The 57,671-nt window shown below is 41.5% G+C and carries 52 protein-coding genes (2 of these 52 cut by a window edge); 39 read left to right on the top strand and 13 right to left on the bottom strand.

The window, feature by feature from the left end; translation table 11 throughout:
* The 4 genes from ACE1EF_RS07950 to groL all read left to right on the top strand — a co-directional run.
* Positions 1-711: the 3' portion of a hypothetical protein gene (locus ACE1EF_RS07950; protein ID WP_375720107.1), read on the top strand. It extends 126 nt beyond the left edge of the window; the window shows 711 of its 837 coding nt (coding positions 127-837); its start codon lies off the left edge, out of view; the stop codon is at positions 709-711.
* 5 nt (positions 712-716) lie between these two features.
* The gene (gene secG, locus ACE1EF_RS07945) at positions 717-1,061 is read left to right on the top strand and encodes a preprotein translocase subunit SecG (RefSeq protein ID WP_375720106.1); all 345 of its coding nucleotides are present in this window, start codon (positions 717-719) and stop codon (positions 1,059-1,061) included.
* A gap of 162 nt (positions 1,062-1,223) precedes the next feature.
* Positions 1,224-1,493: a co-chaperone GroES gene (locus ACE1EF_RS07940; RefSeq protein ID WP_375720105.1), complete on the top strand. Its 270-nt coding sequence runs from the start codon at positions 1,224-1,226 to the stop codon at positions 1,491-1,493.
* A gap of 21 nt (positions 1,494-1,514) precedes the next feature.
* The gene (gene groL / locus ACE1EF_RS07935) at positions 1,515-3,146 is read left to right on the top strand and encodes a chaperonin GroEL (RefSeq protein WP_375720104.1); all 1,632 of its coding nucleotides are present in this window, start codon (positions 1,515-1,517) and stop codon (positions 3,144-3,146) included.
* 520 nt (positions 3,147-3,666) lie between these two features.
* On the opposite strand, the gene ACE1EF_RS07930 is transcribed toward groL, so the two are convergent.
* The gene (locus ACE1EF_RS07930; RefSeq protein ID WP_375720103.1) at positions 3,667-4,569 is read right to left on the bottom strand and encodes a helix-turn-helix domain-containing protein; all 903 of its coding nucleotides are present in this window, start codon (positions 4,567-4,569) and stop codon (positions 3,667-3,669) included.
* Positions 4,570-4,732: 163 nt separating this feature from the next.
* Between ACE1EF_RS07930 and ACE1EF_RS07925 the strand changes: the two genes are divergently transcribed.
* From ACE1EF_RS07925 to ACE1EF_RS07895, 7 genes are all read left to right on the top strand, one after another.
* Complete coding sequence (locus ACE1EF_RS07925) at positions 4,733-6,451, top strand: hypothetical protein (RefSeq protein ID WP_375720102.1); 1,719 nt, start codon at positions 4,733-4,735, stop codon at positions 6,449-6,451.
* Between the two features lie 12 nt (positions 6,452-6,463).
* Positions 6,464-7,870, top strand: coding sequence for a rhamnulokinase (locus tag ACE1EF_RS07920; RefSeq protein WP_375720101.1), 1,407 nt, complete (start codon positions 6,464-6,466; stop codon positions 7,868-7,870).
* A 45-nt stretch (positions 7,871-7,915) separates the two neighbouring features.
* Positions 7,916-8,350 (top strand): L-fucose mutarotase, encoded by a 435-nt coding sequence (gene fucU, locus ACE1EF_RS07915; RefSeq protein ID WP_375720100.1) that lies wholly within the window; start codon positions 7,916-7,918, stop codon positions 8,348-8,350.
* A 25-nt stretch (positions 8,351-8,375) separates the two neighbouring features.
* The gene (gene fucP, locus ACE1EF_RS07910; RefSeq protein ID WP_375720099.1) at positions 8,376-9,677 is read left to right on the top strand and encodes an L-fucose:H+ symporter permease; all 1,302 of its coding nucleotides are present in this window, start codon (positions 8,376-8,378) and stop codon (positions 9,675-9,677) included.
* 8 nt (positions 9,678-9,685) lie between these two features.
* Positions 9,686-10,738 (top strand): aldo/keto reductase, encoded by a 1,053-nt coding sequence (locus ACE1EF_RS07905; protein ID WP_375720098.1) that lies wholly within the window; start codon positions 9,686-9,688, stop codon positions 10,736-10,738.
* Between the two features lie 6 nt (positions 10,739-10,744).
* Positions 10,745-11,575 carry an amidohydrolase family protein gene (locus ACE1EF_RS07900; RefSeq protein WP_375720097.1) on the top strand — a complete coding sequence of 277 codons (831 nt, stop codon included), beginning with the start codon at positions 10,745-10,747 and terminating at the stop codon, positions 11,573-11,575.
* A 95-nt stretch (positions 11,576-11,670) separates the two neighbouring features.
* Positions 11,671-12,687, top strand: coding sequence for a zinc-binding alcohol dehydrogenase family protein (locus tag ACE1EF_RS07895; protein ID WP_375720096.1), 1,017 nt, complete (start codon positions 11,671-11,673; stop codon positions 12,685-12,687).
* A gap of 62 nt (positions 12,688-12,749) precedes the next feature.
* Here ACE1EF_RS07895 and ACE1EF_RS07890 read toward each other — a convergent pair whose 3' ends face one another.
* The gene (locus ACE1EF_RS07890) at positions 12,750-13,022 is read right to left on the bottom strand and encodes an acylphosphatase (protein ID WP_375720095.1); all 273 of its coding nucleotides are present in this window, start codon (positions 13,020-13,022) and stop codon (positions 12,750-12,752) included.
* 373 nt (positions 13,023-13,395) lie between these two features.
* Between ACE1EF_RS07890 and ACE1EF_RS07885 the strand changes: the two genes are divergently transcribed.
* The 13 genes from ACE1EF_RS07885 (at position 13,396) to ACE1EF_RS07825 (ending at position 25,627) form a co-directional block, all read left to right on the top strand.
* Positions 13,396-13,809: an NADH-quinone oxidoreductase subunit A gene (locus ACE1EF_RS07885; protein ID WP_375720094.1), complete on the top strand. Its 414-nt coding sequence runs from the start codon at positions 13,396-13,398 to the stop codon at positions 13,807-13,809.
* Between the two features lie 2 nt (positions 13,810-13,811).
* Positions 13,812-14,342 (top strand): NADH-quinone oxidoreductase subunit B, encoded by a 531-nt coding sequence (locus ACE1EF_RS07880; protein ID WP_375720093.1) that lies wholly within the window; start codon positions 13,812-13,814, stop codon positions 14,340-14,342.
* 11 nt (positions 14,343-14,353) lie between these two features.
* Positions 14,354-14,833 (top strand): NADH-quinone oxidoreductase subunit C, encoded by a 480-nt coding sequence (locus tag ACE1EF_RS07875; RefSeq protein WP_375720092.1) that lies wholly within the window; start codon positions 14,354-14,356, stop codon positions 14,831-14,833.
* A 4-nt stretch (positions 14,834-14,837) separates the two neighbouring features.
* Positions 14,838-15,989: an NADH-quinone oxidoreductase subunit D gene (locus ACE1EF_RS07870; RefSeq protein ID WP_375720091.1), complete on the top strand. Its 1,152-nt coding sequence runs from the start codon at positions 14,838-14,840 to the stop codon at positions 15,987-15,989.
* 22 nt (positions 15,990-16,011) lie between these two features.
* On the top strand, positions 16,012-17,067 hold the full coding sequence (nuoH, locus tag ACE1EF_RS07865; protein ID WP_375720090.1) for an NADH-quinone oxidoreductase subunit NuoH: 1,056 nt from the start codon (positions 16,012-16,014) through the stop codon (positions 17,065-17,067).
* Positions 17,068-17,076: 9 nt separating this feature from the next.
* Positions 17,077-17,634 carry a NuoI/complex I 23 kDa subunit family protein gene (locus tag ACE1EF_RS07860; protein ID WP_375720089.1) on the top strand — a complete coding sequence of 186 codons (558 nt, stop codon included), beginning with the start codon at positions 17,077-17,079 and terminating at the stop codon, positions 17,632-17,634.
* 20 nt (positions 17,635-17,654) lie between these two features.
* Positions 17,655-18,158, top strand: a complete 504-nt coding sequence (locus ACE1EF_RS07855) for an NADH-quinone oxidoreductase subunit J family protein (RefSeq protein ID WP_375720088.1) — start codon at positions 17,655-17,657, stop codon at positions 18,156-18,158.
* A gap of 4 nt (positions 18,159-18,162) precedes the next feature.
* On the top strand, positions 18,163-18,471 hold the full coding sequence (gene nuoK / locus ACE1EF_RS07850) for an NADH-quinone oxidoreductase subunit NuoK (protein ID WP_375720087.1): 309 nt from the start codon (positions 18,163-18,165) through the stop codon (positions 18,469-18,471).
* 25 nt (positions 18,472-18,496) lie between these two features.
* Positions 18,497-20,665 carry an NADH-quinone oxidoreductase subunit L gene (gene nuoL / locus ACE1EF_RS07845; protein ID WP_375720086.1) on the top strand — a complete coding sequence of 723 codons (2,169 nt, stop codon included), beginning with the start codon at positions 18,497-18,499 and terminating at the stop codon, positions 20,663-20,665.
* A 25-nt stretch (positions 20,666-20,690) separates the two neighbouring features.
* The gene (locus tag ACE1EF_RS07840; protein WP_375720085.1) at positions 20,691-22,319 is read left to right on the top strand and encodes a complex I subunit 4 family protein; all 1,629 of its coding nucleotides are present in this window, start codon (positions 20,691-20,693) and stop codon (positions 22,317-22,319) included.
* 35 nt (positions 22,320-22,354) lie between these two features.
* Positions 22,355-23,857 carry an NADH-quinone oxidoreductase subunit N gene (locus ACE1EF_RS07835; RefSeq protein WP_375720084.1) on the top strand — a complete coding sequence of 501 codons (1,503 nt, stop codon included), beginning with the start codon at positions 22,355-22,357 and terminating at the stop codon, positions 23,855-23,857.
* Positions 23,858-24,047: 190 nt separating this feature from the next.
* Positions 24,048-24,839 (top strand): type IV toxin-antitoxin system AbiEi family antitoxin domain-containing protein, encoded by a 792-nt coding sequence (locus ACE1EF_RS07830; protein WP_375720083.1) that lies wholly within the window; start codon positions 24,048-24,050, stop codon positions 24,837-24,839.
* Positions 24,836-25,627 (top strand): nucleotidyl transferase AbiEii/AbiGii toxin family protein, encoded by a 792-nt coding sequence (locus tag ACE1EF_RS07825; RefSeq protein ID WP_375720082.1) that lies wholly within the window; start codon positions 24,836-24,838, stop codon positions 25,625-25,627. The genes ACE1EF_RS07830 and ACE1EF_RS07825 overlap by 4 nt, the downstream gene beginning before the upstream one ends.
* Positions 25,628-25,734: 107 nt before the next feature.
* Here the strand turns inward: ACE1EF_RS07825 and xylE are convergent, their stop codons facing one another.
* The 4 genes from xylE to ACE1EF_RS07805 all read right to left on the bottom strand — a co-directional run bounded on the left by xylE (position 25,735) and on the right by ACE1EF_RS07805 (position 30,821).
* Positions 25,735-27,123 carry a D-xylose transporter XylE gene (xylE, locus tag ACE1EF_RS07820; protein ID WP_375720081.1) on the bottom strand — a complete coding sequence of 463 codons (1,389 nt, stop codon included), beginning with the start codon at positions 27,121-27,123 and terminating at the stop codon, positions 25,735-25,737.
* A 135-nt stretch (positions 27,124-27,258) separates the two neighbouring features.
* Positions 27,259-28,584: a xylose isomerase gene (gene xylA, locus ACE1EF_RS07815; protein ID WP_375720080.1), complete on the bottom strand. Its 1,326-nt coding sequence runs from the start codon at positions 28,582-28,584 to the stop codon at positions 27,259-27,261.
* Positions 28,585-28,602: 18 nt separating this feature from the next.
* Positions 28,603-30,087 carry a xylulokinase gene (locus ACE1EF_RS07810; RefSeq protein ID WP_375720079.1) on the bottom strand — a complete coding sequence of 495 codons (1,485 nt, stop codon included), beginning with the start codon at positions 30,085-30,087 and terminating at the stop codon, positions 28,603-28,605.
* Between the two features lie 5 nt (positions 30,088-30,092).
* The gene (locus ACE1EF_RS07805) at positions 30,093-30,821 is read right to left on the bottom strand and encodes an NUDIX hydrolase (RefSeq protein ID WP_375720078.1); all 729 of its coding nucleotides are present in this window, start codon (positions 30,819-30,821) and stop codon (positions 30,093-30,095) included.
* A gap of 343 nt (positions 30,822-31,164) precedes the next feature.
* On the opposite strand from ACE1EF_RS07805, the gene ACE1EF_RS07800 reads away from it, so the two are divergent.
* A complete protein-coding gene (locus ACE1EF_RS07800) occupies positions 31,165-32,040 on the top strand; it encodes a tetratricopeptide repeat protein (protein ID WP_375720077.1) in 876 nt (291 codons plus the stop codon).
* 20 nt (positions 32,041-32,060) lie between these two features.
* Entirely contained in the window at positions 32,061-32,876 is an 816-nt protein-coding gene (locus tag ACE1EF_RS07795; protein ID WP_375720076.1) for a toxin-antitoxin system YwqK family antitoxin, read from the top strand.
* Positions 32,877-32,964: 88 nt separating this feature from the next.
* Here ACE1EF_RS07795 and ACE1EF_RS07790 read toward each other — a convergent pair whose 3' ends face one another.
* Positions 32,965-33,828 carry a DUF4861 family protein gene (locus ACE1EF_RS07790; protein ID WP_375720075.1) on the bottom strand — a complete coding sequence of 288 codons (864 nt, stop codon included), beginning with the start codon at positions 33,826-33,828 and terminating at the stop codon, positions 32,965-32,967.
* Positions 33,829-34,015: 187 nt separating this feature from the next.
* On the opposite strand from ACE1EF_RS07790, the gene ACE1EF_RS07785 reads away from it, so the two are divergent.
* Together ACE1EF_RS07785 and ACE1EF_RS07780 are read left to right on the top strand one after the other, a co-directional pair.
* Positions 34,016-34,489: an FKBP-type peptidyl-prolyl cis-trans isomerase gene (locus ACE1EF_RS07785; protein WP_375720074.1), complete on the top strand. Its 474-nt coding sequence runs from the start codon at positions 34,016-34,018 to the stop codon at positions 34,487-34,489.
* A gap of 96 nt (positions 34,490-34,585) precedes the next feature.
* Positions 34,586-34,951: a DsrE family protein gene (locus ACE1EF_RS07780; protein ID WP_375720073.1), complete on the top strand. Its 366-nt coding sequence runs from the start codon at positions 34,586-34,588 to the stop codon at positions 34,949-34,951.
* A 72-nt stretch (positions 34,952-35,023) separates the two neighbouring features.
* Here the strand turns inward: ACE1EF_RS07780 and ACE1EF_RS07775 are convergent, their stop codons facing one another.
* The 3 genes from ACE1EF_RS07775 to ACE1EF_RS07765 form a co-directional block, all read right to left on the bottom strand.
* Positions 35,024-36,046: a DUF3078 domain-containing protein gene (locus ACE1EF_RS07775; protein ID WP_375720072.1), complete on the bottom strand. Its 1,023-nt coding sequence runs from the start codon at positions 36,044-36,046 to the stop codon at positions 35,024-35,026.
* A 76-nt stretch (positions 36,047-36,122) separates the two neighbouring features.
* Complete coding sequence (gene corA, locus ACE1EF_RS07770) at positions 36,123-37,181, bottom strand: magnesium/cobalt transporter CorA (protein WP_375720071.1); 1,059 nt, start codon at positions 37,179-37,181, stop codon at positions 36,123-36,125.
* On the bottom strand, positions 37,181-39,409 hold the full coding sequence (locus ACE1EF_RS07765; protein WP_375720070.1) for an amino acid permease: 2,229 nt from the start codon (positions 39,407-39,409) through the stop codon (positions 37,181-37,183). The genes corA and ACE1EF_RS07765 overlap by 1 nt, the downstream gene beginning before the upstream one ends.
* Before the next feature lie 149 nt (positions 39,410-39,558).
* Between ACE1EF_RS07765 and ACE1EF_RS07760 the strand changes: the two genes are divergently transcribed.
* Positions 39,559-40,302 carry a C40 family peptidase gene (locus ACE1EF_RS07760; RefSeq protein WP_375720069.1) on the top strand — a complete coding sequence of 248 codons (744 nt, stop codon included), beginning with the start codon at positions 39,559-39,561 and terminating at the stop codon, positions 40,300-40,302.
* Positions 40,303-40,333: 31 nt separating this feature from the next.
* A complete protein-coding gene (locus tag ACE1EF_RS07755) occupies positions 40,334-40,840 on the top strand; it encodes a GtrA family protein (RefSeq protein WP_375720068.1) in 507 nt (168 codons plus the stop codon).
* Positions 40,841-40,894: 54 nt separating this feature from the next.
* Here the strand turns inward: ACE1EF_RS07755 and ACE1EF_RS07750 are convergent, their stop codons facing one another.
* Both ACE1EF_RS07750 and ACE1EF_RS07745 read right to left on the bottom strand, forming a co-directional pair.
* Positions 40,895-41,791, bottom strand: coding sequence for a hypothetical protein (locus ACE1EF_RS07750; protein ID WP_375720067.1), 897 nt, complete (start codon positions 41,789-41,791; stop codon positions 40,895-40,897).
* Positions 41,792-41,905: 114 nt separating this feature from the next.
* Positions 41,906-42,361 carry a hypothetical protein gene (locus ACE1EF_RS07745; RefSeq protein WP_375720066.1) on the bottom strand — a complete coding sequence of 152 codons (456 nt, stop codon included), beginning with the start codon at positions 42,359-42,361 and terminating at the stop codon, positions 41,906-41,908.
* A gap of 157 nt (positions 42,362-42,518) precedes the next feature.
* On the opposite strand from ACE1EF_RS07745, the gene ACE1EF_RS07740 reads away from it, so the two are divergent.
* The 3 genes from ACE1EF_RS07740 to ACE1EF_RS07730 all read left to right on the top strand — a co-directional run bounded on the left by ACE1EF_RS07740 (position 42,519) and on the right by ACE1EF_RS07730 (position 46,889).
* Positions 42,519-44,132: a thiamine pyrophosphate-dependent enzyme gene (locus ACE1EF_RS07740; protein WP_375720065.1), complete on the top strand. Its 1,614-nt coding sequence runs from the start codon at positions 42,519-42,521 to the stop codon at positions 44,130-44,132.
* Positions 44,133-44,143: 11 nt separating this feature from the next.
* Positions 44,144-44,734, top strand: coding sequence for an indolepyruvate oxidoreductase subunit beta (locus ACE1EF_RS07735; RefSeq protein WP_375720064.1), 591 nt, complete (start codon positions 44,144-44,146; stop codon positions 44,732-44,734).
* A 130-nt stretch (positions 44,735-44,864) separates the two neighbouring features.
* Positions 44,865-46,889 carry a beta-N-acetylhexosaminidase gene (locus ACE1EF_RS07730; RefSeq protein ID WP_375720063.1) on the top strand — a complete coding sequence of 675 codons (2,025 nt, stop codon included), beginning with the start codon at positions 44,865-44,867 and terminating at the stop codon, positions 46,887-46,889.
* On the opposite strand, the gene ACE1EF_RS07725 is transcribed toward ACE1EF_RS07730, so the two are convergent.
* A complete protein-coding gene (locus tag ACE1EF_RS07725; RefSeq protein ID WP_375720062.1) occupies positions 46,886-49,351 on the bottom strand; it encodes a hypothetical protein in 2,466 nt (821 codons plus the stop codon). The genes ACE1EF_RS07730 and ACE1EF_RS07725 overlap by 4 nt on opposite strands.
* Before the next feature lie 289 nt (positions 49,352-49,640).
* On the opposite strand from ACE1EF_RS07725, the gene ACE1EF_RS07720 reads away from it, so the two are divergent.
* The 6 genes from ACE1EF_RS07720 to ACE1EF_RS07695 all read left to right on the top strand — a co-directional run.
* Positions 49,641-50,834, top strand: coding sequence for a M24 family metallopeptidase (locus ACE1EF_RS07720; protein ID WP_375720061.1), 1,194 nt, complete (start codon positions 49,641-49,643; stop codon positions 50,832-50,834).
* 270 nt (positions 50,835-51,104) lie between these two features.
* Positions 51,105-52,415 carry an efflux RND transporter periplasmic adaptor subunit gene (locus ACE1EF_RS07715; protein ID WP_375720060.1) on the top strand — a complete coding sequence of 437 codons (1,311 nt, stop codon included), beginning with the start codon at positions 51,105-51,107 and terminating at the stop codon, positions 52,413-52,415.
* A gap of 12 nt (positions 52,416-52,427) precedes the next feature.
* Entirely contained in the window at positions 52,428-53,906 is a 1,479-nt protein-coding gene (locus tag ACE1EF_RS07710; RefSeq protein WP_375720059.1) for a TolC family protein, read from the top strand.
* Between the two features lie 134 nt (positions 53,907-54,040).
* Positions 54,041-55,252 (top strand): hypothetical protein, encoded by a 1,212-nt coding sequence (locus tag ACE1EF_RS07705; protein WP_375720058.1) that lies wholly within the window; start codon positions 54,041-54,043, stop codon positions 55,250-55,252.
* 210 nt (positions 55,253-55,462) lie between these two features.
* Positions 55,463-55,693 carry a hypothetical protein gene (locus ACE1EF_RS07700; protein ID WP_375720057.1) on the top strand — a complete coding sequence of 77 codons (231 nt, stop codon included), beginning with the start codon at positions 55,463-55,465 and terminating at the stop codon, positions 55,691-55,693.
* Positions 55,687-57,671, top strand: partial view of a sensor histidine kinase gene (locus ACE1EF_RS07695; protein ID WP_375720056.1) — the 5' portion only. The gene runs 718 nt beyond the window's last position; the window shows 1,985 of its 2,703 coding nt (coding positions 1-1,985); its start codon is at positions 55,687-55,689; its stop codon lies beyond the right edge, outside the window. Before ACE1EF_RS07700 ends, ACE1EF_RS07695 begins: the two co-directional genes overlap by 7 nt.

The raw sequence follows: 57,671 nt of genomic DNA, 5'->3' as shown, positions 1-57,671 counted from the left end.
AAAAGTTTGTATGAAACCAGGGATGTGTTATACGAAAAGTACCTGACAAAAATTGCTGCCTATGCAGGCAACCGGGAGCTGTTGTACGATTTCATTTTAGGGAGTCAGGATATTGTACAGGCAGAACCGGAATTTTTACCCGTTGAACCCATTAGCTCTGAACACAAAGAGCAATCAGAATCCTTTACAGAGCAAGGTTCGGCAGGAGAGACCGATTTACCTCAGGAAAGTAAAGAAAAATCGCAAAAGCATACCTACTTTGATTCTGTAACCATATCCAATGACTACTTTAATATATCGGAAATTGCTCAGAACAGCAGTTCGGAAGATAAATTTGATGGTGTTCACTCCTTTGCACAGTGGTTGGATATTATGACCCGAAAACAGAACGAACCGGAGGAAGAGAATCCGGTTCAACCCAATAAAAAATGGGAACTGATTGACAACTTTATCAAGGAAAATCCCGGATTTGTCGCCTCCCGTGAAAAAGCGGTCGATAAAGAACATGTGATCCAGGATTTAAGTTCTAAGTCGATATCCGACAATGATGAATTTATAACAGAGACTCTTGCAAGGATTTATATCAAGCAGCGGAACTTTGACAAGGCCCTGCATATATTTAAAAAGTTAAGTTTGAAATATCCCGAAAAAAGTATTTACTTTGCGGGTCAAATTAAAATAGTAGAGCAATTAAAGAATAACGAAAAATAATCAAAATGTATCTTTTAATATCAATTCTTATTTTCATTGCAGCAGTTTTACTGATACTGATCGTATTGGTACAAAACTCAAAAGGAGGAGGACTCGCTTCCAACTTTGCATCATCAAACCAGATTATGGGTGTGAGAAAAACAACGGATTTTCTTGAAAAGGCAACCTGGACGCTGTCCATAGCCATTCTTGTTTTATGTGTTGCCGGTGCTGCTTCAATTCCCAGGAATAACGGGCAGGCTGAATCGGCTATTCAGGAAAGAGTGGAACAGACTATCGATCCAAATCAGGTACCTCAGTTTCCTACAGAAGCTCCTGCTATTGATGAACAGGATTCAGATACAGAATAAAAGATTTTAAACTTTATATGAGCAAAATGTCAGACTGTCATACATGTCTGACATTTTTTTTGTATTCATATTGTGAATTTGTCAGAACAGGGTTTGGCATACAATGTGATAAGTACAAGACCGGTTTCTAAAAAGTATGTTTAACTCTAATAATAACAAAAAATGAATATCAAACCATTAGCAGACAGAGTTGTGATTAAGCCTGCCGCTGCAGAAGAAAAAACAGCAAGCGGAATTATCATTCCGGATTCAGCAAAAGAAAAACCACAGAAGGGTGAAGTTGTAGCTGCCGGCCCCGGAACAAATGATGAAACAATGGAAGTTAAGGTTGGTGATACTGTTTTGTATGGTAAATATGCCGGAGCAGAACTCACTCTCGATGGGGAAACTTACCTGATTATGAGACAATCGGATATTTTAGCTATTGTTTAATAACACAAAAACATAATAAAAATGGCAAAAGAGATTAAATTTAATATTGAAGCCAGAGATCACCTGAAAAAAGGTGTGGATATTCTGGCCGATGCAGTTAAAGTTACTTTAGGCCCTAAAGGACGCAACGTAATCATTGAAAAGAAATTTGGTGCACCTCAGATAACCAAAGATGGTGTGACTGTTGCAAAAGAAGTGGAACTGGAAGATGCATACGAAAATGTAGGTGCTCAGATGGTTAAAGAGGTTGCTTCCAAAACCGGTGATGATGCCGGTGATGGTACAACAACTGCCACAGTTCTGGCTCAGAGCATTATTTCTGTAGGTCTTAAAAACGTGACTGCCGGTGCCAATCCAATGGATTTAAAACGTGGTATTGACAAAGCTGTAGGTCTTGTTGTGGAAAACATTAAAAAACAGTCCAAACCATGTGATACCCGCGAAATGATTCAGAATGTAGCTAAAGTATCGGCTAACAACGATGAATCAATCGGTAAGTTTATTGCCGATGCCATGGATGCTGTTGGTAAGGAAGGTGTCATTACGGTAGAAGAAGCAAAAGGTATTACAGACGAGTTAAAAACAGTGGAAGGTATGCAGTTCGACAGGGGTTATATTTCTCCTTACTTCATTACTGATACTGAAAAAATGGAAGCCGATCTGGAGTCACCATTTGTTTTGATTCACGATAAAAAGATCTCTACAATGAAGGATCTTTTACCTGTTCTGGAACAAACAGCTCAGACAGGACGTCCTTTGGTAATCATTGCTGAAGACGTGGATGGTGAAGCACTGGCAACACTTGTTGTTAACCGTTTGAGAGGTTCACTGAAAGTAGCTGCCGTTAAAGCCCCTGGTTTTGGTGACCGCAGAAAAGAGATGCTGGAAGATATCGCCGTATTAACAGGTGGTGTGGTGATCAGTGAAGAAAAAGGTTTGAAACTGGATGCCACTACACTGGACATGTTGGGTCAGGCAGAAAAAATTACTATCGACAAAGAAAACACAACCATCGTTAATGGCTCAGGAGATAAGGATGCCATTACAGCTCGTGTGAACCAGATTAAATCACAGATCGAAAGCACTACTTCTGATTACGATAAGGAAAAACTTCAGGAACGTCTGGCTAAACTGGCCGGTGGTGTTGCTGTACTGTATGTGGGTGCTGCTACTGAGGTTGAAATGAAGGAGAAGAAAGACCGCGTTGACGATGCACTGCACGCAACCCGTGCTGCTGTTGAGGAAGGAATTGTTCCCGGTGGTGGTGTGGCACTTGTACGCGCTATTGCTGCGATAGAAGGTGTTACAGGCGATAACGATGACGAAACTATTGGTTTCGAAATTGTAAAACGTGCCATCGAGGAACCTTTGCGTCAGATCGTGACTAACGCAGGTAAAGAAGGTGCTGTAGTTGTACAGAGAGTGAAAGACGGTAAGGAGGATTTCGGTTACAATGCCCGCACAGATGAATATCAGAAACTTTATGAGAGTGGTGTAATTGATCCTGCTAAAGTAACCCGTATTGCGCTGGAAAATGCTGCTTCCATTGCAGGTATGTTCTTAACAACTGAATGTGTTTTGGTTGATAAAAAAGAAGATGAACCGGCAATGCCTGCAGGTGGCATGGGAGGCGGAATGCCTGGAATGATGTAAAATTCCACTAATATAAAATGAAAAGCCGGTCAGTGACCGGCTTTTTTGTTTTTAATTGAGTTCAGATTCAAATTTGCGCTTCCATTTCTTTATCCACAGATCTGTTTTATTTCCCCGATATTAAGGGTTATTACATGTGGGGTTTAACACCCCGCTCCTTCGGCAAGCTCAGGTTTCACCCTGTTGTTTCTTTTGAAACGTCAAAAGAAACCAAAAATGTTTTCTGCAAATAAATCGCAAAAATAACCTGCCTTTTCGTTTATTTAGGTGTGTTGAATTCAAATTACCCGTATTTATTTCATCAGCTAAAACCACCCACAAATCTTCCATATATGCAGCCTGCCTGCCCGCAAAGCTATCATTCCGGATTGTAACGTATCATCAGAGAAAACAAGAAAGAGATCAAGGCTGCACGTTAATTCAGCCGATGAAGTATGAATCGTTTTACCTTACTCTTTAACTCTTATAGAGCTTGAAATTTTCTGATCTTGAATCTTGTGTCTTGATACTTATATCTGAATTACGCAATACTCATATTTTTTCTGTAATAGGTTGGTGGCATATTCAGCTCCTGTTTGAATACACGGGAGAAATGATGCAGGTCGTAAAAACCGCATTCCCTGGCAATCTGTTCGATGGTTGAATTGGAATGATGCAGCAGTGTTAAAGCTTTTTCAATGCGTTTTTTCTGGATGTATTTCTGTACACTTATACCCACATTTTCACGAAATAAACGGGCAAAGGAATTCGTAACCAGATTGACTTCACCTGCCAGTTCTTCATTCTGAATATTCCGGTTAAGATGCTTTTCAATAAAGGCCAGTGTGTAATCAATTCTTTCATCGTAATGGGTCAGTACCCAGCTGTTTTGCGGCATTAATCCTACGGATTCCATGATGACACTGTAAATTTTTGTTGTAATATAAGCAGGTACAGCGACATGGTCTTTAATTAAATGATTCCTTATGGCACTGATATTTTTCCTTAACTGTTCTGAAACAGGAATGATGTATATTCCTGTTATGCAATCATCGCGGTTGATGCCCAGATTAAAATGAATAAATAAATGATCAAAGGTGTCCGCTTCATGCTCATATATTTCGTCCATGGATGTGATACGGGCACCGTCAATTTTATTCACTTCAGAAATATGGCCTGAAGTCAGAATGGAATACGGTGTATTGGGAGGAATCAGAAGCGACTGATCTTTATGTAGCTCATACAACCTGTCGTTCAGCTCAACAAATGCACCAGGTAATTCATTATAATAGAAGCGCCAGAATGGAGCAGCCAGATTTCTGACATTCCAGTTATGAAATTTCCAGTACCTGCAGCAGTGCAACTTTATCTGAAAAGTTTCAAACTGTTGCCTGACATCTGAAGGATCAATATGGCGGTCGTTAACCGGATTAATCTGTTTCATAATTCCGGGTCACATTCTGTAAAACATGCTTTAATGTTTAAATTGTACACATTTAAGAATTTTATATGCAATACAATATATGCTTTAAACCTTTAATTTTGAACTTCGAATTAATATGTTGTACTCAAACTTTTGTTTAATAATTACAAAAATATAAGATATCATGGGAAAAGCAGTCAGACTCTCAGAAAGATTTACAGAAACCCGTAAAAGCAGCATTAATATTGGTGTTTGTGCTGCGTGTGATCCAAGGATTGATGATGATGCACGAATACGTACGCAGAACATCGTAGATAAAATAGCGGGTGTTATTTCTGAACGAGTCAAGGTTCCGGCTAATGAAACAGTAAATGTTGTTTGGTCACCTATTTTGATTGACGGCGAAAAGCAGGCCGATGAAGTGGCTCGTCAGTTTAAGGCTGAGGGTGTAAATATTGTGGTGTGCACACCCGATACCTGGGCTTTTCCGCAGCTGACCCTGATGAGTTTAATGGCTCATTTTCCAAAGGACACCCCTCTGAATATAACCTGTGGCAACAGTGCACCGAAACCGGGCGTGGTATTTGCCCATGCGGTTAATGGTGCATTTGCTCAACAGGGCCGGTTGACCCATCTGAATGTTGGCAGCTGGGATGACAATGGTTTGGATCCAGCCATTAAACCCGAAACACTGGATCAGTTGATTGACTGGTGCTATGCTGCTGTAACTTATGTTGGTCTGAAAGGCAGACGGGTGGTTTGTTTTGGACACGACTCCATGGGCATGGAAACAGCATTGACCCATGTCAATGCAACCCGCAATACCTTTGGTCTGGAGGTAACCAGGCTGGATATGAAATTGCTGGCAGATAAACTGAACAAAAAGGATTACGATAAAGAAGAACTGAAAGCCTTAAAAAACTGGCTGGAATCCAATTTGAAATCAATAGACAAGTCACAACAAGGTGCAGACGAAAAGCTGGATCAGTCGTTGGGCATGTATCTGATTATGCGCGATCTGCTGACCGATCTGGATGCTGTTGGTGGTGCATTTATGAACCAGCTGGAATGGGGAAGCGACCGTCGTGGACTTCCATTGCCCATTTGCGATATGGCCGAGTCTTTGTTTAATTCAACTTTCGACCATAACGGGGCCAAATTTGCGATGCCGTTTGGAACTGAGGCAGATATGCAGGGAACCTTGACCATGTTATTTAAAACATGGTTGTCAGGAGGAAATCCTCCGTTGTTCATGGACTTCCGGAAAGTGTGGGAACCGTGGGAACTGAAGAAAAAAGTGGAGGAGCTTGGACTGAAAGTTACAGGTAAGGAGCTCTGGTTGCAAAAAGGGTTGGTAGATGGTGACAACTCTGGTTCTGCCAGTCTGAACTGGGCAGGCTTACCGGGTGAAAAATCGGAAGATCTGCTGAAACGAATCACTATGCCGGGAGCAGAATTGTATTATTTCCCGGGTGGAGGAAACAGCGTAAGCTTTGTATCGCCTGGCGGTATTGACGGTATTGCCAGCCGCTTAACTTACTCAGAGCTGAATGGCATGTTCAGCCTGATATGGGATGAAGCAACCACCGTGGATCTGCCAAAAGAGATGGAAGCCTTTATTTCCAACAGCTCCAATGTCACCTGGCCACATACCTGGGTGGTACCGAAATATGCCACCATGGCCGAATACAAACAGTATGCACCGGCTAACCACTTCCATATGACGGCCGGACTGAAACCCGCTGTCCTGCAATACTGGATGGATCTGACCAATGTGTTATCGGTTGCGCCATGGCAAAACAGAGCCGGCTTATTAGAGGGTGTTGATCGTCCGGTTCCTTTAATGCATCTGATTAACGGCGGAGAATACGAAGCAAAAAAACTGAGAAGTAAAGGATTCTAAATACTATTGGGTATGGATCAGTTTTCATGTCTGGCAATTGATATGGGCGCCGGTAGTATCCGGATTATGCTGGGAGAGTTTTCTGATAAACTAACCCTGACCGAGGTGCACCGCTTTGCCAATGAAATTATAGTTGAAAACGGACACGAGCACTGGGACCTGGAACGGATTACCAATGAAATTAAGAAGGGACTGGAAAAGGCTGCCAAACTATCGGTTTATCCAATACAAAGTGTGGCTGTGGATTCCTGGGGTGTGGACCATGTCTTACTTAATAACGATCTGAAACCTGTAGCTAATCCTTTTGCATACCGCGACAGGCGGACAGATGGCATGCAGGAAAAGTGGGAGAACGAATTCCTGTCAGGTAGGGAAACATTCGAACGGACCGGGATCAACTTTTATCCGTTCAACACGCTTTTTCAGTTTCTGTCCGTTGAAGACAAATCAGAATTTACACAGGTCAGGGCTATCCTTTTTATGGCCAACTACATCGCATTTTATCTGAGTGGTGTGTTAAATAACGAGCTGTCCTTATGTTCCACTTCGCAAATGATACATATTGCAACGAACACATGGGATGAACTTATCCTGAAAAAACTGGCGCTAAAGACAGGTCAGTTTTCTGAACCACAACAGTGCGGAACGGTAATTGGTAATGTTAAACCCGAGTTTGAGCTGCCGGATGTTAAAGTTTGCCTTGCACCATCACATGATACCGCTTCTGCCATTGAAGCCATTCCAGCCACTACAGATAATTATGCATATATCTCAACAGGGACCTGGTGCATCATGGGTATGAAAAGTACGATCCCAATCACTAATGAGTTGGCATTTACCGAAGGCATCACCAACGAGATTACGTCACCGGGGAATATTAAGGTGCATAAAAATGCTATGGGTTTGTGGCTGATCCAAAAGCTGAGGGACGAGCTCTTCCCTGATGTATCGTATGGAGAACTTGAGCAGCGCATTTCAGTATCCGGATCAACTGGCATTACCATTGATCCTAACGACAACAGGCTGTACAATCCTGAAAGCATGAAACGGACTTTCGATGAATTGGTTGCAGAAGCAGGTTATCAGGCTTTTAATAATCCGCTGGAATATTTCTGGTGTGCGTACGAAAGCCTTGCCTTTTCTTTCAAAGGGATTCTCGATGTACTGATGACTCTCAGAAACCGAAGGTTCGACTGCCTTCATATGCTGGGCGGCGGTATTCAGTCGGAATTGCTCTGCCGGTTAACAGCAAATGCCGTTGGGGTTCCGGTTCATGCAGGACCGGTGGAAGGAGCTACCATTGGAAACATGTTATGGCAAAGTGTCGCCATGGGATATTACGGTTCCATTGAAGAGGCTCATAAAATAGTCGGGACATCATTTGGGATTAAAACGTATTACCCTGTTGAACCAGAATAAAAAATATGTAAATTAAACGCTTCAAGCGTCTTTAAACAAATTAATATGCTAAAAGGTATTTCTTCTGTAATTTCTCCAAAACTACTCGAAGTTCTTGCCAGAATGGGACATGGTGATGAAATTGTATTTGCAGATGCACATTTCCCGGGAGAGCGACTGAATAGTGAAATCATCAGGGCAGATGGTATCAAAATTACAGCTTTGTTAGAAGGTATATTGCCATTGGTGGAACCGGATCAGTATGTGGATTTTCCGTTTATTATGATGGCACCTGTTGAAGGAGATGAGCTTGATCCGGCAGTTGAGCTATCGTATATGGAAAGCATTCATAAAACAAATCCGGAAATCCATAGTGTTGAGCGCATAGAAAGATTTGCCTTTTACGAAAAGGCCAAAGCTGCATTTGCGGTAGTCATGACAGGTGAATTAGCTAAATACGGGAATATTATTCTAAAAAAAGGTGTCACACCCGTAGAATAAATACAACTAAAAATAATCTCAAAACATGGAAAAAACCAAAATCAAAGTGGTTGAGAAAAAGGTGTTGGTGCCTTTTATCATCATCACAAGTTTGTTTGCTTTATGGGGATTTGCCAATGACATTACAAATCCAATGGTTGCTGCATTCAGAACCATCATGGAAATATCAAATGCAAAAGCAGCGTTGATTCAGTTTGCATTTTATGGCGGATATGGAACGATGGCCGTTCCTGCAGCTCTTTTCATAAAAAAGTATTCATATAAAAAAGGGATATTGGTAGGTTTAGCTCTGTATGCCATCGGCGCACTTTTGTTCTGGCCGGCCGCATCCTATGAAATTTTTGGGTTCTTTTTGGTATCGCTTTACATACTGACCTTCGGTCTTGCATTTCTCGAGACAACAGCAAACCCTTATGTTCTGTCCATGGGGCACCCGGCAACAGCAACCCGACGGTTGAATCTGGCTCAGTCTTTTAACCCCTTAGGTTCATTACTGGGAATGACTGTTGCATCACAGGTGATTTTAAAATCATTGGGTTCTGAAGCAAAAAACCCGATTACCGGAGAGCATACCTTTCCCTTATTAAGTGCTGCTGAAAAAGCCGCTGTCCGCACACATGATTTAATGATAATCCGTAATCCGTACGTTATTCTGGGCCTGGTCGTTATCGTTATGTTTGTGGTCATTTTACTTACTAAAATGCCTGAAAGAAAAAATGCTGAACATATCATCCACCCTAAAGATATGCTGCGACGGCTGTTTAAAAATAAAAGGTATCGTGAAGGTGTGGTTGCTCAAATGTTTTATGTAGCTGCCCAGATCATGACCTGGACCTTCATAATTCAGTACGCTGAACGGCTTGGAATTAATAAGGCTGATGCCCAGTTATACAATATGGGTGCAATGGTGATGTTTGTATCCAGCAGGTTTATCAGTACAGCATTAATGAAGTATCTGAAACCGTCTGTCATGCTTGCCGTTTTTGCGGCTGGTGGCATCGTAACATCTGCCGGTGCAATTTTAATTGATGGGATGGGAGGACTTTACAGTTTAATGGGAATATCCATATTTATGTCACTTATGTTTCCAACCATCTATGGCATTGCTTTAAAGGATGTTGGTGACGATGCAACACTGGGATCCGCTTTTCTCGTAATGGCCATTGTTGGTGGTGCATTAATGCCACCGATTCAGGGTGCTATAATTGATCTGGGGACTGTTGCAGGTTTGCCTGCCGTAAATTTCTCTTTTATTCTACCCCTGTTGTGCTTTGTAATCGTTGCAATATACGGATATCGTTCATTTAAAATTCATATGGCAGATTAAGCGTAAATATGACATTTAGCAAACCAAAATATTTAGGCAGAACCGGCATTGAATGTCCGCCGATCATATACGGGACCAGCTACCTTGGTAACCTTTACCGGGAACTATCATGGAAGGAAAAGCTGGCGTTGATGAAGGAGTGGTTCAATGTGGCGGATGGCAAAAAAGTTGTAATTGATACGGCCGGAAAATATGGTGCAGGTTTATCACTGGAATCCATCGGGAAGGGTTTAAAGGAACTCGGTATTGATCCCGAGCAGATAACCATCAGCAATAAACTGGGATGGTACCGTGTACCATTAACCACTGGCGAACCAACATTTGAACCCGGTGCGTGGATCAATATTGATAATGATGCAGTACAGAAGATCAGTTATGAAGGCATTCTGGAATGCTGGAAACAGGGAAGTGACTTGCTGGGTTTAAATTATGAAGCAGAACTGGTGTCGGTGCATGATCCCGATGAATATCTGGATGCAGCAGTTAATGAAGAAGAGAGGAAGAATCGTTTTGATGATGTACTTGGTGCATATAAGGCCCTGTTCGAACTGAAACAGAAGAATAAGGTTAAAGCGGTTGGCATCGGGTCTAAAGATTGGAAAGTAATTTATGAGTTGTACCAGCATGTGAAGTTTGACTGGATCATGTTTGCCAACTCATTCACGGTTTATTCCCATCCAAAAGAAGTACTTGATTTCTTTATGCTCTTGGAGAAGGAAGGCGTTGGTATCATCAACTCAGGAATATTCAATGCCGGTTTTCTGACAGGTGGAGCCTATTTTGACTATCGTCTGGTGGATGAATCCAACCCAGCAGATCAGCATTTGTTTGAGTGGCGTGAAAAATTCAATTCCATATGTGAAAAATTCAATGTTCAACCGGGTGATGCCTGTCTGCAGTTTGCCTTGTCCCCGCAACAGGTGAATGCTGTGGCATTGAATCCGGGAAAACCAAGCCGTATGGCGCGAAATAAAATAGTTATTTCTAATCCATTACCCTATGGTTTCTGGGAAGCATTAAAAGAAGAAAAAATGATTGATCCGGCGTATCCGTTTTTATAAATCAACATGATGATTATTGATACACATCACCACATATGGCAGTATAATCCGGTAGAGTTTGACTGGATTGATGATGAGATGTCATCTATCCGTAAAAGTTTTTTACCGGAGGATTTGCACCAAACAATTCAGGGAACAGGCGTTGAACAGGTCATTACGGTTCAGGCCAGACAAACACTGGAAGAAACAGACTGGTTGCTCACATTGGCAGAAAAACATGATTTTATGAAAGGCGTGATCGGTTGGGTTCCACTCGCCTCATCAGACATACAATCTGTTTTGGATAGATATAAAGATAATCCCTGGCTTAAGGGTGTGCGCCATGTGGTGCAGGGTGAGCCTGACCCGGAGTTTATTTCAGGACAGGATTTTAATCATGGAATTGAACTGCTGAAGGAATATGATCTGCTTTATGAAATACTGATATTTGAACATCAGCTTCCAAACAGCATCAGGTTTGTTGACAGGCATCCGGATCAGGTATTTGTATTGGATCACATGGCCAAACCTAAAATCAAAGCCAATGAAATTAAGGATTGGAAGTATAATATGCATGAACTTGCAAAACGCGATAATGTGTATTGTAAGTTAAGTGGCATGGTGACTGAAGCTGACTACAAAACATGGAACAGAGAACAGCTTCAGCCGTACTTTGATGTGGTTTTGGAAGAATTTGGTCCCGAACGCCTCATGTTTGGTTCTGACTGGCCGGTTTGCCTTGTAGCTACAGAATATGAACAATGGGTTAATATAGTAAGAGGTATAATTTCAGGATTTAGCCAAACAGAACAGGACCAAATTCTGTTTAAGAATGCACAAAGAGTTTATAATATATAGACACAAGAACCAAGATACAAGATTAAGCAATGTGTTGGTTGCTGAGTTTATCGAAGCAAGATACCTGATACTTGGGTCGTGATACTAAAAAGAATATGAAAGCAATAGAAATTATAAAAGCAGGTGAAGTAAAAGTTGTGGACTGTGAAATGCCCGAGGCAGGAGCAGGCGAGGTTTTACTGAAAATTAAATATGTAGGATTCTGCGGATCGGATCTGAGTACTTATCTGGGAAAAAACCCTATGGTGAGTTACCCCCGCATCCCGGGACATGAGATTTCTGCTGAAATTGAAGAAAAAGGTGAGGGTGTACCTGAAAACTTCAAAAAAGGACAGAAAGTTACCGTGGTTCCTTATACCAATTGTGGGCAGTGTACCTCATGTAAACAGAAGCGTTTTAATGCCTGTCGCTATAATGAAACTCTGGGAGTGCAACGCGATGGGGCCATGGCGGATTATATTGTGGTTCCGTGGCAAAAAATTTTAACTGACGAGCAGCTATCGACCCGTCAGCTGGCTTTGGTTGAACCTTTGACTGTTGGCTTTCACGCTATTGACAATGGTGAGGTAACAGATCTGGATACTGTTATGGTTCTGGGGTGCGGAATGATCGGGACAGGTGCTATAGTGCGTGCGGCCCTGCGTGGTGCAACAGTAATAGCTGTGGATATTGATGATGACAAACTGGCTGTAGCTAAAAAACTTGGAGCTGTTCATACCATTAATTCACTAAAGCAGAATCTGCACGACGAACTGGAAAGGATAACTTCAGGGGACGGTCCGACAGTTGTTATTGAAGCAGCCGGAAATCCTATTACCTATAAAGCAGCCATAGAAGAAGTCGCGTTTGCAGGACGGGTGGTTTGTATTGGCTATGCCGGAAGTGAAATATCCTTCTTAACCAAACTTTGGGTACAGAAGGAACTGAAAATCATGGGATCACGTAACGCCAATCCGTCCGACTTTGAAGCGGTGATTAAATATCTGAAGAGCAGCGATCTGGATGAGAATCTGTTAATCACAAAAACGATTACTGTAGAACAGGCGTCTGAAACCGTTAAATACTGGTCAGAACATACTGGAGAGGTCTTAAAAATAATGGTGGAATTTTAAACAGGTTACGGGTTACAGGTTACACTTCACACCGTCACGTTATTACCTCGTCACCTTGAATGCTATCTTCTGATTTCAAACGATTTAAAACCGACCCAACTGGTTTCTTCAATCGATACATCCTCTACGGTGGCATGGGCCGGTCCTGTCCGGCACCAGTTGGTAAATTGCAGCAGCTGGTGGTTACTCCCTTCTGCTTCAATAAATACCGTCTCGTCAGGTTGGTTTTTGATAAACCCGCAGATGCTCAGATCATGGGCTACACTTCTGGCATGCATCCTGAATCCAACACCTTGTACTTCCCCGGAAATAGTTATCTTCAAATGTTTGTTCATACAATAAATTTAGGGAGACTTTTTCAGTTTATAAAGTTTGACTATTCATCGGTACAAAATCCATTTCATTTTTTTATCTGTTATTTGGTCTTAAAATAAATTACCAAATCGCTTTTTAGTTTGATTCTAAATTAGTTACAAGTGTTAAAATCATAAAAAACAGATTCATTGGATGTTACACTATTTTTAAGGTAGGATAAAAATGCAGATTAAATCGATAAATCAACATATCTACATATAAAAAGTTCATTTCGGTGTTTAGATTTTTAAAAAAAATATATATTTGATGGTTCAAAAAAACAAGCTGCCGGTCGATATAAACACAACATTGTCAGACAGTTAACAAAAATAAATAACGTCAAGTTAACAGGTTATGCTTTCAAATTACGGTATTATATTACTATTCGTTATCCTGGGTTTTGTTTTTGTAGGCATTGGATTTGCGGCATCCTACCTCGTACGTCCCAGTCATCCCAATCCGGTAAAAAATTCGACATATGAGTGTGGAGAAATTCCGATTGGAGAACCATGGATAAAATTCAATGTGCGGTTCTATGTTATCGCACTGGTGTTCCTTTTATTCGATGTTGAAATCGTCTTTCTTCTTCCCTGGGCTGTGGTTTTCAAGGGCCTGGGATGGTTTGCATTTATTGAGATGATCATCTTCGCCGTTATCCTGTTAACAGGGTTTGTTTATGTTTGGGCGAAAGGAGACCTTGACTGGGAAAAACCAAAACCTGTCATTCCAAAATTAGAAGATTTAGTTGTTGGTAAAAAAATTGATTAACAATGGGTTTATTAAATAAGCTGGACGATCCTTACGATGGCGGTGGAATTGTTCTCGGAACTGTGGAAGATTTGTTAAACTGGGGTCGCAGTAAATCCAACTGGTATCTGCACTTTGGTTTGGCTTGTTGCGCCATCGAATTTATGGCCATGAATGCCTCGCATTTCGATTTTATGCGCTTTGGTACTATTCCGCGTACAAGCCCGCGTCAGGCAGACTTTATCATGATTACAGGAACGGTTACACTTAAAATGGCAGACAGGATTAAGATTCTGTACGAACAGATGTCTGAACCCAAGTATGTCATATCCGTTGGATCCTGTTCAAACTGTGGAGGTCCTTACTGGGAACATGGTTATCATGTATTAAAAGGGGTGGATAAAATCATTCCGGTTGACGTCTACATTCCAGGGTGCCCTCCCCGTCCGGAGGCTTTCGAGGAAGGCATGATCAAGCTCCAGGAGAAAATAAACAAGCAGGCAATTTTCAACAAAAGAAAAAAGCTGAATTCTGAAAATGAAGAATCGAAATAACACGATATAACATGGAATTAAACGGGATATATCAGTTATTAAAGGATAAATTTGGTGATGCGGTCATTGAAATGAATGATCAGCTGCCTGTTGATCCGTTTATTTTAATTTCCCCCGAAAAACTGTTTGACATCTGCCATACACTTCGTGATCACGAACAGATGCAGTTCGATTATCTGATGAGCCTGAGTGGTATGGATAATGGCGAAAATCTCGGCGTTGTGTATCATTTATATTCCATGACGCTGAAGCATAAGCTGGTTGTTAAGGTTGCTGTTCCGAAGGATGAACCGGTTGTATCCTCGGTAGAACGCATATGGAAAAGTGCCGACTGGCATGAACGTGAAGCGTATGACCTGGTTGGCATAAGCTTCGAGGGACACCATAATATGATCAGGATTCTTTGTCCTTACGACTGGGAAGGATATCCGTTAAGAAAAGATTACGTAACACCCGAGACCTATCACGGGATGAAAATAGGATACGAATAAGGGTATGAGCGATATTAAAAAATTAGACCTCGAGTACAGCCAGTTAGGTTCAGACAAAATGCGGCTTAATGTTGGTCCGCAGCATCCGTCCACACATGGTGTGCTCAGGTTGGAAGTTGAAGTAGATGGTGAGATTGTAAATGAGGTGATACCGCATCTGGGGTACCTTCACCGGAGTTTCGAAAAACATTGCGAAAACATGACCTACCCGCAGATTATACCATACATCGACCGTATGGATTATATCTCTGCAATGAACAACGAATGGGTATACGCCATGGCAATGGAGAAACTCATGGATATCAAGGTTCCGGATAAGGTGGAGTACATCAGGGTTATTGTAGCAGAATTGAACCGTATTGCCAACCATCAGATTGCCATTGGAACCTTTGGCCTTGATGCGGGTGCATTTACACCTTTCCTCTTTTATTTCAGGGACCGCGAACAAATTATCTGGATCCTGGAAAAGCTATCAGGTGCCCGGTTACTGTATAACTATTTTAAAATCGGCGGTCTTGCCAGAGATATCTATCCCGAATTTAAGCAGGAATGTCTAAGTGCCATAAAGCAGATTCGTGAGACCAATAAAGAGGTGATGGATCTTTTAATGCTGAATGGTATTTTCATAAAGCGAACCACCAATGTTGGCATTCTTCCGGCGGATGTGGCTATAAATTATGCCTGCAGCGGACCGGTTTTACGCGGTTCAGGTGTAAAATATGACCTTAGAAAAGATGAACCGTATTCCATTTACGACAGGTTTGATTTCGATATCCCTGTTGGATCCAACGAAATAGGTACAGTAGGTGACTGCTGGAACAGGAATATCGTCAGGGTTCGTGAGATGGAGGAATCGTGCCGGATCATTGAACAGGCACTGGAACAGATGCCAATGGAGGGTGATGTTCAGGAAGCCGTGAAGAAAAGAATAAAGCCACCGGCCGGGGAAGTGTATATGCGGGCTGAAAATCCCAAAGGGGATCTTGGTTTTTATATCGTTAGTAACGGTACAGATAAGCCGGAACGTCTTAAGGCGCGCGGAACCAGTTTTGTGAATCTATCGGTGTTACCTGAAATTTCAAAAGGGTATATGTTTGCCGATCTGATCCTTATTCTGGGTAGTATCGACATTGTTCTGGGTGAAGTTGACAGATAATATAAATTGAATCATTATATAAATGGACAATTCAAACTTTCTATATGATCTATTCGGCGGTGTAAACGGCTGGGCGGTCACTTTTGCAATTCTTCTTCCACTGGGGTTTGTACTTATTTATGCGCTGGTTGCTATTCTGGCTGAGCTGAAGGTATCAGCATGGATTCAGGAGCGTTTGGGTCCGATGAGAACCGGACCATGGGGAATTTTACAGCCTGTTGCTGAGGTTATCAAGTTATTGCAAAAGGAAGATATTACTCCCGACAGGGCGAATAAACTGTTGTATAATGCCGCACCATTCATCATTTTTACCGGTGCATATTCGGCATTTGCGGTTATCCCGTTCAGTCAGGCGTATACACCGGCGAGCATCAATCTCGGGCTGTTCTACATTTTTGCTGTAGGTTCCATCAGCGCGCTAGGTATTGTTATGGGAGGCTGGGCATCAAACAACAAATACTCCCTGATGGGGGCAATGCGTTCTGTGGCTCAGCTGATCAGCTACGAAGTACCTGCAGCTATCGCTGTTTTATCTGTGGTGGTGCTGACATCGAGCATGGATCTGCAGCAAATCAGTACCATGCAGTCCGGATGGTTCTGGAACTGGTATATTTTCGGAGGACCGGGATCAGCAGCCAAATGGATCATCTTTCCGTTTACCGTGATTCTTTTTATAACCTATTTTATATCATCACTGGCAGAAACCAACCGCGTACCTTTCGATATTCCCGAGGGTGAATCTGAATTGGTGGCCGGTTTCCATACTGAGTACAGTGGGATTAAATTTGCCATGTTCTTCTTTGCAGAATATGCCAACATGTTTGTTGTTGCGGCTATTCTTACCACTGTGTTTCTCGGGGGATGGAACTCTCCGTTCGGAGATTTTATGCAGGGACCGGTCTGGGGAGCATTCTGGTTTATCCTTAAAGGTTTTTCAATTGTATTGGTTCAGATATGGATTCGCTGGACATTGCCCCGTTTCAGGGTGGACCAGCTGATGTATTTAGGATGGAAAGTACTGTTGCCTGCAGCTTTTGTCTGCTTTTTTGCAATTAGTTTATTCGTAATGTTGAAATAGGATTTTATAATGGCATATTTTAAAACAATCTGGTCAGGCTTAGCTACAGCATTTCAGGGGATGACGATTACCTGGAAGCATATTTTTGCCAAAAAAGTGACCATTCAATATCCAAATGAACGTTTTCCGATTCCTGATGGTGCACGCAATCGCCTGACATTGGAAATGAGCCGTTGTACAGGCTGTACGCTATGTGCAACAGCCTGTCCGGTAAACTGCATTACCATCGAAACCATAAAGGCATCCCCGGATGATCCGAATAAGGATTACTACCACACCGGTAAAGAGCGCAAATTATGGCTTGAAAAATATGAAATTGATTTTGCCAAATGCTGCTTTTGCGGACTTTGTACACAAGCCTGTCCAACCGATGCAGTCACGCATACAAAGGAATTTGAATACTCGGAATACAACAGAGATAAGCTGGTGTATCAGTTTCACACCCTGACACCGGAGCAGATTGAAGAGAAAAAGCGGTTGCTTGCTGAGTATCAGCAAAAACAGGCTGCCGAAGCTGCTGCCGCGGCGGCTGCCAAAAAGGATAGTCCGAAAGAAGACGACAAATAACAGATCAAGATATACAGTATATGGATTTAGTAACTATAGCCTTCTACTTTTTAGCTGCCCTGACCATAGGGTTCAGCGTGGTAGTTGTATTGTCTAAAAATATTATGTATTCGGCATTTGCCCTGCTGTTTACCCTTTTTGGGGTGGCAGGTTTATATGTGTTGCTAACCGCTGATTTTCTGGCGATCACACAGTTGATGCTATACATTGGTGGTATCCTTGTGCTCATCATTTTTGGTGTGGTTCTGACCTCACGTATAACAGGAATAGATGTTAAGTCGGGCACGCTTGGAAAGGTACAGGTTACAGCAGCCGGTATTCTGGCCATCCTCATAGCAGGATCGCTGATCTATATGGCTGCAACAACAAACTGGCATATGGTCGCATCAAAAGAGGTGGATTCAACAGTTACACAAATAGGAAACGAGTTACTGACCAACTACCTGCTGGCATTCGAAGCTGCTTCAATGTTGTTGCTGCTTGCCATTGTTGGTGCAGCACTTATAGCACGTAAAAAAAAGTAATATTATGCATATAGGATTAGTTCATTATCTGGTTGTCAGTGCGATATTATTCGCTATCGGGCTGTATGGCATCATTACACGAAAGCATGCCATTCTGGTATTAATGGGAATTGAATTGATACTGAATGCGGCCAACATAAACTTTATCGCCTTTGCAAAGTTTGGCGGGATGAACATCGAAGGACATGTCGCTGCCATATTTGTCATCATTCTTGCGGCTACGGAAGCTGCCATTGCACTGGCCATTATTCTGAATATTTACCAACACTTCAAACACGTGAATGTGGATGAAGTAGATGATTTAAAAGAATAGTAATATTTAAAAGAAGATCTCAGTTATGACACAAGATATATTGCTGTTTTTTAGCGTTTTAGTGCTTCTGGTTCCAATGTTGAGTTTTATCATCAACATTTTCTTCGGCGACCGGTTGGGACGTAAGAGTGGTATTGTTGGAACAACTATTCTTGGAATAGACATGATTCTGGCTTTTACGCTGGCTTTCAACAAGCTGTTTAAATATGCTGATATCACTACGGTTCAGAACCGGTTTGAGTGGTTCAACCTGGGACAACTGAAATTCGATATTGGTATTGGTATTGACAACATTGCGGCCATCATGCTTATGGTGGTCACCCTGATCAGTTTTCTGGTGCATCTGTTTTCAACAGTTTACATGAAAGGGGACAGACGCTATCCGAAGTTTTATGCCTACCTCGGGCTGTTTACCTTCTCTATGCTTGGAATCGTGATTTCAAACAACTTCCTGATGATGTATATCTTCTGGGAACTCGTTGGTATCAGTTCCTATCTGCTGATCGGTTTCTGGTATGAAAAAGATTCTGCTTCCAATGCAAGCAAAAAGGCATTTATTACGAACCGCATCGGTGACCTTGGGTTTTTTGCCGGGATTATGATCCTGTTCTTTACCTATCATTCGTTCATGTTCGAAGATATTTTTTCAGGTATCGCTTCCGGTCATCTTCCGTTTGATAATCCTACCATGCTGACCATTGCAGGCATCTGTATATTTATGGGAGCAGTTGGTAAATCAGCTCAGTTTCCGTTGCATGTCTGGTTGCCTGATGCCATGGAAGGTCCGACTCCTGTATCTGCATTGATCCATGCGGCAACAATGGTAGCTGCAGGCGTTTACCTGGTATCCAAAGCCTTTGTGATGTTCACTGCCGATGCATTGACTGTTATTGCAGTTATCGGGGCCATCACAGCATTTATGCCGGCGACGATCGCACTGGTTCAGACCGATTTTAAAAAGATATTAGCCTATTCCACCATCAGCCAGCTGGGATACATGATTATGTCGCTGGGAACAGGTGGATACACCAACGGATTCTTTCATCTGGTGACGCATGCCTGGTTTAAGGCAGCACTATTCCTTGCTGCCGGATCTGTGATTCATGCCATGCACGAATCCATGCATCATATGCACGATCATCATACCGATCCACAGGACATCAATAATATGGGAGGCCTGCGTAAAAATATGCCATGGACCTACCGTACATTTATGGTCGTCACCCTGGCACTTTCAGGTATACCATTTACCTCCGGATTTCTGAGTAAGGACGGCATCCTCGCAGGGACGCTGGCATATGCCAAACTGAGTGGCGGATGGCACTGGATCATTCCTTTTCTGGGATTTGCCGCAGCTGGCATGACCGCATTCTACATGTTCCGTTTAACCATTCTGGCCTTTCATGGTGAGCACAAAACCGAAGTGGCGACAAAGGTTAAAGAAAATAACTGGCGCATTGTCACACCACTTGTCATTCTGGCCTTTCTGTCGTTTTGGTTCATATATTCACCCAATCCGTTTAACGCTTCGCAGGGTTGGTTCGAAAAGAAAATTGAACAGCCTGCAACCGTTGTTCCGGCTGAATACCAGTTCAGCTTTCTGATTCCTGAGGAGCATCATGAAGCAGAAGCTGTACATTCCACAGGACATGAGGTAGAGACAGAAGAGACCGGACATCAGATGCATGAAGCCACTGCAGCGCATGCAGGCACAGTAACCCTTTTACAGGAAGAAACGCATCATTTGCATGTACTGGCAATGATCATTTCTATTTTAACCGCCGGTATCGGAATATTACTGGCTTATCTGATTTACCAGTTTAAATACATCAGTGCAGATAATCTGGAACGGAGGTATAAACCAGTTCACAAATTTCTGTACAACAAATGGTATTTCGATGAATTATACAATGCCACCATTATTGGAGGCACAATGGGTTTATCGAAAGCTTTTTCATGGTTCGATAAAAATATTGTTGACGGTATTGTCAACGCCAGCTCATGGCTGACACGCGGTTTCAGTTTTCTAACCGGACTATTTGACAACTATGTTGTTGACGGCATTGTAAACCTGGTGGCAAATGCAACGGGTTATGCCGGTCGTCTGATTAAAAAACTTCAGACCGGTAAGGTTCAGGCCTACATTGTATTTGTGCTAATGGGCGTATTAATTTTGGTTTACTTTTTTATTTAGCTAACAGATTCTAAAAATTACTTATATGCAAGGGACATTCAATTTTCCGATTTTATCATGGATAACTTTCCTTCCGGTTCTGGGGATTCTAATTATCCTTTTTATTCCTAAAGGAAAAGATGAGAAAGGAATAGAATTATCGTCGAAACTGATTAAATGGACGAGTGCTGCCATTACGTTTATTCAGTTGATTTTAGCCGTTATCATTTACGTCAACTTCGACTCCGCCAAGATGGGTATAAATGATGCCGCTTCATTTCAGTTTGTGGAGAAATTAAGCTGGATTCGTGCCAGTTTCCCGCTAATTGGTGATCTGAATATCAATTATTATATGGGGATAGACGGTGTGAGTGTCCCGATGGTATTGCTGACAGCACTGATATCTTTTGTGGCTATATTCCCGTCGTTTAACATAAAAAAGGCTGTGAAGGGATACTTTGCCATGTACCTTCTGCTCGATCTGGGTATGATGGGTGTTTTCTGCGCACTGGATTTCTTCCTGTTCTACATCTTCTGGGAACTGATGTTGTTGCCCATGTACTTCCTGATAGGAATATGGGGCGGACCGCGTAAAGAATATGCGGCGATCAAGTTCTTCATCTATACACTGGTTGGTAGTGTTTTCATGTTACTGGTGATGATTGGTCTGTATCAGAGCACCGGTACCTTTGATATTATTACCATGATGAATCCGGAAGTATTTAAAGCCGGATCGATATTCGGAGGCACTGCGACGACCATTAGGTATATAGCATTCATGGGACTGTTTATCGGATTTGCCATCAAGGTACCGATATTCCCGTTCCATACCTGGTTGCCTGACGCCCATGTTGAGGCACCAACGCCTATTTCAGTGATATTAGCCGGGGTACTATTAAAGATGGGTGCTTACGGTATGATCCGGATTGCCTTCCCGATCTTTCCCGATGCCTTTGGCTATTTCCAGAATCTGATAGCCTGGATCGGTATGATCAGTATTGTATATGGCGCATTGTGTGCTCTGGGGCAGCATAAAGTTGGAAAACGGGACTTCAAGAAACTGATTGCTTACTCTTCCGTAAGTCACATGGGTCTGGTTATCCTCGGATTAGCTTCCATGCGTCCAGAAGGAACGGTAGGTGCCATCTTCCAGATGTTTAACCATGGTGTGATTACTGCCATGCTCTTTATGATTGTAGGTGTAATCTACGACCGGGCACATACACGCGGACTGGACGATTTTGGCGGTCTGGCCAAAAAGATGCCGGTTTACACAGGCGTGATGGCCATTGCATTCTTTGCTGCCATCGGGTTGCCTGGATTAAGCGGCTTTGTATCTGAGGTACTTGTATTTCTGGGCGCCTTCAGGTCATTCCCGATCCTTACCGTAATATCAGGTTTAAGTATCATTCTGGGAGCCGGATATATGTTGTGGGCATTACAGAAAATATTCTTTGGGGAACTGCCTGAGAAATGGAAAGGTCCATGGGATCCGTCAGGAAAAACGTATAAAACGGATGACATTAATGCACGGGAACTGGTGGCACTGATCCCGCTGGCTATTGTTGTTATTTTCCTTGGAATTTATCCAATGCCTGTGCTTAACTTAATTACAGGTTCAGTAAATCACTTTATCGACTTCATGAAGCCGTTTGTTTTCATCGGAGGTCTTTAAAAACAACTTAGATTTTACCAAATACTGAATACAAGATGACAGATATATCTTCTATAACGTCTGAACTGATAAAAAGTGTAAGTTTCTTTAAACCGGAAACAACACTGACTGTCGGCATCATTCTGGCCATACTTCTGGATCTGATTTTTAAGAAACCCAAACAAATTGCAGGCTATTTTGCCCTTGCTGTTCTTGTGGTAACAGGCTATTATCTATTACAGCAATCGGGTGCAGAAATTAAGACATTCCGAAGTCTGCTGGTCATTGATTCCTTTGGAATTTTCATGAAACTGATTATTCTCATTACCACGATCATCGTGATGATTTTCTCGTTCCTGTCGAAGGAACTTGATCCTAAAAACTCAAGACTGGGTGAATATTTCACGTTGATTCTGGGTATGGTGTTTGGTATGTTTCTGCTGGTGGGATCTGCCAATCTCATCATGATTTATCTGTCGATCGAGATCATGAGTATCAGTTCCTATATCCTTGCGGGTTATACCAGAGAAATACGACGTGCATCTGAAGCTTCACTAAAGTATGTGATTTTTGGTGCAGTATCGTCAGCAATCATGCTTTATGGAATATCTATACTTTTCGGACTGGCAGGAAGTCTTAATTTATTTGATATCAATCAGCAGCTTATTTCCGGAAATCTTAATACAGTACCGGTAATCGTAGCCGGAATCATGATTATTGCAGGTTTCGGGTATAAAATATCTGCCGTACCTTTTCATTTCTGGACTCCGGATGTGTACGAGGGAGCACCGATAACCATTACTGCGTATTTATCTGTAGCATCAAAAGCTGCGGGTTTTGCCGTAATGCTGCGCTTCTTTAAAACAGCGTTTGTTGATGCATCTTTTGTGTCTGAAAGCTGGCATCTGATTGGAAACTTCGACTGGCATGCGGTCATTGCAGTGTTATCCATTTTAACCATGACACTGGGTAATCTTGTGGCATTATGGCAGGATAATATGAAACGCATGCTGGCTTATTCCAGTATTGCACATGCAGGCTACCTTTTAATGGCAGTTTCCGTCATGAATAACACAGGTGTATCTGCAGTGATGATCTATTTTGTGTTCTATATGATCATGAATCTGGGAGCTTTCTTCGTTGTGCAGATTATTGCGGATAAAACAGGATCAGAGCATATGTCAGATTATGCAGGATTGGGGCATAAGTATCCTGTTATTGGAGTTTGTATGACCATCTTCCTGGTTTCATTAACCGGTTTACCACCTACAGCCGGATTTATAGGTAAGTTCTATGTATTCACGGCTGTGATTAAAGGCGGCTATCTCTGGCTTGCTGTAATCGGTATTCTGAACAGTGTGGTGTCGTTGTACTACTACATGAAAGTGGTTCGCAACATGTATCTGCGTCAAAGTGATGCGGTAACGGATAAAGTAAGGTTTTCCCCTGTCTCTGTTGCTGTTGTTATTGCATTGGCCATACCAACCCTGATCTTCGGAATTTATTTCTCGTCACTTGTAGACTGGGCAACGCATTCCATCGGTATTTTTATAGGGTAGAAATACACACAACATTTTAATGAAGAACTTATTTTGGGCAGTGAACTGTTCAGAATAAGTTCTTTTTTTATCAAATAAACAGTAAAACCTCTGTCTTATAAAAGATAAATATTTGACTTTTTCCTAAAATCTTTAGTAATAATTTGAGAAAAGTATCATTTTTCGCTACTTTTATCAAAAAATTACTAAAGTGAATGCAAAAGAATATATCAAATACTTATTATCAGTAGAAGATTATTCCTTTTCGCTTGAAGAAATAGCAAGGGAAACTGATGGCAACAGCACTTCATTAAAATTTGAATTGCTGAGGCTGGCAGAAAAGGGAGAGATTATTAATCTTAGAAAGGGATTTTATTTAATTATTCCTCCCCGCTTTTCTTCTATACAAAAACTGCCAATTCAGCTTTATTGCGAGAAACTTTTCAGGTATTTAGACCGGAACTACTATATAGCTCTTTTTTCCGCAGCAAAATTTCATGGGGCCGGACATCAGCAAGTTCAAAGAGATTATGTTGTAACCGAAGGGCCTAAATTTAAAGATATTTCAAAAAACAATATTGATATTCGATTTTTTACAACAACTAATTCAGCCGATAGAAGTATACAAACCAAAAAATCTGATGCCGGCACTTATAAAGTATCAAATCCTGCCCTGACAATTGTTGATTTAATTCATTATCAAACAAAGTTAGGTGGAATTAACAGGATACTTGCAAATATTGAAGAATTGTCAGAAGAATTAAATGAATCGGATTTGGTCGAACTTTTAAAGTGGTATCCCAATAAAAGTACATTACAAAGATTTGGTTTTTTGTTGGAAGAACTTGGGATTATGAAAGACCTTCAGGAATTAATATTCATGGATCTAAAAAAAACAAGTTTTTTTCCGGTTTTGCTGAGCCCAAAATCAAATGAAAAACCAGGAGCTGTAAACAACAGGTGGAAAGTCGTTATTAATACCACATTAGAGAGGGATCTATGATACCCAAACCATATATAGCAAAATGGCAACAATATGCTCCGTGGAAAGAGTTTGCACAAGTTGAACAGGATTTAATCATATCCAGAGCTTTGGTTGATATCTTCTCAGATGAGTTCCTCAGAGAGAATCTTGCATTCAGAGGAGGGACGGCACTACACAAGTTATACCTTAAGCCGGCTCCCCGTTATTCTGAAGATATTGATCTTGTGCAGATAAAACCGGGTCCCATCAAACCTATTATGGAACGGTTAGGAGAAGTAATTACTTTTTTTAAAGAAGACAGACAGACGGAAAACAGAGGGCATGGAATCAAAGCATTGTATCGTTTCACATCAGAATATGAAGAAATAAGAATGCGACTTAAGCTTGAAATCAATTGTAAAGAACATTTTAATGTACTTGACTGGGTAGATTATCCGTTTGAAGTTGAAAATGAATGGTTTTCTGGTAAAGCACAAATAAAAACATACAACATAAACGAACTTTTAGGAACTAAACTCAGGGCATTATACCAGAGAAGCAAAGGGCGAGATTTATTTGATTTAGATTATTCAAGACAAAATATTAGGTTGGACTATGACCAAGTTATTTCCTGTTTCAGTAAGTATACACAGTTAGTAACAGGTAAAAAACCACCAAGCAAAAAGGAATTTTTAATAAACATTGAAGAAAAGGAAAAAAGCCCTGAATTTATAGGAGATATTGAAGGTCTTTTGAGAACGGAGATTAAATACAATCAGGGTGAAGCCTTTAATTGGCTAAAAACAGAATTAATAGAAAGAATATAAATGACAAATGTAATATCAACATTACAATTCCAGTGGATTTTTTCTTAAGTGATTTTTATACAAGGAAGGGCCTCACGTCTGTGAAGCCCTCGTTGCTTTTTAAAATGTTATTTTTTCTTCCATAAATGTTCCATATCTTCAAGCGTTTTGCCTTTGGTTTCGGGAACCATTTTCCAGACGAAAATCAGTGAAAGTACGCTCATTGTACCATAAAACGCATAGGTCATGCCACTGCTGAATTCCATCATGGCAGGGTAGGTGGAAGATATCAGGTAGTTGGCCGTCCATTGTGCGGCCACCGCAATGGCTACTGCTTTTCCGCGGACTTTATTCGGAAAGATCTCCGAGATCAGTACCCAGGTGATTGGTCCCCATGACATCATAAACGAAGCCGTGTACACTATAATAAAGATCAGTGTTCCGATGCCAATAACCTCAGCAAAGGCCAGTCCGCTGATGGCAAACATACCGATAGCCATACCGACTGAACCAACCATCAGCAGGGGTTTACGTCCCCATTTATCAACAGTAACGATAGCAATGACGGTGAAAATGACATTTACGAGCCCCATAACAACCGTTTGAAGCATTGAAGCATCTTTTCCGGCGCCCATACTTTCGAATATACGTGGTGCGTAATAAAGCGCTACGTTGATGCCTACAAACTGCTGAAAGACTGATAGCAGAATACCAATAAGGATTACAATCTTACCGTAAGAAAAGAGTTTGGCAGAAGATTTTTCAACAGTGCTTTTAATGTCCTTAAAAATTGCCTTTGCTTTTTCCTTTCCGTTGATGCGTTCAAGGATTTGCAATGCTTTTTCATCATTATGGCTCAACGCCAGGTAACGTGGTGTTTCGGGAACCATGAATAACAAAATGCCGAATAGGCCTGCTGGAATGGCTTCAGATAAAAACATATAACGCCATCCGGTAGAGTTGATCCAGTCAATTGTCTGGCCCTTTGCAATACCCCAGTTTACGAAATAAACAACCAGCATCCCGAAGATGATTGCAAACTGGTTAAAGGAAACCAGTCTTCCACGGATGTTCGCAGGTGCAATTTCGCCAATATACATTGGAGAGATGGCCGAAGCCAGACCTACGCCAATACCACCAATAATGCGGTAAAAGTTGAACATATAGAGCAGCCCCATCGTTGCCACACCCTTTTTGAAAAAGAATGCTTCCGGGTAACCGGATCCCAGTGCAGAAATAAAAAACAATACAGAGGCAATCATCAGCGATTTCTTACGTCCGAAGCGGGATGCAAGAAGCCCGGAAATGGCTCCACCAATGATACATCCAATGAGTGCACTGGATATGGTTGCTCCATGAATCCAGGAACTCAATCCCTGACTGGTGATCAGAAAGGCCTGGACCGATTTCTCTGCACCGGATATCACCGCGGTGTCATAACCGAATAAAAGACCGCCAAGTGTTGCAACCAGTGTGATCGCAAAGACAAAGCTTGTATTCCCTTGAGATTTGTTCATAATTTTCAGATTAGTTGTTAAAGATTAGCAGTTGAAGCTGATTACCCCTAAATCCCCTAAAGGGGACTTTAAGCCTCTCTTTCAGGAGAGGTTTGGAGTGGGATACGTAATATTTTTTGTTACAGCCTCAATCTATTAGATATACATATTAATCAGTTGCTCAAACATTTCCTGTTTCCCGCTGAGCTGTTTGGGTTCACCTACTTCTTTAGCAATGGCATTCAGGTCTTCAAGAGACAGTTTACCTGCTTCAAAATCGGCACCTTTCCCTGAATCGTAAGACGCATAACGTTCTTTTCTCAGTTTCAGATAATCTGATTCCTTCAGAATTTTATCAGCGATAAGCAGTGAACGGGCAAATGTATCCATCCCACTGATGTGTGCGATGAACCGGTCTTCGGCATCTGTTGAATTACGGCGCATCTTTGCATCGAAGTTAATACCACCATGTGTAAAACCGCCGGCGCTGATGATTTCCAGCATTGCTTCTGTGGTTTCATAAATGTTGGTCGGGAATTCGTCGGTATCCCATCCGTTCTGGTAATCGCCTTTGTTGGCATCGATAGATCCTAACATGCCTGCATCGGCAGCCATACGCAGTTCGTGTGCAAAGGTGTGGCCAGCCAGGGTGGCATGGTTTACTTCGATGTTCATTTTAAAATCGTTGCTTAAGCCGTTTTTAGCCAGAAACCCAAGGACGGTCTGTGTATCAAAATCATACTGGTGTTTGGTTGGTTCCATCGGTTTGGGTTCAATCAGGAATGTGCCTTTAAATCCTTGTTTACGGCCATAATCTTTGGCAATAGTTAAAAACTGACCAAGATGATCCAGCTCCCGTTTAGTGTTGGTGTTCAACAGGCTCATATAACCTTCGCGGCCACCCCAGAAAACATAACCGGTCCCACCCAGGGCAATCGTAGCATCAATGGCATTTTTAACCTGAACAGCAGCGTTTGCCAGCACATTAAAATCCGGGTTTGTTGAGGCACCGTTCATATACCGGGGATTTGAAAATACGTTCGCAGTTCCCCATAACAGTTTAACACCCGTGGCTTCCTGACGTTCTTTGGCAAAATCAATCATCTTTGCCAGGCGCTGTTCAATTTCAAATACCGAACCATCACCTACCACATCGGTATCGTGAAAACAGTAGAATTCTGCGCCCAGTTTGGTGATAAACTCAAATGCAGCATCCATTTTGTTTTTGGCTGCTTCCATCGGATCAGATGCGCCAACCCAGGGGAAAATTTGTGTTCCGGGACCAAACGGATCTCCACCGTCACCACAGAAGGTATGCCAGTAAGCCACTGCAAACCGCAGGTACTCTTTCATGGTTTTTCCACCTACAACGCGGTCGGCATTATACCATTTAAATGCCATAGGATTTTTTGAATCCGGACCTTCATACTTAATTTTGTTGATGCCCGGGAAATACGCTTTGTTACCTTTAAATACTGTCATGATTTTTTATTTTTTGAGTTATAATTTTTGTGATAATATTGATTTCCAGTTGTAGTAAGCCGTGATGTAAGCTTCTTTGTTGGCTGTATCGGGCTCAATTGTCTCCAGTTTTGTCAGGTTGTTAAATGCTTCTGACGCATCTTTAAAATACCCTGAACCGATTCCGGCTCCCCGGGCAGCACCGATGGAGCCATCTGTGTTATAAAGTTCTATGGCTGCACCTGATATGCCTGCCAGCGTGTTACGGAACAAAGGACTCAGGAACATGTTGGCTTTTCCGGCTCTGATCACTTTGGCTTCAATACCAATTTGTTGCATAATTTCCATTCCGTACATAAACGAGAACACGATGCCTTCCTGTGCGGCACGGAATAAATGGGCACTGGTATGACGGTTAAAGTTCAGACCCGAAATCTGAGCACCTGTATCTTTATTATGCAGAACACGTTCCGCTCCGTTGCCGAAGGGCAGAATTACAACACCATCAGACCCGATGGGAACCGATGCAGCCATGTGATTCATTTCTTCGTATGAATATGCCTTGTTGCCTGTGTTCTTGTTCAGCCACGCATTCAGGATACCTGTTCCATTGATGCATAATAATACGCCTAGTCTGTTCTGTTCTTCGGAATGATTGACGTGCGCAAAGGTATTTACCCTTGATAACGCATCGTATTTCACTTCATCGCTGACTCCGTAAACGACGCCCGAAGTACCTGCTGTTGTGGCAATCTCGCCCGGATTCAGCACGTTTAACGAGAGGGCGTTGTTGGGCTGATCACCGGCACGGTAACCGATTTTTATTCCGGGAATCAGGCCAAGTTCCTTGGCTGCTCTTTCTGAAACGGTGCTTTGAACCGAAAAAGTTGGAACGATATCGGGTATGAAATCCGGGTCAATACCATAATGATCCAGTAGGGCAAAAGCCACTTTATTTTCTTTAAAATCCCACAAAATCCCTTCGGATAAGCCACTCGCTGTGGTGTTGATGATGCCCGAGAGTTTCATGGCAATGTAATCGCCCGGGAGCATCATTTTGTAAATGCGCTTATACAGTTCCGGCTCGTTGGATTTGACCCATTTTAATTTCGAAGCGGTAAAATTACCCGGTGAGTTCAGGTAACACGACAAACACTCTTCTGCACCCAATTCTTCAAATGCTCTGTCACCGATGCCTGCAGCACGGCTGTCGCACCATATAATAGATGGGCGGAGCACATTTTGATTCTTATCCACCAACACTAATCCATGCATCTGATAAGAAATACCGATGGAATTAATAGTTTTCGGATCAACACCACTGGTCTGCATCACATCTCTCAGAGCCAGTTTCAGGTTCTCCCACCATTGTTCCGGTTTCTGTTCGGCCCATCCGGGCTGTTTGGCAATAATCACCATCTCCTGTTTCGGGTAAAACGAGCTAGCAACACAATTGCCGCTTTCGCCGTCAATAAGCGAGACTTTAACCGATGAACTTCCAATATCAAATCCTAATAAATGCATGTTGTTTAAATAAAAAATCCAATGTCTTTTTTGTGTTTATTAAATAATTTCGGGTCGAACCGGAAGAGTTGTGCCGGTTTATGACTCACACCAGTCTCTTTTTCCTCCAGTGGTACAATATATTTAAGATTCCGAATCTTTTTTCTGAAATTCCGGCTGTCGAGTTCCCGCTCAAAAACAATCTCGTAGAGTTGCTGCAATTGCCGTATAGTGAATTTTTTAGGCAGGAGTTCAAAGCCGACCGGATCGGTTCGCAATTCACGCTGAACCTCCTCAAAAGCCCTCTTAATGATAGCATCATGGTCGAATATCAGATGGGGCAGGTGATCCACCGGAATCCAATGGAGGTTTTCTGCCACATCTTTTGGTTCACTCTGGTCTATTTTTACAAGCGACAAATAAGCCAGTGTAATTACACGGTCAATCTCCATGGATGTGGTATGCTGCAGCCACATCAAATCGTTTGGTGACTTTATCCTGCCCGGCGTTCCAAAAACTTCAAACTGTTTTAAAAACAGCCTGTCCCTGCCGGTATAATTATTTAAAACCCTGAAAGCTGTATCCTGTGGACTTTCATCATTACCGATCATATCTCCCGGTAATTTGTATTTACCCGAAAGCTTTCCGGGATCTTCATGCGGTAAAATATCCCGCTCAGCCAGCAGAACATGTAACTTTGATCCATCGAAACCAAGGATGACACAATCAACCGATATATGGGAGAGAAGCTTCAAAACTGTTCAATTCTGGATGCAAATATATCTGTTTTATACTTAACGTACATTGTACGCTAAGTTAATTATTGATATGCGTCTGCAGATTTTTCTGAAAGGTTGAATATAAAAGCATTACAGCAGATATGTTTTTCAACATAATGGATTATTTTTGTTTTGTCTGTTCAAATAATTTAAGATTTTGTGTGTTAACAGAGCAAAGATGATTTTTGGTACAGTATTTGATTTTATAATTGCGGATAGAACGATATCTGATTTGACATACCTATTAATGAGGGATGTATATAAAATTATAATTTGTTTATTAATCAGGTAACTGATATTTTTGTTAAAAATTAAAATCATGAGAACTAGAATTGCATTATTGACTTTATTAACAGGCTTGTTGTCTTTCAGCATAAACGCCCAGACCTTAGATGAACATCTGAAGAAAGGTGTGGCCTACATGAACCAGACCCAGAACGAAGAAGCATTGGCAGAGTTTAAACAGGCCATTGCCATGGATGAAGATAACGCTGCAACACCGTTGCTTTATTCCTATGCAGGAATATGTGCCAAGGCTGTTGGAAAGGATAATGAAGCCAAGGGCTATTTTCAGACTTCCATCGAAAGGGGTGTTGATGACAGTGAGGTTTTTAATCTTTTGGGCGACATTTGTCGTGATCAGGATGATGTGGATTGTCAGATAAAGACGTATACAAAAGCCATGGAGGTTTTACCTTCCATGTCGCAGGATTATGGCGAAAAGCTGGCATATGTTTACTATAATGCTAAAAAGTATCCGGAACTTGAAAAGTTAACATCAGAACTGTTGAAAAATGCGCCGGATAATCAGAAGCTGATGCGCCTTAATGCCGTTTCGTTACAGAAGAATAAGAAGATAAACGAGGCAAAAGCCGTTTATGAGCAGATCCTCGAAAAAGATCCGGATGATTTATCTGCCAATGTATTCATGGGGAACTACTATTACCAGGTTGGTAAATCAAAACTGGATAGAGAAGAAGCAAGCTATAAGAAAATAGATAACCCGGACAGGGTACAATGGAGTAATTATCAGAAAAAATGCAAAGTTATTCTGGATGATTATTACAAAAAAGCTGTCGGTTACCTTGAGAAAGCCTATGCACAGAAGGAAGATCCTAATTTGAAAAAACTGCTCTATGCAGCTTATTTTAAAATGGGAGACAGAACAAATACAGAACGTTTCAGAGATCAATAATTTAATAAAGATAAGGAATTATGAAGTTTACAAAAGCGCTACTACTTGTATTAATTACAGTATTCACAGCAGTTTCATGTCAGTTTTTACCGAAGACCGGTAGTAATGATAAATCGGAACAATCGGGTGAAGCTGGAGGAGAGAGTGATAACGATACCTTTAAGATTCATACCAACTACTATCCGGACGGTAAATCTGTAAGAGAGAAGGTTGAGATTAAAAAAGTCATGAAAGATGGCAAAGAGACCTGGGTTAAACACGGAAGACAATGGTCTTACTACCAGAATGGCAATTTGCAGGCAGAATTTAACTATGTAAATGGTAAACGTGAGGGGATTGCACATCAGTATTATGGAGATGGGAAGTCACCTTATATCGACTGGTCCTACAAAAACAGTAAAAAGGATGGCATCAGTAAAAAGTATTACCGTTCGGGTCGCGTAATGGCTGAAATGCCTTACAAAAGTGACTTTTTAGGTACCGGTTCACAGGATTATGCCGATGATCAGGAGCATACCCAATTAACCATGCCCGAATTAAAGGTCTGGGCTGATGACCAGAGAAGGTACAAGGGTAAATATACCGTTTTTGCCAAAGTAGAGGATAAATTCGGAAAGACCGTACCTAAGGTTACATTTACAGTGGGTCAGCTGATACCAGCAGACGGAAGATTGTATGAGAATCCAAACCTGAAGGAGATTGTGACTAAAAATAATGTAGCCTCGGTTACTTATTATGAAGTGAACGGATTTCCGCCATCTGTTACGGTCAATGCCCGGTTCTCATCCAGCAAAGGGACTCCGGTACTGTTAAGTAAAACAATTAAAATCGATTAATACGATTATAATATTAAAGAAAAAGGAGCTACAGAAATGCAGCTCCTTTTTTTGTTTTATTGTGTGGATATTAATATGTATCCCACATTTATTTTGCTTTTTCTTTAACATATTCCACAAACTGATCCATCGTTTTAAAATCCTTTTCCTTTTCACAGGCAGAGGTCACCCAGGTTGCAAGGTATTTTGTGGGTTTTGATATCAGCATATACTGTTTTTCTGCCTTGCTAATGCTGGAATAATCGTCCGGATTATAAATGATGGCCCCACCGATATTAAGCTGATATGCAGCCACATCTTCGGGATGCATACCCCAGGTACAGATATAATTTTCACCCTTTGCTGTTTTTGTTGTAGGAAAGTAGTTGATACCGGTCAGAAATTCTACCGGTTTATCGCATAATGCAAAAGCTTCCACTTTGGCCTCTCTGAAACCGGAGAATACAGTTACCCTGATCAGGATATCTACAGAATCACCTTTATAGGGTATTCCTTCAGAAAGCATCTCCATTTGTGAAAAATCGGCCTCCTTTCTAACGCGGGCAATGCGATCTTTAACAGGGTTCAGAAACAGCTCTTTTTCCCCATCCCAAAGGCGTACACCACCGAGACCAACTGTTTGTCCTACTTTGTACTGATCCGCACCCCAGCCTTCCTTCTGCTGTTCCGGTGTCGGATACCATCCGGCTTCAGCAAGCTCGAGTCCCGGACGGGTTTTATTGTATACGTCTATCGCGCATTTATAATCAAAGTAGAGCCTTAGTCCAATCCATTCATTTTCAACGGCAGGTCCGTGGTGTTCCACCAGTTTATACATATCACCAGTTGGAGATACAATCTCTTTAAACTGTTCACCGCTCCCTTTTTTACTCAGGCTGATATCCGTTTTATTCTGGGCTGCGCCAGCCACAAAAATCGCACATAGAAGAAAACCTGTTACTATTCTTTTCATATTATATTATTTTGAGTTATCGTTAATTCTGATCAGGAATTGTGAATCCTGAATTCTAACTCTAAAGATAATAAAAAACGCCGATGTGAACAGTGATGCATGAATCTGTCAAATTATGTATCAAATTCCTGAGTTATGCGTCTTTTTAATATCTTTGATTTTTAAAAACAGAAGAAAATTTAAACAGATGAAATTAAACTATCTATTGATTTTACTGGCAACACTCATGTTTGCCGCATGCGATAAGGATCACAGCCGAATGGACGACCAGGAGATACAGGACTATCTGGATTCACACAACATTACCAATGCTCAGAAAGATGCATCCGGCATTTACTATGTTATGCACGAAGAAGGCGAAGGGATGCATCCTTATTACTATACTACAGTTCAGATAATGTATAAGGGATATTTAACCAACGATAATGTCTTTGATAATACCCATGAAGATAACATCTATGAAACCAGGGTGGATAAATTTGTTAAAGGATTTCAGATTGGATTACAGAAAATGCGGCCCGGAGGAAAGGCTACTATTTTTATTCCGTCACATCTCGCGTACAGTTCTGACGCAAGATTTAGTAATTCAGATGAATTAGCAGATATTCCCAAATGGTCTGTACTGATTTTTGATGTCGACCTTGTTGGTTTTAAGCAATAGCTGAACATAAAAGATAATACACACTTTACGGCATTTAGTTTTTTTAGCGAAGTAAAAATTGTAAATTAGCTATTCGTACAGTTAAATAAAATGATTATGGAAAAACAATCTCCGGCAATACCTGACAGTGAAAAACTTGTGGTAGTCTGGTCAAGTGGTGAGCGTGAAGTGGCGCTTAGAACAGTGCTCCTGTTTACATATAAGTCAATAACCCAGGGTTGGTGGCAGGAAGTTACGCTTATTGTCTGGGGGCCATCAGCCAAACTTCTGTCTGAGGACAGTCTAGTAAGAAACTTTCTCCAGAAGAATATTGACAGCGGTGTTAAAGTACTGGCATGTAAATCATGCTCTGACGATTATGAAATTACTGAAGAACTGACCGGAATGGGAATTGAAGTCCGTTATGTCGGGGAACTTACCACAAAGTACATTAAATCGGGAAGACATGTTGTAACCTTTTAACACACCATAATACGGCATAGAAAAGGGGATGTACGGTCAGTGCATCCCCTTTTCTGTATCATAACATTAAGGCTATTCCTGGTTATTGAAGGTATAAACCAGACCTACACCAAGTAAATTCCTGAACTGAATTTTAGGTGAATACTTTGTACCGCCTGAACCATCCGGAACCTCAAAACGAATATCATCATCGTAAATCATTTGTGTATTGATGTTTACAGAAAGATACTTGTTGAACTGGAAGGTTAACCATAATTCCCAGTCCACATCAATTTTATTCAGATGTTCATATGCACCGAACAGGTCCAGCCTGGTTTTCAAACCAAAGCCTTTAATCATATCAGGATGATCATAGATGATCTGGGCCAGTGCACCAATTTCAGTTTTTATATTATCCCGCCATGCCAGGCCATAAACTTCAGTCGCTTGCAGGATTGTTCTGGCAGAATCCATAAAAAACGGATCCGGTTCGATGACTTCTCCTTCCAGTTCAGACGGAACACCATCAGGGAATTGCAGTTCAATAGCTTTATTCTCAATCTTTTTGTCGTAATATGCTTCCTTTACAATGGTTGTTTTTTCAGAAAACGGAGAAAAGAAGATTTTCAGCCTGTCATCACCAAGGTACTCAATACCTACTGAGGCTGTCAGGTAAGCCGGAGCAAAAAAGTCAGAAACCAGTATCTTGTTGGCCTCATATTTAAAACCCTCTGTAAACTGTGTTTTAAAATTTAATAAAGCAGTATAGCGCCATTTCTCACTGAATCCGTTTATACTGTATTTTGAAAGGACGTCAATTTTATCATTCATTTTCCGAACCCCCTGATCGCCCTGCTGCAGAAGGCCATAGCTAAGGTCAATTGTATTATCCCATTTTCCTTTTTCTCCTGCCCAGTTCATGTTTAGAAGACCGCGCCAGAGTAGAGAGTTCGAATTGTCACCACCGGCTGCCCAGTAGTTTCCAAAATAGGCATTGGAATAGGTTATGCCGGTTTCACCTTTTATGGTCCATGGTTTTTTTTCCGCTTGTTCATCCTGTGCAAAAGTTGAACCGACAACAGTGACAAGACATAGTAGTAAAAAGAGCTTTTTCATGTTTCAACAAGTTTTATTATGGTTATTGATTTAATTCGTTATTAAACACCAATTGTAAATAAATTGTTCGTTGTCCTCACAACCATTTTCTTCGTCTGAAATAGAGCAGCATAATACCGGCAACAACAATCATGACTCCCCACATGATAAAATAGCTGTACTTATAGTGTAACTCAGGTAAATAATCGAAGTTTGTTCCATAAATCCCGGCCAGAAACGTTAATGGGATAAATATGGCTGCAAAAATCGTCAATACCTTCATCACATCATTCGTCTTATTTCCAATGAGTGTATTTAATATATTCAGCTGATCCGAATTCATGGTATAGTAAATTTCGAGTGCCTCCGTGGATTGTGTAATCAGGTCATCGAGGTCTTTGAAAAAGGACTCCGTCTTCTTGTTCACTAAACGTGATTCGGAACGCAGCATGGAATTTGTAATTTCTTTAACAGGGCGTATTGCTTTTCGAAGATAATTCAGTTCTGTTTTAAAGGTATAAATGGATTTGATAATATCCGTATTCGGATTTTCAAAAATTTCTTTGTCAAGAGCTTCAATCTTTTCGCCGATATATTCAACCGTATCAATGTATTTATCGGCGATGTTATCCATTAGGGCAAACAGAAGGTAGTCACATTTCATATTTCGTAACCTGCCCCTGCCGTTGCGCAGACGTTCTCTTACCGATTCAAAATAGGTTCCCTTTTTCTCCTGAAAAGAAATAAGATAGTTATGTCCAAGGATAAAGGATACCTGATCTGTAAACAGTTTCTGGGTTTCATCATTGTATCCGACAAATTTCATGGCGACAAACAGATGGTTCTCATCTTCTTCCATTTTGGGGCGCTGATCAGTATTCAGAATGTCTTCCAGAAACATGGTATTGATCCCGAACTTCAGCCCGACTTCTTCAATCAGTTTGGTGTCATGCAAACCGTCAATATTGATCCAGTCTATCACATCATCTTTGATCTGTACCTCTTTGATCTGATCAATTTCTTTCTCTTCAAACGTATTTTTATCGTAACGTACCTGCCTGATAAGTGGTTTATCTGTCTTCTTTTTACCAAGAAAAATAAGGGATCCGGGAGAGGAACCCTGTGACTGTTTACGGGTTTTTAAAAACCTTGCCATTATACTATATCAATTTGTTTATGCGAGTTAATAAATAAAACTGTTCCAAGGTCGTCGTATCCCTGAAACACCTCTTTCCCGATATGTTTCAGCATATCGTCATGAAAGCCGACCATGGTCAGTGCTGCCTCTTTCGATCTCTCGTTAATAATTTTCTTTATGCTTTCCTGCTCCGGTTGTGTGATGATTTCAATATTTTTTGTTGTTATCTGTAATCTTCCGTTTTGAACCAATTGTTCAAACTCTGTTTTAGATTTTTCCTCTTCACCCTTTTTACAGATCTCAAATAACCTGATGTTTGACTTATGCCAGTCAGGATGAGCCATAATAATATAACTCAGCATGATCATCAGGTTAGAGTTTTCCTCGTCCGTTGCCCTGATCCATACATGTATTCCCTTTTTGGGATCCATGGTCCGGGCTGAACTTCCCAGGACACAGACGTCAAAATTACCACTACGGACAAGGCCGAAATTTTCAACGATGGCATCCAGGTTATCCGGATTGTTTTTTTCAAATTCCAGGATGACCATGTTGTTTTCCATACCGGAAATTCCGGGCACCTGAATGGCCTGTGCAACAGCAGTGGTATAGGACGGACTGATCATAGTGTCGATGTATACCTGGTTGGATTCGCTTTTAAAGCGCAGTATAAGCTGATCCAGTTCCTTCTCGGCCTGTTCATGTGTTTTTCGTGAATAATAGCCATGAATAAGGTGAATATAGGTTCCGAAACCAAAGCGGTAAGAAATCCAGTTGAGCAGATCGAACGCGCTGTCCCTGTTGAAGGAATCATCGGATATGCATATTGCACTGGGGCGCCATTCTGTTTTTTTCTTTTTGCGTGAGTTTTTCTGAAGGTAGACCTGTAGATTCCGGTTCAGCTGAAATAGAGCATTGGAAAAAATCGCTTCCAGGCCTTTTCTGTCGCGGTGATAATAGTTGATTCCGATATAAAACAGTATAATGATTAATGTTGCGAGTATGGCGTATAAAGGATCGATCATAAACATCACCCAAACAGAAATGACAAACCCGATAAGCGACAAACCCCAGCGGGAACGGAATGATGGCCGGTAAGAAGGTGAAGCTCCGAAATGGTTCAGAAATGAAATAAGGCTTAATGAACCGTAGGTAACCATGAAAAACATGGAGATGATCGATGCTACGGTGTTTACATCTCCTAATGCAACAAAAATCATGGCTATGATGCAAGTGACCAGGGTAGCATTAAACGGTTCCCCTTCAGTGCCTTTTCCCCTGGCAAGAAAAACATTCATGCGTCGTGAAGGAAAGGAGTAATCCCGAGAAAGCGCCTGAAGCGTTCTGGGCGCCACCATCACCGATCCTATGGCAGAAGAGATGGTGGAAGCAGCAAGACCTATTGGAACAGCAATCGCTCCTCCGATAGCGATTCTGCTCATAATCAGCTGATCACTCATCATATCTTCTGCGGATGCTGAAATAGCCAGTTTATAAACCACAAAAACATAAAATACCATGCCAGTTAAAGTGGCTGCAACGGTACCCAATGGTATGGATTTAGAAGGGTTCCTGAGTTCCCCGGAGAGCCCAACGCCGGCGGTCATTCCGGTAAAAGCAGGAAATATAATGGCAAAAACCATAAAAAACTGGTCGGTGTTTCGTAAGGTACCTTCAAATAAATTATAAGAGTGGTTTTGCTGAAATTCTGTGGTTCCCAGGAAAAAAAGCAACAACGACACAAAAAGAATGGCAACAACCACATAAAGCGTTTTCACACCCAGATTGGCTCCTTTTTTCAGAATGACCAGCGAAAGCAGGAGCATGGCAGGGACGCTCACCACCTGGCGGGGTAAGTCCCATCCCCATTTTTCCTGGACCATATTAAACAAGGGAGAAAATGCTTCCGTGAAGGCAATGACATAAAAAGCCACACTTATAGCCTGTGAAAGGTAGAGGGCAATACCGATGGTGGCACCGATATTCAGACCAAACGATCTGGATATAATAAAGTACTCGCCACCACCTTCCACACGTTTGTTTGTCGCAATTTCAGAAAGTGCCAGGGCAGTAGGAATAGTCACAAGATGCCCCAGTATAATGATTCCGATAACGCCCCAAAACCCCATGGTTCCAACAGCCCATCCGAATCGTAAGAATAAAATCGCTCCCAGAATAGTTGAAATGGCAGTAAAAAAAACAGGTGCCGTTCCAAACCCCTGTCTTTTGTTATTTTCTTTCGGCATACATCAGTTATTAGGATTCTAAATTTAGAAAAAATATTTTTAGTTACGTAAATTATTGTAATATCCGGTTGAGGATATATTGCGTCACACAGAATTTAATTTTGTGTTTTGATCTGTCTTTTTTAACCTTTGTAACAAATCAAACGATAATGAATGAATATGCCATATGCGAACTCAGTGTTGTACCGGTCAGATCAGGTGCGAGCGAGACATCCGAAATGGTAACCCAGTTACTGTTCGGTGAAACGGCAAAGGTACTTGAGGTGAAGGAAAAATGGATTAAAGTTGAACTGACGCATGATCGTTACACCGGTTGGGTAGATCGCAAGATGCTTCATCCTGTTTCGGGTGATGATTTTGAAATTCTGACTAAAGAAGAATGCAGGGTTCTATCTGTTCCATTTGCAGAAGTGATTACACTAAAAGGGAGACAGGTCATTCCCATGGGATCCTACATGCGAAAAAGCCTGTTGCTCAATTACAGGAAAACCGACGTAGCAACACAAAAAACAACCATAGAAACACTGCCTGAACTTGCACAGTCACTGCTCAATACTCCTTATTTGTGGGGCGGAAGAACAGTATTTGGCTTAGACTGCAGTGGATTGGTTCAGATCCTTTTCAGGCTTGCCGGAGTTGAACTGCCACGCGATGCAAGTCAGCAGTTCAGACTCGGTAAAAAGGTTAAGAACATAGAGAACATACGCCCCGGTAATCTGGCGTTCTTTGGAGAGAAAAATAAAATTACACATGTCGGCCTCATTCTGGATAAAACGCATATAATACATGCATCAGGATGGGTGAGAACAGATACCATTGACGCCATCGGGATCTATAATGAAGATTTAAAAGATTATTCACATAAACTGATATCCGTAAAACGAATAGCTTAAATGTTATATTTGTAGAGAAAAACCGGATGAAGTGACATTTTTGGAACGGATACAAAATTTTATTATCAGTATTATCGACTGGTTTTACAAACCCTTTAAGCACTATGTTCCTGCTGAAACTTTTCGTTATGCGGCGACCGGGGGCATGAATATGGTTCTGGATATTCTGTTATACTTTATTTTTTACCGCTATGTTTTTGACAGGGAGGTTATCGATCTGGGATTTTATGCGATCAGTCCACATATTGCTGCATTTTTGGTCGTTTTTCCTATTACATTTACAACCGGATTCCTTTTAGCCAAATACATCACCTTTACTGCGTCTGAAGTTTTGGGCAGAGTGCAGCTTTTCAGGTATGGATTTACCGTCGGCGGGTCTATCCTGCTGAATTATGTGCTGCTTAAACTGTTTGTTGAATACTTTCACTGGTATGCTACCTTTTCAAAAATTGTTACAACGTTTATTGTGGTCGGATACAGTTACCTCGCTCAACGCTATTTTACATTCAAAACAGCACGGGTATTTGTAAAAAAGTAAGGAAGCATTTTTATTAATATTTTTCATTTTGCCGGATTTTTAAAACCATGTCACTTACTGCACACCGTTTATATTAAGGGACAGTTTATGGTCGTACACTTCTGATAACGGCTGTTTTGCCAGATTGACCCGAAGCCAGATTTTAGCCAGTTTTTCTGATGAAGAAGCGGGTGTCTCACGGATACCTCTTCCGGTTCCGCCCTGTGACATGCTGTTCATGCCGCCTCTCATTCCCTGTCTTCCGCCCATACCCTGTTTGCCGCCATTGCCGGATGACATGCCCATACCATTTCCGGAACTTCGTCCATGGTTATAAGCTCCTGAACCAGGACTGAAACTACCTTTTATCTCAAGTCCCACAGATAGGTTATGAATGCCTGCCAGTTCTGAAGAATTAATTATTCTTAATGGAATTACTGCCTTGCAAATCATGACATTAGCTGTGTCAAGTTCAAAGCTGGCAGAAAAGACTGTTTTCCTTAGCCTGAGGTCGTAATCAATTCCATTACAAACCACATTTGTAAAATCTTCCTTTACCGTTTTCTTTCGGAATGGGGATAATAGAAAACTATTACCGGTTTGCTGCCACTGAACCGGCCTGCCGGCGTTTTCTCCGGCGGGCATTACCTGAGCTCCGGAGTTTGGCATTGGTCTCTGCATGGAATAATGCAGAAAACATGCTTTGTCCTTCTGTTTAAGCGTGTCAAAATAAAGTGTAAAGCCCTGATTTAGTATTGCTTTCTGCAATTTTGGATCAGTCGTTTGAAATATAAGGTATATATTTTTATCATCATTCGTTGTTCCTAAACTAATTTCTGACTTCTTATCAAAAGCATCTGTTTGTTCAGGAAATGCTTTATCAGTCGTCCATCCGGAATTGGAATTAATTCTTTTTTTTGCAGATGAGAGGGTAGTTAATATTAAAAGTGCAGCAAGAGCATATGGTTTCATGTAAACAGCGTTTTTTAAATACCGTTTAAGTCTTTAAAAACCCTTCTTTTTTCTGATAAAAGTATCAAACATCCCGTTGAATTCCTTTAAACCAGCGTTTTATACGTAATGTAATCAGGTTCGGTGGACATTACTGCTGTTGAATGAGAGAAAGAAGCCGGTTATGATGAGCACAAGGCATACAGCGGTGAGGATCCATGGAGGATTGGCTGCTGTATTGAGTTTAACGGTCAGTGTTGCGGTTAAAGCCATACCTCCAGCAATTAAACCGGTAATCAGAAGTGTCCGGCGTGACCATGCTTCATTTTTACGGAATGGAATAAACACCAGGATCTCTCCAACAAGTCCGGCTGCCAACATTCCTCCACCTGCAACTTTTAAAAGGGCGAGATAAAGAATATGAAAGGATGCAGGCATGTCTTCCCATCTTGTGCCGAGTGCTACTTCGTGGTAGGATATGAATGAACGGCTGAATATGTAACGCAGGCCATAGAGAATTAATGGGAAAAAGGCCACTGCGAAGCACCACGTGGCAGCAACAAGTCGTTTATCCGGTACTTTATTTTTCATCGTACAGCATTTGAAAAGTCAGGGATTAAAGAGTTAAAGGTAGTAAATTCCCAACAAATATTTATCATGGCGACATTCATCATATTTAAGCCTTTTACGATTATCTAACTTTACACATCGAATACAATTAAAGTCTTATTTTATCAGGATAGTTACTATGAATAAACTTCTTTTACTTGGAGATGAAGCGATAGCTCAGGGAGCACTGGATGGAGGATTATCCGGGGTATATGCATATCCGGGCACACCATCCACCGAGGCAACAGAATACATCCGAAGCAATCAGGAAGCCATTGAAAGAGATGTACATCGTCAGTGGGCTGCCAATGAAAAAACGGCACTTGAAGGTGCACTGGGAATGTCGTATGCAGGCAAACGCACCCTGGTCTGCATGAAACATGTGGGATTGAATGTTGCTGCAGATCCATTTATCAATGCTGCCGTTACGGGCGTGAATGGCGGAATGTTGGTTCTTGTGGCCGATGATCCCTCGATGCATTCTTCACAAAATGAGCAGGATTCAAGGTTCTATGCCGATTTTGCCAATTTACCGGTGCTTGAACCTTCCGATCAGCAGGAAGCATACGACATGGCTTATGATGGCCTTGAACTATCCGAAAAACTAAAGGTCCCGGTAATGATCCGGGTTACCACCCGTCTGGCTCATTCCAGGGCAGGCGTGATAAGGAAGGCATTGAAGCCAGAAAACAAAATGCACTTACCGGATAATCTGAGGCAGTTTATTTTGTTACCGGCATTCGCCAGAAAAAGTTATGCCAGGCTGTTGGAAGCTCAGAAGGAATTTACTGCTATCGCTGCTTCTTCGGTTTATAACAAACTGATGAAAGGAGGCGATAAAAAGCTTGGAATTATTGCCTGCGGTATCGCGTATAATTACCTGATGGAGAATTATCCGGAGGGATGTCCCTATACAGTGTTTAAACTTTGTCACTATCCACCACCTGTTGAAGTGATTAACAGTATGGTGGAGGAACATGATGAGCTTCTCATACTCGAGGAGGGATATCCGCTGATTGAACGGATGGTAAAAGGGATTACACATGTTGGTCCTAAAGTGAAGGGCAGGCTTGACGGCACTGTTCCGAGAGCTGGTGAACTGAATCCTGATATCGTAATGCATGCCTTGGGTTTTGAGCCCAAAACGATTCGTCAGATGCCTGACCTGGTAGTTAACAGACCTCCCGGAATGTGCGCGGGCTGCAGCCATATTGATACCTTTGAAGCCCTGATTGAAGCCCTGAAACCTTATGGTGACGGACATGTATTTTCAGATATTGGTTGTTATACACTTGGTGCACTGCCCCCTTACAATACCATCAATAGCTGTGTTGACATGGGGGCTTCGGTTACCATGGCCAAAGGCGCTGCCGATGCAGGACTGTTTCCTTCTGTTGCCGTTATCGGCGATTCCACTTTCACACATTCGGGAATGACCGGACTTATTGATGCCGTTAATGCCGGCTCTCCGGTGACCATTATTATTTCAGATAATGAAACCACCGCAATGACCGGCGGACAGGATTCGTCAGGGACCGGTAAGCTGGAAGATATTTGCGAAGGAATTGGTGTTGATCCGTTGCATATTCATGTCGTTGAACCACTGAAAAAGAACCATGACCGCTTAGTCGGGGTCATTGCAGAAGAGATGAAATACAGAGGCGTATCGGTAATTATTGCCCGTAGGGAATGTATACAGACCCTGAAACGCAAAAAGAGTCATAAAGTACCACAACGCAATTGTCACGTTTAAAAGCAGTTAAAATGAAAACAGATATTATATTATCGGGTGTAGGAGGACAGGGTATTTTATCTATTGCAGCTGTCATAGGCTCTGCAGCCATACGGCAAAACCTGTATCTGAAGCAGGCAGAGGTTCATGGGATGAGTCAACGGGGAGGAGCAGTTCAGTCTAACCTGAGAATTTCAGACAGACCGGTATCTTCTGATCTCATCGCTTTGGGTTCAGCCGAGCTGATATTATCACTGGAGCCGATGGAGGCCCTCCGTTATCTGCCTTATCTTTCCGACAACGGCTGGTTGGTGACCAACATAACGCCGTTTATCAATATACCCAACTATCCGGATCTGGATAAGGTGATTGGGGAGGTGGAAAAGTTACCGAACCATGTTATCCTCGATGTTGATGCGGAAGCCAAAAAGATCGGTTCTTCAAAGGTTGCCAATATGATTTTACTCGGTGCTGCCACGCCATTTATCAATATTGCCTACCATCAGATTGAAACCGGGATTAAGGAGATATTTGGACGCAAGGGGGAGGATATTATCAACATTAATATTAAAGCATTAAGAGCAGGGAAAGAAATCGCAGAGGAAAAACTTTCTGTCAAATAATTATCACCCAGGGATTCACAGCGTGTGAATCCCCCGGCATTAGTCTCACTTCTCCAAAATTGCGTATATTTAGACGCCATAACACAACATAATTATCTGTTACGGGTTAAACAGTAAAACGAAGTGAACCATGAGAGTTAAGACAGTTCTTCTCCTGCTATTTGCCATTTATACAATATCGGCTCAGAACACCATAGTACCCTTACCTGAAAAAACGGTTAGCGGAGACGGTTTTTTTGTACTCAACAGTAGTCTGCCTGTCGTCCTGAACGGACAGGTAAATGATCAGGCTTTACGCGCAGTTGAGCGGCTGAAAACGGGTCTCACATACCGGACAAGGATCACATTCGATAATCAGCCATTCATTAAACAACAGGTAAAATCGGGTATTATTCTGGAAGCCAAAGCATCAACCCGGTTGATGCCCGGAATGGATGAATCGTACACCATAAACGTTGATACTTCGGCAGTGCGCATTACCGCAGCTACTACTGTTGGTGTTTTACATGGTGTTGAAACACTGCTTCAGTTGGTTCAAAAGAGAGATTCGGTCTGGATAATACCGGCCCTGACCATAACGGATAAACCCATGCTGGCTTATCGTGGCTTATTGCTTGATCCGGCCCGCCGGTTTCTTTCTGTGGATGCCATAAAGAAAACACTGGATGCCATGGCTGCCGTAAAACTGAATGTATTGCATTTGCATTTATCCGATGATCAGGGTTGGCGCATTGAATCCAAAAGGTATCCCTCGCTTCAGATTATGGCATCAGACGGTAAGTTCTATACTCAGACTCAGATCAGAGATTTGGTTAAATATGCTTCAGACCGGGGGATCATTATTATTCCGGAAGTGGATATTCCGGGCCACGCAACAGCTATTTTAACGGCCAAACCGAATCTGGCTTCTGCAGATACGACTTATGTACCTGACCGGAGTTTTGGTATTCATACACCTGTGTTAAACCCGGCAAAAGATGAGACCTATGCTTTTCTGACAAACCTTTTCAGAGAGATTGACAGTTTGTTTCCGGGACCATATATTCATATTGGCGGCGATGAAGTGGTTTACGACAACTGGAAGGATAATCCTGAAATTGATGCGTTCAGGGAAAACAAAGGATTAAAGGATTTTAAAGCTTTACAGGGTTATTTTGTGAAGCGCATGACAGACAGTATAAAACCGATGGGAAAAACTGTTATAGGCTGGGAGGAAGTTGCCCGTGATGGACTGGATAAGGAAGTGGTATTACAGTGCTGGAAAAGTAAAGGTCTTGCTTACACTTACGCAAAGCAGGGGCTTAAAACGATTCTTTCAAATGGGTATTACCTGGATACGTTCTATTCATTAAAGGATTATTACAACAATGATCCCCTGCCTGCTGATGTCAATTTTAAACCGGAACACCGCAATAATTATCTTGGGGCTGAAGCATGTCTATGGGGAGAGCTGGTGGATGAGCGCATACTGGGTTTTCGCTTATGGCCAAGAATGGCAATGCTGGCTGACCGTTTCTGGTCTACTGAAAAAAGAGACCGTCGATCATTGGCTGCGGCAACGGAAGCCATAAATCTTCAGTTACTGGAGCATAACCTCAACCAGATAGGCGCTCCGTTCAGTATTCTTTATGAAATTGCGGGCAGCAAAGATATCGCACCACTGATTGAACTGCGTGGACTGGTAACACCTGTTAAAGGTTATTACCGCCATGGTTCAGGTTACAATAACACGCTGACGCCCTTAAATACCTTTGCTGATGCTGCCGATACTGATCCGGCAAACCTGGATCTGTTTTATAATGCCTTACGTGAGTTTATTATTGCAGGTTCGAGTGATGCCAATTTTGACCTGGTGGCAGGGAAGTTGTTTGCCTGGGAAGAATATTACGAAAGAAATAAGGAATATTATCAGGGAAACTCCAGGTTGAAGGAGCTGGAACCACTGGCTAAAAACCTATCTGAAACCGCAAGAATAGCCAATGAAGCCATGGAATATATTGTTAAAGGAAAAGTTCCAAAGGATGTGTGGCTGAACAATGCAAAAAAGGTGATGGAAGAAGCGAAAAAGCCTGTCGCCGGTGTTCAGCTGACGGTTGTGGATCAGCTGGAAAAAATCCTGGTCTTTTCCAAGGAACATGATGTGATCGTATTCTAATCCTTTACTTCATAAATTGCTTTGCCGCTTATTGGTACTCCGGTTTGCGTTATGCCCTGAACATCGATATAAATCGTTGAATGAAGGTCTGCATTATAGAAGGTTATTTTTGCAGGTACTGTATTGCTGATGTTAATATCGGGTTCCCAATATATGGTGGAACGCAGGTCAGGCTGGTTATCCTTCAGTGTATGTATTTTGTAATCAGGAGAATAAAAAATTCGCGGAGAAGCATAACCTGTTATTTTTTCACTCACCGAATGATATAAAACAGCATCAGAAGGGGTGGCAGAATTTTTCTTTGTAAACACACTGATTACACCACTGTTCCCGCTCATCCCAAATGCTGCACTACCACTTATCCCTTTCAGAATTTCAATTTTATCAACATTATCCAGTGGAATAGTGCTTACCCAATCGGCGTCAATCACAATGCCATCAAGAAGGAAAAGGGGAGAGCCTCCTCCACGAAAGGAGATCTTAATATCCGGAAATGTGCTTTCAACGCTGAATGCCGGAATACGGCTTTGGATAAGGTCGAAAATATCGAAATATGCCAGGTCTTCTTCATGAATATTAATAACATTGTCGGGATTACCGTACATTCTGAAATTGCCATCGTTTTTTGCTGTTGAATGAACATCTCCTTTTACCGTAACCTCCTTTATAAGAATGGTATCTGTTAACCTGTATTTCGTTTTGAGCATTTTTTTGTACAGGGCATCCTCTGCAATGTTATTCATTATTGCCGGAACAAATTTTTCTTCGGCTGTGTTGGCAAAATAAATTTGGGGAGGTGCTATCCTTTGCGAATCGGGTAAAATCCAGCCAATGGTATTTTGTTTATCGTTGGTCGCACTTAATACAACGGTGGCTTCTCCCATAAAGTTCAGACCCTCAAATGTATATTTGCCCATTGAATCAGTTTGGGTATGTTGAAAATATCTGTTGTTTCCGGAAAAAATTCCCAGTGCGATATTGGCATCCGGAATCGGATTGTCAAATAATTTGTGCCGAAGCCGTCCGGATATGGTCAGCCCTTGTTCTGGCTTATATTCAGGATGTCCAGATAAAGAAGGAACATATTTCCATAGAAAATCCCGCCATCCCTGGGTCAGAAGCAATAGATCCAAATGCTCTTTTCTGTTTGCCTGAGACGGATCAAAGTAGTAACCCGGCTGTTCAACATATCCCTTTATTTCGGATTCCAGGAAGAACCAGGACGCAATGTTGGAAGAATACGGTTCACCGAAATCTGCAAAATTCCTGTCAATTACCGCCATAGACAGGTTGGCATATACCGGTTGTTCTGTGGTATCGCTGATAGCCAGTTCCACATCCGTTTTTTCCCTTGGCAGATATTCTGACTTTTTCGTTTTTACGGATAGATGAAGGGCATTTGGGTGTTCAACATAAAAGAGACGTTCACATAACGGAAGCGTATCATTTCCGTATATTGTCAGTTTTATTATTCCTTCAGGGAATGCACGTTCCGGCAGTAAATATCTGGATTGGTTGATGTCAAGGGTTGTTTCAAAAAACGCCTGATTTCGGAAAGTACCTCTTAAGATCAGGGGACTTTGGGAGAGCAACGGCAATGTTTTAGCATTGGTTCCAATATTTAGAATCAGGGATCTGCCGGAAGGTTTCAGACGTATGACTAGTCCGGTTTCAAAGCAGGTTGGAAGTTTTACCTTAAACCCTACACCGTTCCCGGCCATACCAGTTGCATAGTAGTCAAAATCTTTTGCAGGTTTTAAATAAAATTTGCCGAGACCAAGGTGTTCCGATTTAAAGGCTGAAACAGTGTCTCCCTGTGAAGAAATAATGTACCCGGAAACATCACATCCGTATCCGTTTGCATTAACGGCTTTGAAGGCTATTTTGGAATAGATGTCGCACACAAGACTGCCTCCCTCGGGGAAAAACTGTATGTCAACCGCAGGTATGTGGTGATTTTTCCTTGATTCACCAGCTGTTGTATCAGCAAAATCTTTAACCGTTATCTTCTTCATAAAGAAAAAGGTACCTCCAAAGTTGTTCATGTAAGCTGTGTATGCCCTTAAATAATATTGTCCCGGGGAGATATGTTCAGGCAGGTGAAATGCACCTGATCCTGTGCCGTTAATTTGCCTTATGGTTTGATGATCCAAGATTATTGCATCCGGTGAAATCAAATCAACATAAACGACTTTACTATGGGTTGTAAGCTGATTTGAAAGGGCTTCAACAAGATAGGACTTAAACCAGATATCATCACCGGGCTGATAGAGTGCGTGGTCGGTGTGAAGATAGATTTTTTCATAGATTTCATATTGCCTTTGCTCTTGAAGAACCGGATCACTTTTTACCTGGGAATGTGAAAAAGAACAAGATGAAAAGAACAACAGAAAGAACACGGGAAACATTTTTACAATAGCTTCTGAACATAACGTTTTTTCTGAAGTTTTAATTCGTTTCACGGCTTAAAGAAATCTGATCCGGGATATGTTTTGAATTAACGGATTAACCATACGAATTTAAGTAATTTTCAGGAAACCTGTTTCCGTGCATTATTACAATTCAATACCAGGCAATAATTAGTTTTATGTAATTGGAACTTATTGAGAGAACATTAAATATATTACAGGAGGGAGATAAGTATCAGATTGCGGTTTTTTAAGAGGATAATAAACAATTGCAGTAATCTTATTAACAGACTAATGAAGTTTGCGTTCGTTCTGTTATTTTTGGGGTATAAAACAGTAACAGATGAGTGAAAATGTACCTTTGGTTGAACTGGATCTGCGAATGGAAACATTCAGGCGCCATATGGATCGGTATCATCCCGAATGGAAAACTGCTGTTGTCTTCAGCAAAATAAATCTTCTGTATTTTACCGGATCAATGCCTGAAGGCATGTTAATTATTATGCGTGAGCATGATGCAGTACTTTGGGCTAGACGCAGTTACGAGCGTACGGTACAGGAATCTCATTTTCGCGTGATTAAACCCATGAACAGCTATCGTGATGCTGCAGCTTACTATTCACAGCAAGCGGATGAAGTGTATCTGGAAACCGAATATGTGCCACTTGCTATGTTTCAACGTTTTCAGAAGCATTTTCCCTTTAAATCATTCAAGTCTCTCGATTATCAGATTGCCCTAACACGATCTGTTAAAAGTGCATGGGAAATAGGTTTTATGAAAAAAGCAGGAGCCATTCATCAACGCGTTTCTGAGGAACTGGTTCCTCAATTATTAAAAGAAGGTATGACGGAAGCAGATCTGGCAGCAGAACTGTACCGGGTTATGATTAAAGAAGGACATCAGGGAACGGCTCGTTTTGCCATGCATGACACCGAAATTATAGTGGCTCAATTAGGCTTTGGTGAAAGCTCTCTTTACCCAACAAATTTTGACGGACCGGGAGGAAACCTGGGATTGAATGCTGCGGTTCCTGGGCTTGGAAGTCGTGAGAGAAAACTTAAGCGGGGTGATCTTGTTTTTGTGGATATGGGAATGGGTGTTAACGGATACCATTCAGATAAAACCATGACCTATATGTTTAAGGAATACCTGCCGGAAGAGGCGATTAAAATACATCATCAGTGTGTGGATCTGCAGAACAGGATCGCTGAACAGCTCCGTCCGGGGAATACACCGGAACAGATATATGAATCAGTTATGGAAGGCCTGAGTACCGGTTTTCTCACCAATTTTATGGGCTTTGGGAAGCGACAGGTTAAATTTCTTGGTCATGGAATCGGTCTGACCGTGGATGAATTGCCGGTACTGGCTAAAGGCTTTAAGGATCCTCTGGAAACGAATATGGTTTTTGCTGTTGAACCCAAAAAAGGCATCGAAGGTATAGGCATGGTGGGAATTGAAAACACCTTTGTTGTTACACCCGAAGGTGGTGAGTGCATTACAGGCACTAATCCGGGATTGATACTGGTTGAATAACAGTGTATTAAGAAGTATTCCCAAAACATTTCTTATGTGTCTGAGTCTCGTTATTCCCTTGAAATACATTGTCAAAAAATTAGACACAAGGTTCCTGATACCTGAATTTGAGGTCCAATGCCATCGGCAACTTTTCTCTTTTTATCATTTATGCACAATCTGCTTATCCAAAATTCGGGTGATGTGTCAAAAACTGATACATGATAGTGTAAAATATATTGACACTTCTGTATTTCTTTTAACTGTTAAATGCATGTAAAACAGCATTTTATGTGGTTTGGGCATGAAGTTTGGTCTGATAGAATCATAAATGAATTATCTATGGGAATGGACCGACAAATAAAAAAGCAAAGCTGGTTAAGAAAAAACTATGTGCTCGTAATTATTGGGACTGCCTTTCTGATTTTTGTGTTGGTAACTACTGTTTTTGGCGATCATCGTTCGACTTACAAGGTGGACATCGATAAAATTTCTGTTGGTGAGGTTGTCAGCGATACCTTCCAGGACTATATCAGTATTACCGGGGTGGCTGAACCGATCAGAACAGTTAGCCTTCATCCACTGGTCGGTGGTCAGGTAAAGGAAAAACTGCATGAGGAAGGAGATGAAGTCAAGGCTGGAGATATTATCCTGACCATGACAAATCCGGAACTGGAGCAGTCCATTATAGATATGCGTTCGGAACTGGAACAGGAGCGTATCAATGTGCAGCAGAGCAAGATAAACGAGGAAAAGAACAGAGCTGGGTTTAAGAGCCAGATCATGGAAATCGAATTCTCGGTAAACAATGAGCGCCGGAATTACGAGGAGAAGAAGTATGAGTTTGAGCAGGGTATGATTCCTAAAAATGCCTTTTTGATGGCAAAAGAATCGTATGAATTTACTTTGAAAAAGCGCGATATCCAGATTGAGAACCTTCACCGGGATTCTCTGCTGAGTGTGTTGAATATCAGAAGAATGGAAAATAATCTGGAACGAAATGAAGCAAAGTTCCACATTGAACAAAGAAAACTCGATGATCTGAATGTTAAAGCTCCGGTGGCTGGCAGACTGAGTTCTCTGCTGAATGTTGAGATTGGGGGGCAGCTTGGGAAAAACTCAGGCATCGGATATATCAGGGATTTATCGGAACTTAAGATTTTAGCCAATATTGATCAGTATTATACAGGAAGGGTATCGAGGCATCTTCGGGCAACCTGCACCATAGAAAATAAGGATTATGATCTTTACGTGGATAAGGTTTCATTTGAGGTCAATGGTGGACGGTTCGAAACCGAACTCCTTTTTACAGACCACATGCCGGATTTGATCCGTGTGGGTCAGACCTATCACATAAAACTCAGACTTGGAGATTCCCAGGTGGGCATTTTAATACCACGTGGTGGCTTTTTCCAAAGTACCGGTGGTAGGTGGATTTACGTGATTGACAAGTCGAATACCTTTGCCGAAAAACGGGTGATCAGACTGGGAAGTAAAAACGATGAATATTATGAAGTGCTCGAAGGATTGGAGCCAGGGGAGAAAGTCATTGTTTCAGGTTATGATACGTTTGGAGATGCCGAAAAACTTGTTTTTAAATAGTCGGTGATGAAAATGAAATTATATATATGTATGGCTGTTTTCATGTGGTGTACGTTTTCTGTTTCAGCACAGGAAAAAGAGGAGACATTGCTATCATTGGATCAGGTGATAGAATTGGCGCAGAAGCAGTCTCTGGATGCTTTTATTCAGGAAAACATGTACCTGTCAAGCTGGTGGGAGTATAAAGCATTTAAAGCGCAACAGAGGCCATGGCTCGAACTGAATTCAAATCCTTTATCGTATAAAAACTCCATTGAAGCCATCACCGATAATTCCGGATCATATCTTAAACGCTCCGAAAAACTTCAATCCGACGCTAGATTATCGTTGACCCAGAATATCATGACGACCGGAGGCGATATTTACATCAATTCCAGATTGAGTCGTCTCGAAGATTATGCCAATAATGAAATAGGATATGGATACACCCCTTTTTCGGTTGGAATATCACAACCCTTATTTCAGTTTAACACGTTTAAATGGCAAAAAAAGATTGAACCGCTGAAATTTGAGATCGCAAAAAAAGAATACATTAAATCGGCTGAAGACATCGCCATGAAGGCCATCACGTATTTTTTCAACTTTCTGGACGCGCAGATGTCATATAAAATTGCAGAGTTGAATAAACAGTCTGCCGATACCCTTTATTTTAAGAGCATGGGCCTCTTTGAACGAGGTGCCATTGCCAGCATGGACCTGAAAAGGCTGGAGCTGAATAAACTCAATACGGAAAATGAATTTGAACGGTCAAAGCTGCAACTTGAGAGGTATAAGTTTGATCTGAAATCTTATTTACGGATCCCCGGAAATATGGATCTGAGGCTTCTGGTACCGGATAGCGTTCCGGATCTGAGCATCAATCCCGATGCTGCTTTAGCTAAAGCCACAGAGAACAATCCTGATGTTCTGGACTTTAAAAAGCGGTTGTTAGAAGCTAACAGGGAAATAGCCCGCGCAAAGGGAAACAATGGCATTCAGTCTAACCTGAGTGTTGATTTTGGATGGAGTAAATCCGGGCAGAATCTCAACGAGGTGAATCATGATTTTGGTTCTGACAGAGGAGTAGAATTAAGTCTGTATATCCCGATTGTGGATTGGGGTATGAGCCGCGGAAAAAGAGAAATAGCAGAATCCAATAAAAAAGTTACCGCTGCTAAGGTTGAAATAGAGCAGATAGACTTTGAACATGATGTTCTGATGAGTGCCATGGAGTTTAATATGCAGGAAGCGCTCCTTGTTAATGCGAGAAAAGCCAATGCCATTTCAGAAAAGACCTACAAGACCGTGGAAGAACGTTTTTTGTCAGGGAAAGTTAATTTGGAAACCCTTTACGCAGCACGCAACGAAAGAGACAATGCTTTAAGGAGTGTTTACAACAGGATAAGACAGTACTGGAGTTATTATTACTATATGCGCAGCATTACCTTATTTGATTTTCAGCAGAAGCAAAGCCTTTCCAAAGACTTCGATGAACAGTTTGGACTGAAATAAAAGGCAATATTAACAAGGTTTTGTTTCAGTTTTCTTTTGCAGTTCAAATTCTATACGCTGTTATTTGCTGTTAAATAAGTGGGTGAAGTGCATAAAAATTACCAACTTTATGCGTTATTTTTAATTCTCCGTAAATGCGAATTGGTCGTCTGATTCAAAGCAGCATAGTTTTCGTTGTTTTAAGTATGCTTGTCTCCTGTCAATCCAAAGGGAAAAGTCAGGGACACAATGTTGCCATTGAGAAGACCGATTCCTGTCTGCAACATCCGTCTCACACATTTCAGGTTTTTATCCCTGCATCTACAAATCTGGAACAGAAGATTCCATTGTTCATTGCTGTCGATCCACACGGATCAGGCCAAACGGCGCTAAATCATTTAAAAGCAGCAGTGACTGAATATCCCGCTGTCCTGGTGGCTTCCAATTTAATCCGGAATAAAGATCCGAACTTCATCTCAGAGCTTGAAGAACTGATTGCAGATGTGCAAAAGCGATATCCTGTTACGAAAGAAATATATCTTACCGGCTTTTCCGGTGGAGCCAGAATGGTGCTTGGATATGCGATGAAACATCAGGTAGACGGTGTCCTTGCCTGTGGTGCATTTTCAGGTCCGGATCAGCTTTTTGCCATAAAATGTCCGGTAATGGGGATTCTTGGGATGACGGATTTCAACTTTCTTGAAACAGTGCAGTATATTTTTGATCCGGCCAGGTTACCTGCTAATGTTCATATAGAACTCATCAACGGAGCACATGAATGGCCCGATGGTAAAACTTTATCAGCCAGCTGGGGATGGTTTCAGCTATCACGGCAGGATATTAAGGATCAGGATAGGCTAAATATGTTTGTAAACCAGCAAAACGCCTGTATTGATTCATTAATAAAAGCAGGAAAGGACATCCGGGCCATCTGTATCAGCCGGAATATGGGATCTGTCGGGTCTTTTGAAAAGTTGGGTTCATTCCGGAAGCAAACACGGGAAATAACCTATTCTGATTCTTACATCGATGCGTTGAATGCATTGTCGGATGTCCTTCGTTTTGAGGTGAAAAAGCGTGAGGAATACAGTCAGGCTTTGATGGACCGTGATGCTGAATGGTGGAGAAAGGAGATAGATGACTTAAACCATCATGTGGATAATGAACCGGATGAGATGAAACAAATGGCTTATGCACGCCTGAAAAGCTTTCTTGGTATTGCCTGTTATTCCTATGCCAGCCGTTTTGTGGTGCAGAAAAATGTCGCAAATCTTAAACAGATTTTAATGGTTTACCAGTTGGCTGAACCAAACAATGCAGATCTGAAACGTTTCAATAAGTTTCTCACAGAGTTAAAAGGTCAATAATCAGATTGTCATAGAAATGAAGTTAATATCTTTCCTGTTATACATCTACGTACCCAAATAATACTCAAATATTGCTTAGTTTTGCTGCCAGGGAAGGGTTTAAGTCCCGAATATGTAATCAAACATGTTGTTTGCTAAATGAACCAGGTAGATCCAAAATGTTTTGTCGTGCTTTGCTTATGAACTTATAATTCATAAATTTTGAACACCATGAAACGACAAAACATTTTACTCAGCATTTTGCTCTTCAAACTAATCTTTTTTTCTGATAAACTATTGGCAGAAAACCCGGAAGGACGGTTTCACATCAACGAAGGTGATTGGTTCGAAATGCAGGTTGATCTTCCGCTGAACTACACGGATAAAAGCGGGTCACCTCTCAACTTTTTTAAAGAAGCAGAAAAACAGAGTTATCCGTATTACTGCATTACCAATTGCTAAAGCAGCGTTCAAACGGCAACCAGATTTACATCGTATCCATTCAAAGAATTCAAAGCAAAGTATATGCTTCCAGTTTTAACACCTGGTTGGGCTACGATTCTTACTATCCTCCTTACCGGGATAATGTTAAGTCGGTAAAACCATTCATTCAGTCAGAACTGGAGGTAACTCCCGACGGCAATATAATTCGCTTTGATTCCATTTCCGGTTATGCTCCTACATTTAAACTTACGGAAATCAGTCCCAAAGTAAAAAACAAGATTGGAATCTCATTTAACTTTAAGCTTCCAACGCAGATGATCGAATTGGTTTCAGGCTTCACTACATTTTTACCTCCAATATCAGGCCTTAAAACAATGACAATACTTAACAGTGAGCAAAAAATTGAAACCAATGACTATCGCGAAACAGAATTCTATAGCATATATAAAGTAACCTCAAACGATACGGTTACTACAGAAGTCAAATATTTAAAAAAAGAAGGGATTCTTATTTCGGATCGGATAGGCAGATTGGTAAATGCATCGTTCCCAATCCCAGCCAACAGCATCATCAAAGGGAAACTTGCGGATCAGGCTAACCGGAAAATAACAATTAGCCTGGAAGGAGACAGAGATGAGGCATATTTCAAAAAAAGGCATTTTGACACCGGTGAAGATGGCTCTTTTAGTTGCCCTGTATTTTTAAACGAACCGCTTTATTTGAAGATAGACATTGGAAGCAAAACGATAAGTTCCTTCTTCGTGCCCGGCGACACCCTGGAAATTCTGGATATACCATCAAAGGTGGAAAGGGTTTCAATCAGAGGTACGCTTTACGACCAGCCCACAGAACCTGGCCATTTGTTTGATGCAATCAACTTTAGGGGCAAAGCGGCTTATAATGCTAAATTGTCGGTGGAAATGGATGAGTGGATGACATACATGCCACTGCCTAAAAATGTCAGAGCTTATTCAACCTACCATGAAACGATCACAAAAAACATTAAATACCTTCTAAACCTGTACAGCAAAAGAGCGACCAAAGAATGTGTCGATTATTTCAGGTCAAAGTGGAATTACTATCTGGCAGCAGATAAATTATATTTTAGGGAAGAAAACGAGACGATACTCTATGAAGATATGTTTTCATACCATAAAGCTTCAGAGAAAGAAGTTTTTGACTTTCCCGCCGGTTTCTTTCTAGAAGTAGATACATTGCCCACTTTGATGTATCCCTATAAATGGTGTAAATACTACCAAAGCTTCCTTCACTACGCATTTGATTTTAAAAAGCAACGCCTGGAAATGTCGGTTGGAGGACAAAACAATGACTTTTACGGGAACTACTATTTTGCCAGGGCATCCCTAAAAGTTTACCCGCTTTATACTGCCCTTTATAAAGCTTTTGATAAGGAATTAAGAGGTGGCTTTGCAGCAGCGTCAGGAATTGAACCTTTTTACCAGGATTTTATCAATAACTGCAAAGATCCTTTGCTGACCGAGCCACTGGAACAAGTACATAAAACAGTTTCGGAACTGGCTCTGGGCAAAGCATTCCCGGTACAATCATTCATACTGAAAGACAGCACTGTCTTTAACCTTGCACAGTACAAAGGAAAACCCGTTTGTTTGGTTATTATGCGCTCTGAGAAAAGAATGATCAGTTACTATAAAAAAGAAATGGATAAGTTTATACCTGACGAGGTGGAATTCATATTTGTTTCACTTCCAAATACATATTCAGATAAAAGTCCTGCTGCTGACTCCATAAAGGCTATGCCCAACGTAAAGGTTATAGACGTGATGGAGCAGGATTTAGGAAGCAAACTTTTAAAAACAAATCAGGATAAAATATTTGTTCTTGATAAATGGCTACGAATTGTGGATGACAATGTAAAAAGTCCGCTAAATTATATAGGAAACAAGGCTTTGGAAGAAGCCATACGAAAGGCCATCGACGCCAAACGATACACAAAGGCAGAAAAGGCCTCATTTTA

The sequence above is a fragment of the Quyinboa sediminis genome (assembly GCF_042219855.1).
Lineage (GTDB): Bacteria > Bacteroidota > Bacteroidia > Bacteroidales > UBA5342 > JBHJHP01.
This window is presented reverse-complemented; position numbering and strand designations above follow the sequence as displayed.

What these genes read in the sequence shown, in the direction of transcription:
- secG (WP_375720106.1), top strand. Translation starts at nt 717, where the DNA reads ATGTATCTTTTAATATCAATTCTTATTTTCATTGCAGCAGTTTTACTG.
- ACE1EF_RS07940 (WP_375720105.1), top strand. Translation starts at nt 1,224, where the DNA reads ATGAATATCAAACCATTAGCAGACAGAGTTGTGATTAAGCCTGCCGCT.
- groL (WP_375720104.1), top strand. Translation starts at nt 1,515, where the DNA reads ATGGCAAAAGAGATTAAATTTAATATTGAAGCCAGAGATCACCTGAAA.
- ACE1EF_RS07930 (WP_375720103.1), bottom strand. Translation starts at nt 4,569, where the DNA reads ATGAAACAGATTAATCCGGTTAACGACCGCCATATTGATCCTTCAGAT.
- ACE1EF_RS07925 (WP_375720102.1), top strand. Translation starts at nt 4,733, where the DNA reads ATGGGAAAAGCAGTCAGACTCTCAGAAAGATTTACAGAAACCCGTAAA.
- ACE1EF_RS07920 (WP_375720101.1), top strand. Translation starts at nt 6,464, where the DNA reads ATGGATCAGTTTTCATGTCTGGCAATTGATATGGGCGCCGGTAGTATC.
- fucU (WP_375720100.1), top strand. Translation starts at nt 7,916, where the DNA reads ATGCTAAAAGGTATTTCTTCTGTAATTTCTCCAAAACTACTCGAAGTT.
- fucP (WP_375720099.1), top strand. Translation starts at nt 8,376, where the DNA reads ATGGAAAAAACCAAAATCAAAGTGGTTGAGAAAAAGGTGTTGGTGCCT.
- ACE1EF_RS07905 (WP_375720098.1), top strand. Translation starts at nt 9,686, where the DNA reads ATGACATTTAGCAAACCAAAATATTTAGGCAGAACCGGCATTGAATGT.
- ACE1EF_RS07900 (WP_375720097.1), top strand. Translation starts at nt 10,745, where the DNA reads ATGATGATTATTGATACACATCACCACATATGGCAGTATAATCCGGTA.
- ACE1EF_RS07895 (WP_375720096.1), top strand. Translation starts at nt 11,671, where the DNA reads ATGAAAGCAATAGAAATTATAAAAGCAGGTGAAGTAAAAGTTGTGGAC.
- ACE1EF_RS07890 (WP_375720095.1), bottom strand. Translation starts at nt 13,022, where the DNA reads ATGAACAAACATTTGAAGATAACTATTTCCGGGGAAGTACAAGGTGTT.
- ACE1EF_RS07885 (WP_375720094.1), top strand. Translation starts at nt 13,396, where the DNA reads ATGCTTTCAAATTACGGTATTATATTACTATTCGTTATCCTGGGTTTT.
- ACE1EF_RS07880 (WP_375720093.1), top strand. Translation starts at nt 13,812, where the DNA reads ATGGGTTTATTAAATAAGCTGGACGATCCTTACGATGGCGGTGGAATT.
- ACE1EF_RS07875 (WP_375720092.1), top strand. Translation starts at nt 14,354, where the DNA reads ATGGAATTAAACGGGATATATCAGTTATTAAAGGATAAATTTGGTGAT.
- ACE1EF_RS07870 (WP_375720091.1), top strand. Translation starts at nt 14,838, where the DNA reads ATGAGCGATATTAAAAAATTAGACCTCGAGTACAGCCAGTTAGGTTCA.
- nuoH (WP_375720090.1), top strand. Translation starts at nt 16,012, where the DNA reads ATGGACAATTCAAACTTTCTATATGATCTATTCGGCGGTGTAAACGGC.
- ACE1EF_RS07860 (WP_375720089.1), top strand. Translation starts at nt 17,077, where the DNA reads ATGGCATATTTTAAAACAATCTGGTCAGGCTTAGCTACAGCATTTCAG.
- ACE1EF_RS07855 (WP_375720088.1), top strand. Translation starts at nt 17,655, where the DNA reads ATGGATTTAGTAACTATAGCCTTCTACTTTTTAGCTGCCCTGACCATA.
- nuoK (WP_375720087.1), top strand. Translation starts at nt 18,163, where the DNA reads ATGCATATAGGATTAGTTCATTATCTGGTTGTCAGTGCGATATTATTC.
- nuoL (WP_375720086.1), top strand. Translation starts at nt 18,497, where the DNA reads ATGACACAAGATATATTGCTGTTTTTTAGCGTTTTAGTGCTTCTGGTT.
- ACE1EF_RS07840 (WP_375720085.1), top strand. Translation starts at nt 20,691, where the DNA reads ATGCAAGGGACATTCAATTTTCCGATTTTATCATGGATAACTTTCCTT.
- ACE1EF_RS07835 (WP_375720084.1), top strand. Translation starts at nt 22,355, where the DNA reads ATGACAGATATATCTTCTATAACGTCTGAACTGATAAAAAGTGTAAGT.
- ACE1EF_RS07825 (WP_375720082.1), top strand. Translation starts at nt 24,836, where the DNA reads ATGATACCCAAACCATATATAGCAAAATGGCAACAATATGCTCCGTGG.
- xylE (WP_375720081.1), bottom strand. Translation starts at nt 27,123, where the DNA reads ATGAACAAATCTCAAGGGAATACAAGCTTTGTCTTTGCGATCACACTG.
- xylA (WP_375720080.1), bottom strand. Translation starts at nt 28,584, where the DNA reads ATGACAGTATTTAAAGGTAACAAAGCGTATTTCCCGGGCATCAACAAA.
- ACE1EF_RS07810 (WP_375720079.1), bottom strand. Translation starts at nt 30,087, where the DNA reads ATGCATTTATTAGGATTTGATATTGGAAGTTCATCGGTTAAAGTCTCG.
- ACE1EF_RS07800 (WP_375720077.1), top strand. Translation starts at nt 31,165, where the DNA reads ATGAGAACTAGAATTGCATTATTGACTTTATTAACAGGCTTGTTGTCT.
- ACE1EF_RS07795 (WP_375720076.1), top strand. Translation starts at nt 32,061, where the DNA reads ATGAAGTTTACAAAAGCGCTACTACTTGTATTAATTACAGTATTCACA.
- ACE1EF_RS07790 (WP_375720075.1), bottom strand. Translation starts at nt 33,828, where the DNA reads ATGAAAAGAATAGTAACAGGTTTTCTTCTATGTGCGATTTTTGTGGCT.
- ACE1EF_RS07785 (WP_375720074.1), top strand. Translation starts at nt 34,016, where the DNA reads ATGAAATTAAACTATCTATTGATTTTACTGGCAACACTCATGTTTGCC.
- ACE1EF_RS07780 (WP_375720073.1), top strand. Translation starts at nt 34,586, where the DNA reads ATGGAAAAACAATCTCCGGCAATACCTGACAGTGAAAAACTTGTGGTA.
- ACE1EF_RS07775 (WP_375720072.1), bottom strand. Translation starts at nt 36,046, where the DNA reads ATGAAAAAGCTCTTTTTACTACTATGTCTTGTCACTGTTGTCGGTTCA.
- corA (WP_375720071.1), bottom strand. Translation starts at nt 37,181, where the DNA reads ATGGCAAGGTTTTTAAAAACCCGTAAACAGTCACAGGGTTCCTCTCCC.
- ACE1EF_RS07765 (WP_375720070.1), bottom strand. Translation starts at nt 39,409, where the DNA reads ATGCCGAAAGAAAATAACAAAAGACAGGGGTTTGGAACGGCACCTGTT.
- ACE1EF_RS07760 (WP_375720069.1), top strand. Translation starts at nt 39,559, where the DNA reads ATGAATGAATATGCCATATGCGAACTCAGTGTTGTACCGGTCAGATCA.
- ACE1EF_RS07750 (WP_375720067.1), bottom strand. Translation starts at nt 41,791, where the DNA reads ATGAAACCATATGCTCTTGCTGCACTTTTAATATTAACTACCCTCTCA.
- ACE1EF_RS07745 (WP_375720066.1), bottom strand. Translation starts at nt 42,361, where the DNA reads ATGAAAAATAAAGTACCGGATAAACGACTTGTTGCTGCCACGTGGTGC.
- ACE1EF_RS07740 (WP_375720065.1), top strand. Translation starts at nt 42,519, where the DNA reads ATGAATAAACTTCTTTTACTTGGAGATGAAGCGATAGCTCAGGGAGCA.
- ACE1EF_RS07735 (WP_375720064.1), top strand. Translation starts at nt 44,144, where the DNA reads ATGAAAACAGATATTATATTATCGGGTGTAGGAGGACAGGGTATTTTA.
- ACE1EF_RS07730 (WP_375720063.1), top strand. Translation starts at nt 44,865, where the DNA reads ATGAGAGTTAAGACAGTTCTTCTCCTGCTATTTGCCATTTATACAATA.
- ACE1EF_RS07720 (WP_375720061.1), top strand. Translation starts at nt 49,641, where the DNA reads ATGAGTGAAAATGTACCTTTGGTTGAACTGGATCTGCGAATGGAAACA.
- ACE1EF_RS07715 (WP_375720060.1), top strand. Translation starts at nt 51,105, where the DNA reads ATGTGGTTTGGGCATGAAGTTTGGTCTGATAGAATCATAAATGAATTA.
- ACE1EF_RS07710 (WP_375720059.1), top strand. Translation starts at nt 52,428, where the DNA reads ATGAAATTATATATATGTATGGCTGTTTTCATGTGGTGTACGTTTTCT.
- ACE1EF_RS07705 (WP_375720058.1), top strand. Translation starts at nt 54,041, where the DNA reads ATGCGAATTGGTCGTCTGATTCAAAGCAGCATAGTTTTCGTTGTTTTA.
- ACE1EF_RS07700 (WP_375720057.1), top strand. Translation starts at nt 55,463, where the DNA reads ATGAAACGACAAAACATTTTACTCAGCATTTTGCTCTTCAAACTAATC.